Annotated in this window: 39 protein-coding genes, 1 tRNA gene and 1 pseudogene (1 of these 41 cut by a window edge); 21 read left to right on the forward strand and 20 right to left on the reverse strand. The window is 63.8% G+C overall.

Annotated elements, in window-relative coordinates:
• Positions 1-542 carry the 3' portion of an ActR/PrrA/RegA family redox response regulator transcription factor gene (locus IVA96_RS16550; RefSeq protein WP_275974801.1) on the forward strand. 13 nt of this gene lie to the left of the window's left edge, so 542 of the gene's 555 nt are visible here — the last part of the coding sequence; its start codon lies off the left edge, out of view; the stop codon is at positions 540-542.
• Positions 543-692: 150 nt separating this feature from the next.
• On the opposite strand, the gene IVA96_RS16555 is transcribed toward IVA96_RS16550, so the two are convergent.
• The gene (locus IVA96_RS16555) at positions 693-1,184 is read right to left on the reverse strand and encodes an MmcB family DNA repair protein (RefSeq protein ID WP_247281991.1); all 492 of its coding nucleotides are present in this window, start codon (positions 1,182-1,184) and stop codon (positions 693-695) included.
• A 289-nt stretch (positions 1,185-1,473) separates the two neighbouring features.
• On the opposite strand from IVA96_RS16555, the gene IVA96_RS16560 reads away from it, so the two are divergent.
• Positions 1,474-3,174: an alpha-amylase family protein gene (locus tag IVA96_RS16560; protein WP_247281992.1), complete on the forward strand. Its 1,701-nt coding sequence runs from the start codon at positions 1,474-1,476 to the stop codon at positions 3,172-3,174.
• Positions 3,175-3,340: 166 nt separating this feature from the next.
• Here IVA96_RS16560 and IVA96_RS16565 read toward each other — a convergent pair whose 3' ends face one another.
• Positions 3,341-4,942, reverse strand: coding sequence for an alpha-amylase family glycosyl hydrolase (locus IVA96_RS16565; protein WP_247281993.1), 1,602 nt, complete (start codon positions 4,940-4,942; stop codon positions 3,341-3,343).
• 174 nt (positions 4,943-5,116) lie between these two features.
• Here IVA96_RS16565 and IVA96_RS16570 point away from each other — a divergent pair, with 174 nt between their 5' ends.
• Positions 5,117-5,785, forward strand: coding sequence for an MBL fold metallo-hydrolase (locus IVA96_RS16570; protein ID WP_247281994.1), 669 nt, complete (start codon positions 5,117-5,119; stop codon positions 5,783-5,785).
• Between the two features lie 4 nt (positions 5,786-5,789).
• Here IVA96_RS16570 and IVA96_RS16575 read toward each other — a convergent pair whose 3' ends face one another.
• Entirely contained in the window at positions 5,790-6,176 is a 387-nt protein-coding gene (locus IVA96_RS16575) for a helix-turn-helix domain-containing protein (protein WP_247418265.1), read from the reverse strand.
• Positions 6,177-6,316: 140 nt separating this feature from the next.
• Here IVA96_RS16575 and IVA96_RS16580 point away from each other — a divergent pair, with 140 nt between their 5' ends.
• Positions 6,317-6,619: a hypothetical protein gene (locus tag IVA96_RS16580; RefSeq protein WP_247281996.1), complete on the forward strand. Its 303-nt coding sequence runs from the start codon at positions 6,317-6,319 to the stop codon at positions 6,617-6,619.
• Positions 6,620-6,645: 26 nt separating this feature from the next.
• Here IVA96_RS16580 and IVA96_RS16585 read toward each other — a convergent pair whose 3' ends face one another.
• Together IVA96_RS16585 and IVA96_RS16590 are read right to left on the reverse strand one after the other, a co-directional pair.
• Positions 6,646-7,815 carry a PHB depolymerase family esterase gene (locus IVA96_RS16585; protein WP_247281997.1) on the reverse strand — a complete coding sequence of 390 codons (1,170 nt, stop codon included), beginning with the start codon at positions 7,813-7,815 and terminating at the stop codon, positions 6,646-6,648.
• Between the two features lie 336 nt (positions 7,816-8,151).
• Entirely contained in the window at positions 8,152-8,481 is a 330-nt protein-coding gene (locus tag IVA96_RS16590) for a hypothetical protein (protein WP_247282060.1), read from the reverse strand.
• Here IVA96_RS16590 and IVA96_RS16595 point away from each other — a divergent pair.
• Entirely contained in the window at positions 8,425-9,660 is a 1,236-nt protein-coding gene (locus IVA96_RS16595) for an LLM class flavin-dependent oxidoreductase (protein ID WP_247281998.1), read from the forward strand. The two genes, IVA96_RS16590 and IVA96_RS16595, sit on opposite strands and share 57 nt — an antisense overlap.
• 375 nt (positions 9,661-10,035) lie before the next feature.
• A complete protein-coding gene (locus IVA96_RS16600) occupies positions 10,036-11,412 on the forward strand; it encodes a cytochrome P450 (RefSeq protein WP_247418266.1) in 1,377 nt (458 codons plus the stop codon).
• Positions 11,413-11,622: 210 nt separating this feature from the next.
• Here IVA96_RS16600 and IVA96_RS16605 read toward each other — a convergent pair whose 3' ends face one another.
• Positions 11,623-12,462: a glucose 1-dehydrogenase gene (locus tag IVA96_RS16605; protein ID WP_247282000.1), complete on the reverse strand. Its 840-nt coding sequence runs from the start codon at positions 12,460-12,462 to the stop codon at positions 11,623-11,625.
• 180 nt (positions 12,463-12,642) lie between these two features.
• Between IVA96_RS16605 and IVA96_RS16610 the strand changes: the two genes are divergently transcribed.
• From IVA96_RS16610 to IVA96_RS16655, 10 genes are all read left to right on the forward strand, one after another.
• On the forward strand, positions 12,643-13,608 hold the full coding sequence (locus IVA96_RS16610) for a sensor histidine kinase (protein ID WP_247282001.1): 966 nt from the start codon (positions 12,643-12,645) through the stop codon (positions 13,606-13,608).
• A gap of 318 nt (positions 13,609-13,926) precedes the next feature.
• A complete protein-coding gene (locus IVA96_RS16615) occupies positions 13,927-15,660 on the forward strand; it encodes an EAL domain-containing protein (protein ID WP_247282002.1) in 1,734 nt (577 codons plus the stop codon).
• A 240-nt stretch (positions 15,661-15,900) separates the two neighbouring features.
• Positions 15,901-17,085, forward strand: coding sequence for a substrate-binding domain-containing protein (locus tag IVA96_RS16620; protein ID WP_247282003.1), 1,185 nt, complete (start codon positions 15,901-15,903; stop codon positions 17,083-17,085).
• A gap of 172 nt (positions 17,086-17,257) precedes the next feature.
• The gene (locus tag IVA96_RS16625) at positions 17,258-18,034 is read left to right on the forward strand and encodes an ABC transporter ATP-binding protein (RefSeq protein ID WP_247282004.1); all 777 of its coding nucleotides are present in this window, start codon (positions 17,258-17,260) and stop codon (positions 18,032-18,034) included.
• The gene (locus IVA96_RS16630; RefSeq protein ID WP_247282005.1) at positions 18,031-18,753 is read left to right on the forward strand and encodes an ABC transporter ATP-binding protein; all 723 of its coding nucleotides are present in this window, start codon (positions 18,031-18,033) and stop codon (positions 18,751-18,753) included. The genes IVA96_RS16625 and IVA96_RS16630 overlap by 4 nt, the downstream gene beginning before the upstream one ends.
• The gene (locus IVA96_RS16635) at positions 18,750-19,760 is read left to right on the forward strand and encodes a branched-chain amino acid ABC transporter permease (protein WP_247282006.1); all 1,011 of its coding nucleotides are present in this window, start codon (positions 18,750-18,752) and stop codon (positions 19,758-19,760) included. Before IVA96_RS16630 ends, IVA96_RS16635 begins: the two co-directional genes overlap by 4 nt.
• Positions 19,757-20,842 (forward strand): branched-chain amino acid ABC transporter permease, encoded by a 1,086-nt coding sequence (locus IVA96_RS16640; protein ID WP_247282007.1) that lies wholly within the window; start codon positions 19,757-19,759, stop codon positions 20,840-20,842. Before IVA96_RS16635 ends, IVA96_RS16640 begins: the two co-directional genes overlap by 4 nt.
• Before the next feature lie 135 nt (positions 20,843-20,977).
• Positions 20,978-24,088, forward strand: coding sequence for an EAL domain-containing protein (locus IVA96_RS16645; RefSeq protein WP_247418267.1), 3,111 nt, complete (start codon positions 20,978-20,980; stop codon positions 24,086-24,088).
• Positions 24,088-25,140, forward strand: coding sequence for a diguanylate cyclase (locus IVA96_RS16650; RefSeq protein WP_247282009.1), 1,053 nt, complete (start codon positions 24,088-24,090; stop codon positions 25,138-25,140). The genes IVA96_RS16645 and IVA96_RS16650 overlap by 1 nt, the downstream gene beginning before the upstream one ends.
• 60 nt (positions 25,141-25,200) lie before the next feature.
• Positions 25,201-25,277, forward strand: a tRNA-Arg gene (locus tag IVA96_RS16655).
• Between the two features lie 27 nt (positions 25,278-25,304).
• On the opposite strand, the gene IVA96_RS16660 is transcribed toward IVA96_RS16655, so the two are convergent.
• On the reverse strand, positions 25,305-25,514 hold the full coding sequence (locus IVA96_RS16660; protein ID WP_247282010.1) for a hypothetical protein: 210 nt from the start codon (positions 25,512-25,514) through the stop codon (positions 25,305-25,307).
• Positions 25,515-25,734: 220 nt separating this feature from the next.
• Between IVA96_RS16660 and dinB the strand changes: the two genes are divergently transcribed.
• Both dinB and IVA96_RS16670 read left to right on the forward strand, forming a co-directional pair.
• Entirely contained in the window at positions 25,735-26,835 is a 1,101-nt protein-coding gene (dinB, locus tag IVA96_RS16665; RefSeq protein ID WP_247418284.1) for a DNA polymerase IV, read from the forward strand.
• 105 nt (positions 26,836-26,940) lie between these two features.
• The gene (locus tag IVA96_RS16670) at positions 26,941-28,377 is read left to right on the forward strand and encodes a HAMP domain-containing sensor histidine kinase (protein WP_247282011.1); all 1,437 of its coding nucleotides are present in this window, start codon (positions 26,941-26,943) and stop codon (positions 28,375-28,377) included.
• A 76-nt stretch (positions 28,378-28,453) separates the two neighbouring features.
• On the opposite strand, the gene IVA96_RS16675 is transcribed toward IVA96_RS16670, so the two are convergent.
• The 5 genes from IVA96_RS16675 to IVA96_RS16695 all read right to left on the reverse strand — a co-directional run bounded on the left by IVA96_RS16675 (position 28,454) and on the right by IVA96_RS16695 (position 31,555).
• Positions 28,454-28,747, reverse strand: coding sequence for a hypothetical protein (locus tag IVA96_RS16675; protein WP_018319488.1), 294 nt, complete (start codon positions 28,745-28,747; stop codon positions 28,454-28,456).
• Between the two features lie 217 nt (positions 28,748-28,964).
• The gene (locus IVA96_RS16680) at positions 28,965-29,651 is read right to left on the reverse strand and encodes a DNA-3-methyladenine glycosylase I (RefSeq protein WP_247282012.1); all 687 of its coding nucleotides are present in this window, start codon (positions 29,649-29,651) and stop codon (positions 28,965-28,967) included.
• 109 nt (positions 29,652-29,760) lie between these two features.
• A complete protein-coding gene (locus IVA96_RS16685; protein ID WP_247418271.1) occupies positions 29,761-30,549 on the reverse strand; it encodes a di-trans,poly-cis-decaprenylcistransferase in 789 nt (262 codons plus the stop codon).
• Between the two features lie 27 nt (positions 30,550-30,576).
• Positions 30,577-30,951 carry a transcriptional regulator gene (locus tag IVA96_RS16690; RefSeq protein ID WP_247282057.1) on the reverse strand — a complete coding sequence of 125 codons (375 nt, stop codon included), beginning with the start codon at positions 30,949-30,951 and terminating at the stop codon, positions 30,577-30,579.
• Positions 30,938-31,555 carry a hypothetical protein gene (locus IVA96_RS16695; protein WP_247282014.1) on the reverse strand — a complete coding sequence of 206 codons (618 nt, stop codon included), beginning with the start codon at positions 31,553-31,555 and terminating at the stop codon, positions 30,938-30,940. The genes IVA96_RS16690 and IVA96_RS16695 overlap by 14 nt, the downstream gene beginning before the upstream one ends.
• Before the next feature lie 198 nt (positions 31,556-31,753).
• Between IVA96_RS16695 and IVA96_RS16700 the strand changes: the two genes are divergently transcribed.
• On the forward strand, positions 31,754-33,001 hold the full coding sequence (locus IVA96_RS16700; RefSeq protein WP_247282015.1) for a serine protease: 1,248 nt from the start codon (positions 31,754-31,756) through the stop codon (positions 32,999-33,001).
• A 78-nt stretch (positions 33,002-33,079) separates the two neighbouring features.
• On the opposite strand, the gene IVA96_RS16705 is transcribed toward IVA96_RS16700, so the two are convergent.
• The 5 genes and pseudogenes from IVA96_RS16705 to IVA96_RS16725 form a co-directional block, all read right to left on the reverse strand.
• A complete protein-coding gene (locus IVA96_RS16705) occupies positions 33,080-33,817 on the reverse strand; it encodes a DUF899 domain-containing protein (RefSeq protein WP_247282058.1) in 738 nt (245 codons plus the stop codon).
• A gap of 87 nt (positions 33,818-33,904) precedes the next feature.
• Positions 33,905-34,171, reverse strand: a pseudogene (locus IVA96_RS16710) (SRPBCC domain-containing protein); the annotation flags it as partial.
• 11 nt (positions 34,172-34,182) lie between these two features.
• Positions 34,183-34,641, reverse strand: coding sequence for a metalloregulator ArsR/SmtB family transcription factor (locus IVA96_RS16715; RefSeq protein WP_247282016.1), 459 nt, complete (start codon positions 34,639-34,641; stop codon positions 34,183-34,185).
• Between the two features lie 84 nt (positions 34,642-34,725).
• Positions 34,726-35,028 carry a DUF3551 domain-containing protein gene (locus tag IVA96_RS16720; RefSeq protein ID WP_247282017.1) on the reverse strand — a complete coding sequence of 101 codons (303 nt, stop codon included), beginning with the start codon at positions 35,026-35,028 and terminating at the stop codon, positions 34,726-34,728.
• A gap of 146 nt (positions 35,029-35,174) precedes the next feature.
• The gene (locus tag IVA96_RS16725) at positions 35,175-36,149 is read right to left on the reverse strand and encodes a tripartite tricarboxylate transporter substrate binding protein (protein WP_247282018.1); all 975 of its coding nucleotides are present in this window, start codon (positions 36,147-36,149) and stop codon (positions 35,175-35,177) included.
• Between the two features lie 124 nt (positions 36,150-36,273).
• Here IVA96_RS16725 and IVA96_RS16730 point away from each other — a divergent pair, with 124 nt between their 5' ends.
• Positions 36,274-36,684 carry a VOC family protein gene (locus IVA96_RS16730; RefSeq protein ID WP_247282019.1) on the forward strand — a complete coding sequence of 137 codons (411 nt, stop codon included), beginning with the start codon at positions 36,274-36,276 and terminating at the stop codon, positions 36,682-36,684.
• A 137-nt stretch (positions 36,685-36,821) separates the two neighbouring features.
• Positions 36,822-38,402, forward strand: a complete 1,581-nt coding sequence (locus IVA96_RS16735) for an ATP-dependent acyl-CoA ligase (protein WP_247282020.1) — start codon at positions 36,822-36,824, stop codon at positions 38,400-38,402.
• 63 nt (positions 38,403-38,465) lie between these two features.
• Here the strand turns inward: IVA96_RS16735 and IVA96_RS16740 are convergent, their stop codons facing one another.
• From IVA96_RS16740 to IVA96_RS16750, 3 genes are all read right to left on the reverse strand, one after another.
• Entirely contained in the window at positions 38,466-39,560 is a 1,095-nt protein-coding gene (locus IVA96_RS16740) for an HD domain-containing phosphohydrolase (protein ID WP_247282021.1), read from the reverse strand.
• 335 nt (positions 39,561-39,895) lie between these two features.
• Complete coding sequence (locus IVA96_RS16745) at positions 39,896-42,178, reverse strand: molybdopterin cofactor-binding domain-containing protein (RefSeq protein ID WP_247418274.1); 2,283 nt, start codon at positions 42,176-42,178, stop codon at positions 39,896-39,898.
• Positions 42,175-42,663: a (2Fe-2S)-binding protein gene (locus IVA96_RS16750; protein ID WP_247282023.1), complete on the reverse strand. Its 489-nt coding sequence runs from the start codon at positions 42,661-42,663 to the stop codon at positions 42,175-42,177. Before IVA96_RS16750 ends, IVA96_RS16745 begins: the two co-directional genes overlap by 4 nt.
• Between the last annotated feature and the right edge of the window lie 431 nt (positions 42,664-43,094).

A 43,094-nucleotide genomic window follows, 5' to 3' on the forward strand; every position in this document is an offset into this window, starting at 1 on the left:
CCGAACTGAACGAACAGACCGACCGCTCGCTTCTCATCGTGGAGGACGACAAGCCGTTTCTGGAGCGGCTGTCGCGCGCGATGGAGACGCGGGGCTTTGCCGTGACATCCTGCGACACCGTCTCGGACGGTCTTGCGCAGATCGGCAAATCGGCACCGGCCTTCGCCGTGGTGGATTTGCGGCTCGGCGACGGCAACGGCCTTGACGTGGTCTCGGCGCTGAAGAAGAAGCGCCCGGACGCGCGCGCGATCGTGCTGACCGGCTATGGCAACATCGCCACCGCCGTGACCGCGGTAAAGATGGGCGCGGTCGATTATCTCTCGAAACCCGCGGACGCCGACGACGTCGTCGCGGCGCTGCTCTCGACCAGCGCGGAGAAATCCGAACTGCCGACCAATCCGATGTCCGCCGACCGCGTGCGCTGGGAACACATCCAGCGCATCTACGAAATGTGCAACCGCAACGTCTCGGAGACGGCGCGCCGGCTGAACATGCACCGCCGCACGTTGCAGCGGATTTTGGCCAAGCGCGCGCCGAGGTAGTTTTCGCCGCACTTGCGCCCCGGACGCAGCGCAGCACGAAGTGGTGCGCTGCTGAGCTGGGGCCCATGCCTCAGCATACATTGTCGCCTTCTGGGTCCCGGCTCTGCGCCGCAGCGTTCAGCTGCAGCGCGTCCGGGACACGAGTGCGCCCTACTCCCAGAAATCCGCGTGTCCCTGCGGATCGACCAGGCGGTTGATCCGCAGCGCTGCCGCCATCGCGAAGCGCACCGTCATCTGCTTGCGCGTGGCGGCAGCAAGCTTGTGCTCGGGCGCCTCGCAATGCATGTGCGCGCCATAGGCGTCGGCAATGATGAGGCCGGTATCTTCAGGAAAGATCTCGCACGGCAGATCCTGCGTGAAGGCGAAGAACAGCCGGTCGCAATGAGCGCGGTATTCGTGCCATTTCTGATCGGCGCGCAGATCCTCCACCGACGACTTAATCTCGACGATCCAGACCTCGCCGCGCTCGTTCAACGCGACGAGATCGGCGCGGCGGCCCGACGGCAGCGGCAATTCGCTGATGCATGAGAAGCCGAGCGATCGCAACAGCCGCGCCGTCCCGCGCGCAACCGCAAGCGCCGTCTCCGACTGGCGACGGTCCGGCGGCGGTACGAGAGCGATGTTGCGGGCGGTGTTGTCCATGGGAGGAGGATAGCCGATTCCGTGAGGGACGGACACTGTCTCCCCACCCGTCATTCCGGCGCGCGCCCGCTTGGGGCGAGCCCGGAATCCATAACCACAGGAAGTGGTTGCTTAACGAAGACGGTCACTTCGAATCTTCGCCAAACTTCTCCCTGGGGGTTAAGGGTCTCGGGCTCGCTACGCGCCCCGGGACGACAGCGAGTGTGAGGCGAGAGGGCGGAACCTCCCTTCTCCTTCACACTTATCACGCAGCCGCCGCGCCCGGGCGGATCCATCGAGGCTGCGGCGCATGATCGACGATCTCTGGTACAAGAACGGCATAATCTACTGCCTGTCCGTCGGCTCCTACATGGACGCCAACGGCGACGGCATCGGCGACTTCAAGGGCTTGCTCCGCCGGCTCGACTATCTGCACGGGCTTGGCATCACCACGATCTGGCTGATGCCGTTCCAGACCTCACCGGGCCGCGACGACGGCTATGACATCGCAGACTATTACAGCGTCGATTCCCGCTACGGCACGCTCGGCGATTTCGTCGAGTTCGCCCATGGCTGCAAGCAGCGCGGCATCCGAATCATCATCGATCTCGTGGTCAACCACACCTCGGACCAGCATCCCTGGTTCAAGGAGGCGCGGCGCGACAAGAACTCGCCCTATCGCGACTGGTATGTCTGGTCCGACAAGAAGCCGGCCAACGCCAACGAGGGCATGGTGTTTCCAGGCGTGCAGAAATCGACATGGACGCGCGACAAGGAAGCCGGTGCCTGGTACTTTCATCGCTTCTACGATTTCCAGCCCGATCTCAACACCTCAAACCCGCGCGTGCAGGCCGAGATCCTCAAGATCATGGGGTTCTGGATCCAGCTCGGCGTCTCCGGCTTCCGCATGGATGCCGTGCCCTTCGTGATCGCGACCAAGGGCGCGAAAGTGAGGAAGCCGGTCGAGCAGTACGACATGCTGCGCGCCTTCCGCGAATTCCTGCAATGGCGCCAGGGCGACGCCATCATCCTTGCCGAAGCCAACGTGCTGCCGAAGACGGACATGGAATATTTCGGGCGCGACGGCGATCGCATGCACATGATGTTCAACTTCCACGTCAACCAGAACCTGTTCTACGCGTTGGCCTCGGCCGACTCGCGGCCGTTGGCGAAGGCGCTGAAGGCGACCAAGCCGCGGCCGGCCACCGCGCAATGGGGGCTGTTCCTGCGCAATCACGACGAGCTCGATCTCGGCCGCCTGACCAAGGCACAGCGCGAGATCGTGTTCAAATGCTTCGGTCCCGACAAGGACATGCAGCTCTACGACCGCGGCATCAGGCGGCGCCTCGCACCGATGTTGGGCGGCGACCGCCGGCGGCTCGAGCTCGCCTATAGCCTGATGTGCACGCTGCCGGGGACGCCCGTCATCCGTTATGGCGACGAGATCGCGATGGGCGACGATCTCTCGCTGCCTGAACGCAACTGCGCGCGCACGCCGATGCAATGGTCGACCGAGCCGCATGGCGGCTTCACCAAGAGCAACAAGCCGGCATGCCCCGTCATCGACAAGGGCCCTTACGGCTACGACCACGTCAACGTTGCCAAGCAGCGGCGCGATCCCAACTCGATGCTGAACTGGACCGAACGCATCGTGCGCATGCGCAAGGAGGTGCCGGAAGTCGGCTGGGGCGATTTCGCGATAATTCCTGTGCGCGATCCCGCCGTGTTCATCATGCGCTATGACTGGCGCAACAATTCGGTGCTGTTCGTGCACAATCTCGACGAGAAGCCGCGCGAGATCGCGTTCTCGGCCGGATTGCCTGATGGGGCCGGCGCGCACCTCGTCAATCTGCTCGCGGAAGACCACAGCCACGCCGACAAGCGCGGCCAGCACCGCGTCGTGCTGGAGCCCTACGGCTATCGCTGGTACCGCGTCGGCGGGCTGGATTATCTGTTGAAGCGGAGCGACATCGACGGGAGCACGGTGCGGGCGAAGAAGCATCCGGGGTGACGTCGAGAGCCGCAATCTGCTCCACTGCTTCAACGATCGTCATTGCGAGGGTAGCGAAGCAATCCAGAATCGCGCCGCGGTGACAGTCTGGATTGCTTCGATGCGCTCGCAATGACAGGGAGATAGCAGTGGTCACTCTTCCGACGTTCTCCTGGCGAAAGCGTGGCTACGTCGGCGGCGCCAGCACCATGCCCTCGTTGCCGCGCAAGTCCAGCACGCCCTCCAACTTCTCCCCCTCGCGATCGAGAAACGTCGACAGCAGGATCTCGCTGCCGAAGGGGATGGCGCTGGTGGTGACAGCGATCGGATCGGCGCCGAGATTGAGCGCCACGATCACCGCCTTGCCGCCGGCCTCGCGGCGATAAATCAGCAGATCGCCTTGCGCCGAGATCGGGTGATAATCACCTGCGACCAGCGGCGGGGAAGCTTTCCGCAACGCGATCAGGCGCCTGTATAGCGTGAGGATCGAGCGTGGATCGGCTTCGAGATTGACGACGTTTTCGCGGATGTGATCCTCCGGCAGAGGCAGCCATGGCCGGACCTCCGAGAAGCCGGCGAAGTTGGAGGAATCCCATTGCATCGGCGTGCGGCAGCCGTCGCGGCCGACACCGATGCCGGGCACGTTCTTCTCGAAGGGGTCGCGTACGTCCTCCGGCGCGATCGCGAGCTGATGCATGCCGATCTCGTCGCCGTAATAGAGCGTCGGCGTGCCGCGCAGCGTCAGCAGCAGCATGGCGGCGACACGCGCCTGCTCGGGACCGACGCGGCTGGCAACGCGCGGACGGTCATGATTGCCGAGCACCCAGTTCGGCCAGGCGCCGCGCGGCAGCGCCTTCTCGTAATCCTCGATGATCTTCTCGATCGAGCGCGCGCTCCAGAAGGTCGAGAGCAGCGCGAAGTTGAACGGCATCTGCGCGCCGGTCAGATCGTTGCCGTAATAGGCCACCAATCGATGCAGCGGCAGATAGATCTCGCCGATCAAGACGCGCGCGCCAAAGGCATCGGTGACACGCCGCATCTGCGCGATCACGTCATGCACCTCCGGCTGATCGGTCGAGTATTGCGTCAGGATCTTCTCGTTCGGCGCCCGGCCCTCGACGTAGTGCGGGTTCGGTGGATTGTCGCGGAATTCGGCGTCCTTGATCAGGTGCCAAATCACGTCGACGCGAAAGCCGTCGACGCCCTTCTCCAGCCAGAACCGCATCACGTCGTAGATCGCCGTGCGAACCTCCGGATTGCGCCAGTTGAGATCCGGCTGCTGGGCCAGGAAAGCATGGTAATAATATTGGCCCGTGGTCTCGTCGAATTGCCACGCGCTGCCGCCGAACTCGGACAACCAGTTGTTCGGCACGCCGCCATCCGGCGCCGGATGGCGCCAGATGTACCAGTCGCGCTTGGGATTGTCGCGTGAGGACCGGCTCTCGATGAACCAGGGATGCTGGTCCGAGGTGTGGTTGGGAACGAGGTCGAGGATCAGCTTCAGGCCGTTGTCATGGGCGGCGGCGAGCAGCGCATCGAAATCTTCCATCGTGCCGAACAGCGGCTCGATGCCGGTATAGTCGGAAATGTCGTAGCCGAAATCCGCCATCGGCGAGGGAAAGATCGGCGACAGCCAGATCGCGTCGACGCCGAGCGATTTGACGTAAGGCAGCCGCCTGAGGATGCCGGCGAGATCGCCGACGCCGTCGCCATTCGAATCCTGAAACGAGCGCGGGTAGATCTGATAGAAGATCCCGTCGCGCCACCAATTCGCATTGCCTTGAGCCATGCCGAAAGACCACCCAAATCTGCGCCCTCGCGCGGGAGAACGCGACAGCGACGCCCCGGTTCAAATTGGCAGATCAATTGGGACGGCGGTGTGACCATTGTTCCCGGTCTCGTTCCGGCTGTTTGGCCCGAATCTTTTGCTTGGCGGCCTGGCAAAAATCGGCATTGTGAGGCCATGACCGAGCAAAATGACACCAAAGCCAAAGCCGGCGCGATCATCGTGCCCGTGACGCTGTTCGAGCAGAACTGCACCATCATCTGGGACGAGCCCTCCAAAAAGGCCGTGGTGATCGATCCCGGCGGCGACGTGCCGAAGATTCTGGATGCGATCAAGCAGACCGGCGTCACCGTGGAGAAGATCTGGCTGACCCACGGCCATATCGACCATGTCGGCGGCGCGGCCGATCTGCGCGACGCGCTGAAGGTGCCGATCGAGGGCCCGCATGAAACGGACAAGTTCCTGCTCGACAATGTGGTCGAGAGCGGCGCGCGCTTCGGCATGACGGGGGTGCGCAACTTTGCGCCGGACCGCTGGCTCGACGAAGGCGACAGCGTCTCGATCGGCGGCTTGCAGTTCGACATCCTGCACTGCCCCGGCCACTCGCCCGGCAGTGTGGTGTTCTTCAACAAGGACTTGCGTTTTGCGCATGTCGGCGACGTCCTGTTCGCCGGCTCGGTCGGACGCACCGACCTGCCCGGCGGCAGTCACGCCACGCTGATCAATTCGATAAAGACCAAGCTCTTGCCGCTCGGCGATGACGTCGGCTTCATCTGCGGACACGGCGCCGGCTCGAGCATCGGCCAGGAGCGGATGACCAATCCGTTCATCACCGGCGAGATGTAAGGTTCTACTCGGCGGCGTCCGCCAGCGCCGCGGGTTCGCTCAGGTTACGGTCGCCCCATTCCCGGATCGCGGCGACGACCGGCACAAAACTCCTGCCCTTGCGAGTCAGGCGATACTCGACCTTCGGCGGCACCTCGCCAAAATCCTTGCGGTCGATCAGGCCGCTCGCCGTCAGCGCCTTCAATTCGCGGCTGAGCACGCGCGGGGTGATCTCCGCGTTGCCTTCCGTGCCGCGCAGCAGACCGCTCCTGATCTCGCCGTAGCGGCGCGGACCATCCTTCAAATCCCAGACGATGCGCAGCTTGTACTTGCCGCTGATCATCTTCTGAAACGCCGCGACCGGACAGGTGCGCGCCGGGTTCGCTGTTGCCTTCACCAGTGCCTTGGCCATGTCGTCTCCTCCATGCGCATCCAGCTTGCACGAGAATAGGGGCGGCGCCGAAAAAATCCATACTATCAATTTTGTCCATACTTGCAGGATCGCGTGCAAGGCGCAGATGATTGACGCACATGACGAACAGGGAGCGTCACATGAAGCACTTCATGATCAAGTATGAATTCAGGAGCGGCACGACGGAGGCCTGGCACCAGGAGGTCGGCCGTTTCATCAGGGCGATCGACGGCGATCCGGAGCTGAAAGGGCGGATCGGCTATCGTGTCCTGAAGCACCGCGACGACGGCAGCTATATCCACCTCGCCAGCGTCATGGACGATACCGCGCAAAAGACCCTGCAATCGCGCGACTTCTTTCGGGCCTATCAGGAGATGACGCGCAAGGTGGCCGGCGGCGAGGTCACGGTGACGCCGATCGAGATGATTGGCGCAACGGCGTAGTGAGTATCATCTGCCTGCGCGACAAACTACTTCATCAACCCCGCCGCCGTCAGCGCGCGCGTGATGATCCGGCCGAGATCGAAGCTGCGTGTTCTCTCGCGCTTCGGCTCGGCCGGCTTTTCGGCGACAGCGGTCAGGATCGAGCGGGCGAGATGCGGCGCGGGCGTCAGCGCCGGCTTCGATGACTTGGCTTGCGCCTTCTTTGCCGCCTCCGGAATCCAGCCGGTGAGACCGAAGAACTTTGCGATGTGATAGGACGAGGAGATGCCGGCCTCGATCAGGAATGCGCCTTCCATGCCGTAGCGCTGATCGTTGTCGGCGAGACCGAGCGGCGTGCCGTGCGCCATGTCGGTGATGGCGTAGGACTCGACCAGCGTCTCGCCGTCCTTGTTCCACCAGGCCTGACGCGGATAGCCGTCCACAATGGTCTCCGCCATCGGCACCTCGGGCAGATCGTGCAAATCGAGCCATTGCTTGACGATCTCGTTGGCATTGCCGGGGTTGACGGTGCGGTCGGCGCTGCCGTGCCACACCGACACCTTCGGCCAGGGACCACGATGATCAGAGGCGCGGCGCACGAGATCGCCGAGCTCGCGCGCCGGACGCGCCGGGGAATGGAACATGCCGTCCAGCGCCTCGCGCAGGTTCGAGGCAATGCCATAGGGCAAGCCGGCGATCATCGCGCCGGCCGCGAAGACTTCCGGATAGGTCGCGAGCATCACCGACGTCATGCCGCCGCCGGCGGACAGGCCGGTGATGAAGATGCGCTTGGGGTCGATGCGATGCGCTTCCACCATGTGCGCGATCATCTCGCGAATCGAACGCGCCTCGCCGCTGTCCCGTGCGGTGTCTTCCGGATTGAACCAGTTGAAGCAGGTGTTGCCGTTGTTGATGCGCTGCTGCTCGGGCATCAGCAGCGCGAAGCCGTAATGCTTCGCCAGCGTCGACCAGCCGGCGCCGAGATCGTAGCCGGAAGCGGTCTGGCCGCAGCCGTGCAGCACGACGACGAGCGCGCGCGGCTGCTGAAGCTGCGCCGGCACGAACGCGAACATGCGCAAGGTCCCGGGATTGACACCGAAGCCCGTGACCTCTTGCAGTGGGCTGGATGAACCTGCGCTGCGGCCGAGTTCGGCAAAGCGCAGACCGTCCAGCTTTGGCAGACGTCTCAAGAGATCGACATTTCTGGCTAACGACACGGCAACTTCCTGGTGGGCGAGGTTCAACTCCAGCCAAACCAGATAGTTGCTGCATTGCGAAATAAAAAGGCCGTGTGCTGTCAATCCTGCAAAATCGACGGGATTTCCCGTGGAATCTGCGCTCATTAACCGCAATGCCCTGACTTCGTGCCGATGCGGGGCGCATTCACGCCAGAAATGCGGCGCAGATCATGATCAATGTGACAGACAGCCCAAGCGAGATGAGAAATCCTGCGCGCGCTGAAGGCGCGGCTGCCCCAATCGTCGGTGACCAACAGATGCAGGATCGCCGGCACCTGCTCGCACCATCAAGGCGGCGGTCGCGCCCTGCGCCAGCTACCGTCCGAGCATGACGATCTCCTGTGAATGATCAAACGCGATCGCCTTCCGGCGCCAGAGCACGGCATCTACGTTCTTCGTGCCCTGACAAAGGTCGCGGGTGGCCGGGACAAGCCCGGCCGTAAGCGCCTGCACGCAAGAATGGGGGAGGAAAAAGACAGACGCATGCGCGCATTCCGCCATGCGGGACATCGTACGATTGCGTTCGCTTCCGCGAGCACGTAGCCTCGCCGCTTCAACAAACAGAAAATCAAAGCCGGAGAGAACGCCATGGCGCGCCTGAAGTTTGGAGCCTTTCTTGCCCCGCATCATCCGATCGGGGAGCATCCGATGCTCCAGTTCCGGCGCGACCTCGACCTGGTCGAGCAGCTGGATAGCCTCGGTTATGACGAGTTCTGGTGCGGCGAGCATCACTCCTCCGGCTGGGAGATGATCGCATCGCCCGAGATGTTCCTGGCCGCGGCCGGCGAGCGCACCAAGCGGATCAAGCTTGGCACCGGGGTGGTGTCGCTGCCCTATCACCATCCCTTCAACGTCGCCCAGCGCATGGTGCAGCTCGACCATATGACCGGCGGCCGCGCCATCTTCGGCTCCGGCCCGGGCGCGCTGGCGTCCGACGCGCACACGCTGGGCATCGACCCGATGACGCAGCGCGACCGCCAGGACGAGGCGATCGGCGTGATCCGCCGCCTCTTCAACGGCGAGCGCGTCACCGCGAAGAGCGACTGGTTCACCATGAACGACGCCGCGCTCCAGATCCTACCCTTGCAGGAGGAGATGCCGTTCGTGGTGGCCTCGCAGATCTCTCCCTCCGGCATGACGCTCGCCGGAAAATACGGCATCGGCATCATCTCGCTGGGCTCGATGACGACGCAGGGACTGATGTCGCTGCAGCAGCAATGGCAGTTCGCCGAGGACGCGGCGAAAAAACACGGCACCAATGTGAGCCGCGCCGACTGGCGCGTGCTCCTGACCTGGCATATCGCCGAGACACGCGAGCAGGCGCGCCGCGAGGCCGGTGCAGGGCTGATGCGCTGGCACAACGAATATAATGTCGGCACGTTGCAACGTCCGGGCCTCACGGCTTTTTCCTCACCTGATGAGGCCGTGGACAAGACCGCCTTCGTCGAAGGCGCGGCATCCACCATCGGCACGCCCGACGATCTCGTCAAAACCATCAAGAATGTGATGCAAGTGTCCGGCGGCGTCGGCGCCATCATCGGCTTCGTGCATGACTGGGCCAATCCGGAGAATACGCGCCGCAGCTGGGACATGGTCGCGCGCTACGTCGTGCCGGAGATCAACGGCTATATCGACGGTCTTCGCAAGTCGCAAAAATTCGTGATCGAGAATCGCGCGATCTTCGAGCGCGCGGGCCAGGCCGTGATGGCCAAGATCATGGAGAACGAGAAGGCCGCCGAGGCGCTGAAGGTGACTGGCCCCGGCCGTGTCGCGATTCCCGCCGTGAACGCACCGGATTTGCAGAAGGAAGCGGCGAAGCGGTAGGCGCCGATCTGCGCTCCCGCAGGGCTGTCGCATATACTTGGCGGCGCCTGAGCGAGCGCCTCGTGCTTCGAGACGACCGCGGAGCCTGTCATCGGGCCGCGCTTTGCGCGGACCCGGTGGCGGTCTCCTCAGGATCAGGCTAAGCGGCATCGGCGTCCGCCGAATCTGCTGCCGCGCGCTCCGTCCTCATCCTGAGGGCCCACCAAAGGCGGGCGTCTCGAAGGATCGGCCGCAAGGACTGCTCTCAAATGCGATTGTCCCGGCTTCGCCGGGACGACAACGACGCGCGTGTGACGATTTTGTGCGCAAACGACCGCCGTGTCATCGCAATCGGCTGTGCTATGCTGACCGTGTCCGCCAACCGGAGCGATCGTCATGTCGATGCAGAATGTGGCCGCCCCTGCGCTTCAGTTCACTGCGCCCAGGCGCAACGAGCTGACGCACATTCCCGGCGACGAGGGCTGGCCGATCATCGGCAAGACCTTTCAGGTGCTCGCCGACCCCAAGGGCCACGTCGAGGCGAACGGCGCCAAATACGGCCCGGTCTACCGCACGCACATTTTCGGCGAGACCAATGTCGTGCTGCTCGGTCCGGAAGCGAACGAGCTCGTGATGTTCGACCAGCAGAAGCTGTTCTCGTCGACACACGGCTGGAACAGGGTGCTCGGTCTGTTGTTTCCGCGCGGGCTGATGCTGCTCGATTTCGATGAGCACCGCCTGCATCGCAAGGCGCTGTCGGTCGCGTTCAAGTCCGGTCCGATGAAGTCGTATCTGCGCGATCTCGATCGCGGCATTTCCGCGCGCGTCGCGCAGTGGAAGGCCAAGCCCGGCGAGATGCAGCTCTACCCGGCGATGAAGCAGCTCACGCTCGATCTCGCTGCGGCCTCGTTTCTCGGCGCCGACATCGGACCGGAAGTCGACGAGATCAACCGTGCCTTCATCGACATGGTCGCGGCCGCCGTCGCCCCGATCCGCCGCCCCCTGCCGGGCACCCAGATGGCGCGAGGCGTGAAGGGGCGCAAACGCATCGTCGCCTATTTCCGCGAGCAGATTCCGCTGCGACGCGGCAATCATGGCGGCGACGACCTGTTCTCGCAGCTCTGCCGCGCCACCCATGAAGACGGCGCGCTGCTGTCGGAGCAGGACATCGTCGACCATATGAGCTTCCTGATGATGGCGGCGCACGACACGCTGACCTCGTCCCTGACCTCCTTCATCGGCGAGCTCGCGGCAAATCCGGACTGGCAGAACAGGCTGCGGGAGGAGGTCCTCGCGCTGGGGCTCGCTCCGAATGCGCCGAGCAGCTTCGACGATCTGGAAAAGATGCCGCTGTCGGAGATGGCGTTTAAGGAGGCGCTGCGGATCAAGCCGCCGGTACCATCGATGCCGCGCCGCGCGATGCGCGCTTTCACTTTCAAGGGCTTTACGATCCCCGCCGGCACCGCCGTCGGCGTCAATCCGCTCTACACACATCACATGAAGGACATCTGGCCGGAGCCGGACCGCTTCGATCCTCTGCGGTTCACCGAGGAAGACCAGCGCAACCGCCACCGCTTCGCCTTTGTGCCGTTCGGCGGCGGCGCGCATATGTGCCTCGGCCTGCACTTCGCCTATATGCAGGCGAAATGCTTCGCGCGGCATTTTTTGCAGAACATCGAGGTGTCGCTGGAACCGGGCTACAAGCCGGACTGGCAGATGTGGCCGATCCCGAAGCCGCGGGACGGCTTGCAGGTGCGGGTGAAGGCGATTTAGCGCCACACCGTCATTGCGAGCGAAGCGAAGCAATCCAGACTATCTCCGCGGAAACAGGCTGGATTGCTTCGTCGCCCGCGACAAAATTGCTTCGCAATTTGATCGCGGACTCCTCGCAATGACGAGATCGGATTGATAGCTCGCAGCACAAGAAGCGCACTCCCTCTCCCGCAAGCGGGAGAGGTGTTGGAGCCCGCCTCCCGCTCGCCGCTACGCCCCCTGATCGAACGCCTTGCGCAAGGCCACGTAACCCTGTTGCTGCTGGCTCCAGTTGCGGCCGCCGGTCATGGCACCGTCGACGACGAGGTCGTGGCCGTTGATGAAGCTGGACTCGTCGCTCGCCAGGAACACCGCGGCGTGGGCGATGTCATCAGGGAGACCGGCGCGCGGGATCGGCTGCGCGGTCTTGTAGACCTCGCGCATCACCGCCGGCGTCTTCTCGGCTGCGTCGGTCGACAGCCCGAGTGCCTTGCCGAAGATTCCGGTTGCGATCGCGCCGGGCGAGATCGAGTTGACGCGCACGTTTGACTCGCCGAGCTCCATCGCCACGCATTTGGTGAGATGGATCACCGCCGCCTTGGCCGCGCTATAGACCATCGAGGACGAGAACCCGGCGAGACGGCCGGCGATGCTGCCATTGTTGATGATGCTGCCAAAACCCTGCTTCTTCATGTGGGGCGCTGCGTGCTTCATGCCGAGCATGACGCTGCGCACCAGCGTCGCCATCGCCGCGTCGAACCGCTCGACCTCGAGGCCTTCGATGCCCCCGGTCTGCGCCGGACCGCCGGCATTATTGAAGAGGCAATCGATCTTGCCGAATTTGTCCACCGCGAGCGCGATCAGCGCCTGCATCTGCGCTTCGACCGTCACGTCCGTCTGGCGGAAGACGCAAGTCGGCCCGAGCTGCTTCGCCAGCGCCTCGCCTTCGGCGATGCGCCGGCCCGCGATCACAATTTTGGCACCTTCGGCAACGAAGACTTCCGCGGTGCGCAATCCGATCCCGCTCGTCGCGCCGGTGATGATCGCAATCTTGCCGTCCAGCCTGCCCATGTAATGTTCCCGTTTTCGAATGATTTGATTTTCAGATGGCGGACACTGACAGATGACGGCGCCGCGACGGTCACTATTCCCGCCGACCCGTGGCAAGGCAAGCTTTGCTTGCGTGTCCGACATGCGTAACATTCGAACCCATGGCTCGACTTTCGGACGGGCATCGCGACCGGGCTGGGCATGGGGAAGCTGATCGACGAGTTCCGCAAGGGCTGGCAGGGCGTGGCACCGCCATCGCTCGGTCTGAGCATCGCCTTCGCGGTCGCCTGCCTGCTGCTCGCGACGCTGTCGCGCTGGGCTCTCGCCCAGGTGCGGCCAGACGTCTACTTCACCCCGTATTTCCCGGCCGTGTTCTTCGCCGCCGCGTTCGGAGGCTTCCGGATCGGCATCGTGACCGCACTTTTCGGCGGCGTGCTCGGCGTGATCGTCAATTTCGGCGATGCCTCTGCCGACCGCGCCCGGTTTGCGCTGCTGACGCTCTATTGGGTGGTCTGTGCACTCACCATCTGGGGTGTCGAGCACTATCGTACCCTGCTGATCGAGCAGCGCCGGATTTCCAAACGCCTGATCGAGGAAGAAGACTATCGCAAGCTGCTGGTCGACGAGCTCCAGCACCGGCTCAAGAACAAGCTGTCGACGGTGCACGCCGTGCTGCACCAGGTGCTGCACGACCAGCCGCAGGTCTGGGCCCGGATCGATCCGAGGCTGCGGTCGCTGGCCAGCACCGACGATTTGATCTCACGGATCGACAAGGCGGGCTGCGACATCCGCGACCTCCTGATCGCGGAGCTCGGGCCTTACGGCCATGTGCGCTTCACCCTCAACGGCGACCGGCTGTTCCTGCCGCCGAAGCTCGCGGTCACGCTGTCACTGATGTTTCACGAGCTCGCCACCAATGCAGGCAAATATGGCGCGTTCTCTGCACCGCGCGGATTGTTGCAGGTGTCCTGGACGGTCACCGGCGATCGCCTGACCATCACTTGGGATGAGACCGAGGGGCCGAGCATCGGCGAGGTGTCGGCACCGGGCTTCGGCACCAAATTGCTGAAGTCGGCGCTAACCGCCTTCGACGGCAAGACCGAGCTCTCATTCTTGAAAACCGGCCTCCATTGCATCATGCAATGCCGTATCCCCAAGAGCGGCTGACGGACAACAAAGTTCGGTCGATCGGGTCACCTCTCCCCGGAGAGAGAGGTGATCGAGCCCGGGGCTCGCATCGGTTCAGCCAAAGCTCATCGCGCCGCCGGATTGTTACAAGCGAAAGAGAACGCGCGCTCCACTCGCAGTTTCCCTGGGCGCATTGACGCTCTGTTAATGACGATCGGCGGCGCGCGTCGCATGGTCGCAAGTTTCGGCCAAAACACCCCCGTATTTCTTCGGACCCCTTAACCAAACTTAAGAGGGAACCGCGCAAGATCGCGTCCATTGCAAAGGCGCGCTGAAACAACAAGATTCATGACTTCTATGAACGACAATAAATATTTTGGCGCGAGCGAAGCCGAGCTCGGATTTCTCAAGGAAATCGTTAGAATGCTGCCGGCCGGCCTGACCGTGCAGGACGCGCACGGCGAGCTGCTGCTGGTTAACGATGCCGCGGCTGCCCAGCTCGGCATCGACGGCAGCCGTCCCTCGCCCGATCTGTCGCCGCGCCGCGAAGCCTGTCGGCAGGCGCTGAGCGCCGGCCAGCCGGTCGTCACCGAGGAAGCCATTCACAACGGCGCCGCGCGCCAGGTGCTGCTCACGACCCATCGTCCCGTCCGCCTCGCCGGACGCGAGCTCCTGATCTCGGCTTCCTCCGACATCACCGAGCAGAAGAATTTCGAGGACCAGCTGTTCCGCTCGGCCTATTTCGACGAGCTGACCGGGCTGCCCTCGCGGCGCGTGATCGAGCATCACGCCAACGGCCTGCTCGCGCGCGATGGCGGCGAGCGGTTCGCGCTGGCCTTTCTCGACGTCGACAATTTCAAGCACATCAACGACTATTACGGCCACGCAGTCGGCGATGCGCTGCTGGTCGAGCTGTCGAAGCGGCTCGGACGCGACTTGCGCGATTCCGACATGCTCTCGCGCATCTCCGGCGACGAATTCCTGCTGCTGCTGTCGCCGATCCAGAGCCAGGAGGAAGTTGCCGAATTCATGCAATCGACCCTGGAGCGGCTCACCGCGCCGTTCTTCATCGACACTTCGGAAGTCTTCGCCTCCACCTCGGTCGGCATCAGCCTCTACCCCGATCACGGACGCAGCTTCGAGACTCTGCGCCAGAACGCCGACATCGCGATGTACCGCATCAAGAACGATGGCAAGGGGTCGGCGGCTTTCTTCGATTCCAGCATGGAGCGAGAGGCGCTGGCGCGAATGAAGGTTGAGCAGTCGCTACGACTTGCCATCCTGGAGAAGCGCTTCTGCTGCGCGTTCCAATCCAAGGTCGACATCAGGACGCAGGCCGTGACGGGCATCGAGGCCCTGGTGCGCCTGCGTGACGACGAAGGCGTGATCCAGGCGCCCGGCTCGTTCATCAACCTCGCCAGCGAGCTCGGACTGATCGATGAGCTGACCCATCTCGTGCTGGCCGAGATCGTCAAGTCGATCGACCTGATCAACGAGACCTTCGGCGCCGAAGCAACCATCAGCATCAACGTCGCCGCCAAGCAGGCCGGCAACCCCGAGTTCATGCGCAGCTTCGCGCAAGCGCTGGACGACACTGGCTTTCCCAGCCGCTTCATGATCGAAGTAACGGAAGACGCCTTTGTCGCCAAGAATCATTTCCAGGCCGAAATCCTGCCGACGTTCCGCAAGCTCGGCGTCGGCATCTCAATCGACGATTTCGGCATCGGCTATTCCTCGCTCTCGGCGCTCGCCGACATCACTGCCGACGAGATCAAGATCGACCGCTCCTTCATCACCGACATCCATAAGCGTCCGCGCAGCCAGGGCATTTTGCGCGCGATCGAATCCTTGAGCGAAGCGCTCGGCATGACCGTGATTGCCGAGGGCCTCGAATCCTACGAGGAGCTCGCCTATCTCCAGGCCGCGACCAAGATCCGCTACGCGCAGGGCTATTACTTCTCCCGGCCGATCTTCCTGGAGGAGCTGAAGCTCGTAACACCAATCTCCAGCGAAGCGCGCGTCAACATGGTGAGCCGCCCGACGCAGCAGAACCGCCAAGGCTATTCGCGGGCGAGCGGGTACCGGCGATAGGGTTGCCTTTCAGGCAGGTAGATTCAAAGCCTGGTAACCCGATCCTGTGATGATTGCGGCGCACCTGCAAGATCTGCTCTGCCGATTTCCTGGGCAGGCGGCAACCGGCGATCAAGACAAGACGCTGTCACAGCTGTCACACATGGTCTCACGCGCCAGACCACCGTAAGGTGGAATTGCAAAGTTTCTCGGCGTGTGCAAATCGCTGTTGCCAGAAGCTTTAAATCAGGAGGGAATATCGTGCGTCGATCATTTATCATGGCAACAGCCGTCCTCGCGCTCGCCGCGGGCGCGTCCGCACGGGCCGACGATCTCAAGATCGCGCTTATCTATGGCAAGACCGGTCCGCTGGAGGCCTATGCCAAGCAGACCGAGACCGGCCTGCAAATGGGCTTTGAATACGCCACCAAGGGCACCATGACGCTCGACGGCCGCAAGATCGTCGTCATCACCAAGGATGACCAGGGCAAGCCCGATCTCGCCAAGGCCGCCCTCGCGGAAGCCTATCAGGACGACAAGGCCGACATCGCGATCGGCACGACCTCGTCGGCCGCGGCGCTCGCCATTCTTCCCGTCGCCGAGGAGAACAAGAAGATTCTGATCGTCGAGCCTGCGGTCGCGGATCAGATTACCGGCGAGAAGTGGAATCGCTACATCTTCCGGACGGCGCGCAACTCCTCGCAGGACGCGATCTCCAACGCGGTCGCCATCGGCAAGCAGGGCGTCACAGTCGCGACGCTGGCGCAGGACTACGCCTTCGGCCGTGACGGCGTCGCCGCCTTCAAGGAGGCGCTCGCCAAGACGGGCGCGACGCTGGCCGCCGAGGAATACGCGCCGACCTCGACCACCGACTTCACCGCCGTCGGCCAGCGCCTGTTCGACGCGCTGAAGGACAAGCCAGGCCGCAAGGTGATCTGGGTGATCTGGGCCGGCGCGGGCAATCCGCTGGCCAAGCTCCAGGACATGGATCCCAAGCGCTACGGCATCGAGCTGTCGACCGGCGGCAACATCCTGCCGGCGCTCGCCGCCTATAAGGGCCTGCCCGGCATGGAAGGCGCGACCTACTATTTCTACGAAATCCCGAAGAACCCGGTGAACGACTGGCTGGTCGCCGAGCACCAGAAGCGCTTCAAAGCGCCGCCGGACTTCTTCACCGCGGGCGGCTTTGCCGCCGCGATGTCCGTCGTCGCCGCCGTCACCAAGGCGAAGTCGACCGACACCGAGAAGCTGATCACGGCAATGGAAGGCCTGGAATTCGATACGCCGAAGGGCAAGATGGTGTTCCGCAAAGAGGACCATCAGGCGCTCCAGAGCATGTATCACTTCAAGGTCAAGGTCGATCCGAACGTCGCCTGGGCCGTGCTCGAGCCGGTGCGCGAGCTGAAGATCGAGGACATGGACGTGCCGGTCCGCAACAAGCGGTAGGGCGGTGGTGCTTCACCTCTCCCGCTTGCGGGAGAGGCCGGGAGAGGGTTTTTCCTCTTGGGGATTCTCGATTGTCGAAACAGCCCTCTCCCCAGCCCTCCCCCCGCAAGCGGGGGAGGGAGCGCAGCGTGATCGCGGATATATCTCCGTTTCCATCATTCGCCGGACTCCAATGCCGCTGACCCTCGAAACCCGCGACCTCACCATCCGCTTCGGCGGCCATGTCGCGGTCAACAACGTCACCTGCACGTTCCGCCCGGGCGAGCTCACCGCCATCGTCGGGCCGAACGGCGCCGGCAAGACCACCTATTTCAATTTGATCTCGGGTCAGCTGCGCGCATCCAGCGGCAGCATCCTGTTCGACGGCATTGATATCACGGGGCAGTCCGCGCCGATGCGGACGCGCGCAGGCCTCGGGCGTGCCTTCCAGCTCACGAATCTTTTCCCGAACCTCACCGTGGAGGAGAACGTCCGCCTCGCGGTGCAGGCTGCGAACGGCACCCATTACGATATGCTGCGGCCCTGGATGGTCCGCCGCGACCTGATCACCCGCGCAGACGGCATCCTCGACCAGGTCGCGCTCGGCAGCCGGCGCGGCGTCGCCGCGACCGCCCTGTCGCATGGCGACCAGCGCAAGCTCGAGGTGGCGCTGATGATGGCGCTGGAGCCGAAGGTGTTCATGTTCGACGAGCCGACCGCCGGCATGAGCATCGACGAGGTGCCCGTCGTCCTGAACCTGATCGCGCAGCTCAAACAGGACCTAAACAAGATCATCCTGCTCGTCGAGCACAAGATGGACGTGGTGCGCTCGCTCGCCGACCGCATCATCGTGCTGCATAACGGCCAGCTCGTCGCCGACGGCAGGCCTGCCGAAGTGATCGCCTCGCCGATCGTGCAGGAGGCCTATCTCGGCGTGGCGCCCAAGACGGCTGCAGGGAGTGCAGCATGACCGACCTTTTAAGACTCTCCGGCGTGCACACCCATATCGGCCGCTATCACATTCTCCAGGGCATCGATCTCGCGGTTCCGCAGGGGCAGACCACGATGCTGCTCGGCCGCAATGGTGCCGGCAAGACCACGACGCTGCGCACCATCATGGGCCTGTGGCAGGCCTCGCACGGCGAGATCAGCTTCGCCGGGCAGCGGATCGAGCGCCGCGCCACGCCCGACATCGCGCGGCTCGGCGTCGGTTACGTGCCGGAGAGCATGGCCGTGTTTTCCGACCTCACGGTGAAAGAGAATTTGGTCCTGGCGGCGCGCGATGGTCCGCTGGACGATGCCCAGCTCGACTGGATCTTTGGCTTCTTCCCGGCGCTGCGCCGCTTCTGGCTGTCGCGTGCGGGAAGCCTCTCGGGCGGGCAGAAGCAGATGTTGTCGATCGCGCGCGCCATCATCGAGCCGCGCAAGCTTCTCTTGATCGACGAGCCGACCAAGGGCCTCGCGCCTGCCATCGTCATGGCGCTGATCGAGTGCCTGAAGGAAATCAAGCGCAAGGGCGCGACGATCCTGCTGGTCGAACAGAATTTCTTTGCCGCCCGCGAGCTCGGCGACAACGTGCTGGTGATGGACAACGGTACCATCGTCCATCGCGGCGAGATGGCGGCGCTGGCCGCCGACATGCCGCTGCAAGAGCGACTGCTCGGCCTGAGCCTGGAGGCGCATCAGTGACTGAACTCGCCGCAAATGATCCGCTGCCGAAGCCGAAGCGCGACATCGCACCGATCCTGCTGCCGGTCGCGCTCGCGCTTGTCATGATCCCGCTGATCGGCTCGCCCAGCACCTGGCTGACCTTGACCGCCGCCAGCCTCGCCATGGGCATGATGATCTTCATCATGGCTTCCGGTCTAACCCTGGTGTTCGGCCTGATGGACGTGCTCAATTTCGGCCACGGCGCCTTCATCGCGGTCGGCGCCTATGTCGCGACCCTGGTGCTGGCGCCGTTTGCAGCCTCGATCCAGGCCGATTCGCTGTGGGTGAACCTCGCGGTGCTGGCGCCAGCAGCGCTGCTGTCGATGGCCGTGTCCGGCGCGCTCGGCCTGGTCGTCGAGCGCGTGCTGATCCTTCCTGTTTATGGCCAGCATCTGAAGCAGATCCTGATGACGACCGGCGGCCTGATCGTCGCCGAGCAGACGCTGTATGCGCTGTGGGGACCGCAGATCATCCCGATGCCGCTGCCCACCTCGCTGCGCGGCTCCTTCATTCTCGGCGACGTCGCGATCGCCAAATACCGCGTGCTGGCGATGCTGATCGGCCTCGCCGTCTTCATCGCGATCCAGCTCGTGCTCAACCGCACCAAGCTTGGCCTCCTGATCCGCGCCGGCGTCGAGAACCGCGAGATGGTCGAGGCGCTCGGCTATCGTATCCGCCGCCTGTTCCTGGGCGTGTTCATGACGGGATCGGCGCTCGCGGGCCTCGGCGGTGTGATGTGGGCGCTCTATCGCGAGCAGGTCCATGCCTCCATGAGCGACGAGCTCACCGTGCTGATCTTCATCGTCGTCATCATCGGCGGGCTCGGGTCGATCGGCGGCTGCTTCATCGGCGCCATCCTCGTGGCCATGGTTGCCAATTACGGCGGTTTCCTGGTGCCGAAGCTCGCCCTCGTCTCCAACATCCTGCTGATGGTCGCCATTCTGATGTGGCGGCCGCGCGGCCTCTATGCGGTGACCAGCCGATGATGATCCTCTCAGGCGACCCGCCGCGCAGCCGTGTTCTCACGCTTGTTCTCGTCCTCATCATCCTGGCGCTGGCGGCGACGCCATTCCTGTTCCCGGGCGCCAAGGCGCTCAACGTCGCAGCCAAGATCTGCGTCTTCGCCGCCCTTGTCGCATCCTACGACCTGTTGCTCGGCTATACCGGCTCGGTGTCGTTCGCCCACACCATGTTCTACGGCATCGGCAGCTACGCGATCGCGATCGCGCTGTACGGGATGGGCCCGAACTGGGCCGCGGTCGCGACCGGCATCGTCATCGGCCTGCCGCTCGCGGCCCTGTTGGCGCTCGCGATCGGGCTGTTCTCACTGCGGGTGGCCGCGATCTTCTTTGCCATGATCACGCTCGCGGTCGCCTCCGCCTTCCAGGTGCTGGCCTCGCAGCTGTCCTGGCTGACCGGCGGCGAGGATGGACGCAGTTTTCAGCTTCCCGAGCTGCTGCGGCCCGGCACGGTGCTGGTCTCCAAGAACCTGTTCGGCTTCGAGATCAACGGCCGCATCCTCACCTACTACCTGGTATTCGCCATCTCCGCCCTGATGATCCTCGCTTTGCTGCGGGTGGTGAACTCACCGTTCGGACGCGTGCTCCAGGCCATCCGCGAGAACCGTTTTCGCGCCGAGGCGCTGGGCTTCCGCACCGTCTTCCACCTGACCTACGCCAACTGCATCGCCGCATCGGTCGCTGCGAGCGCCGGCATCCTGAATGCGCTGTGGCTGCGCTATGCCGGGCCCGACACCTCCCTCAGCTTCTCGATCATGCTGGACATCCTGCTGATGGTCGTGATCGGCGGCATGGGCACGATCTACGGCGCGATCATCGGGGCTGCCATCTTCATCCTCGCGCAGAACTATTTGCAGTCGCTGATGGGCGTCGCGTCCAAGGCGGCGTCGGAAGCCGGGCTACCGCTGCTGCCGGGGCTGTTGCATCCCGACCGCTGGCTGCTGTGGCTCGGGCTGCTGTTCATCGCCAGCGTGTACTTCTTCCCGACCGGCGTGGTCGGACGGCTGCGCAATGCCGGCGGCGCCAAGAGCGGCAGCGCCTCGCATTAAGCCGCTGTTAGTGATGCAGCGCAGCGGTTCGCTGCACACAGACGCGATCGCGCGACGGGATTAATGCTCAGGTAACTGGCTTTCCTAAGCTTTAGGCCATTTGTGTGGTGTATTCCTGCTGTTGCGGGAGGGGCAATGCGCCAGGTATTTGCAACGATCGCTGCCGGAATGTCGCAGGCCGCGAGCAACGGCCGGAGGGCGGCCATTCGGCGCGGGCCAGTGCTGTGGCTGACCCTGTGCGGCGTGCTGCTGGTCGCGGGCATCTTCACCGTGACCGCCATGGCCGTCGGCGAGTTTCGCGAGCGAACCCTGGCCAACCGCGAACGCGAGCTGGAAAACACCGTGCAACTGATCGCTCGACACTTCGATCAGCAATTCGAGGATTCTGACGTCGTCGCCACCGATGTAATCGCGCAGATGAACCTGCCGGAGATCAGCTCGCCCGCGATGTTCCGCGAGCACATGTCCGGGCTCGCGACGAACCAGATGCTACGCAGCAAGATCAGTTCGGTGTCCAATCTTGGCGACATCGCGATCTACGACGCCGACGGCGAGCTGATCAACTGGTCGCGGGCCCAGCCGCTGCCGAAGATCAACATCTCTTCTCGCGCCTACTTCCAGTCGTTCAAATCCGATCCCAAGGCCGAGCCGGTCATCCTGGAATCCGTCCGCAGCTACATCATTGGTAAATGGACCACGGTCGTCGCGCGGCGGCTGAACGGCGCCGACGGCTCCTTCCTCGGCGCGATGGTCCGGCGAATTGATCCCGACAGCTACCGGCAATATTTTGCATCTGTCGCGCTTGCCGAGGGGACGGCGATCTCGCTGTTCGATCGCGAAGGCAAGATGCTGGCGCGCTATCCGCACGTCGAAGAATTGATCGGACGGAGCTTCAAGGATGCCCCGCTGATGCGGAAGGTGCTGACCAATGGCGGTCAGCACACGCTTCGCGTCAGGAGTCCGATCGACGGCGAGGAGCGGCTCGGCTCGGCCGCGTCCCTCAATCATTTTCCGCTGGTCATCGTCGCGACCAATACGATGTCGGCTGCGCTTGCCGACTGGCGGCAGCAGACCGGCTTCATGGTCACGACCGCGACGCTTTCGGCCGCTATGATCGCGCTGATCCTGTATCTGATCATCCGGCAGATCAACCGGCAGAGCCGCGAGGCCCAGGAGCGAATCGAATTGGAGCGGCAGCGGCTTGACACTGCCCTCAACAACATGTCGCAGGGGCTGATCCTGTACGATGCCGCCGGATATATCGTCATTTGCAACCGCCGCTACGCGGACATGTTCGGTCTCTCGCACGACGTCATCAAACCCGGCTGCCACATCCGCGAGGCGATGTATCACCGCAAGGAGCGCGGCGCGTTCGATGGCAATGTCGAGGAATTTTGCGCCGAGGTCATGCGGATCGCGGCGGAAGGCACGGTCTCCACGCGAACTCATCAGCTAGCCAACGGCCGCGCATTCCAGGTCATCAACACGCCACTGGCGCAAGGCGGATGGGTTGCCACGATCGAAGACATTACCGAGCGTCGCAACCTGGAGCAGGAGCGCGACCGCAACCACACCTTCCTGCGCGAGATCATCGACCACATTCCCTCGCAGATCACGGTGAAGGATGCGCGCACGCGGCAATATCTGCTGCTCAATGGCGTCGCCGAACAACTGTTCGGCCAGTCTCGCCAGGATGTCGTCGGCAAGACCGCTTTCGACATCTTCCCTGAGGCGCCTGCCGCCCGTATCACCGAAGATGACAGCAGCGCGCTGAAATCGGCCAAGGGATTGTTCAAGGACGAACACCCCTGGCAGATGCCAGGCATGGGGCTTCGCTACATTACTTCGACCCGGATCGGCATCCGTGACGAAGCCGGCGAGCCGCGCTATCTCATTCATGTCATCGATGATGTCACCGAGCGGCGTCGCGCCGACGAGAAGATCGCGCACATGGCGCATTACGATGCGCTGACTGATCTACCGAACCGCACGCTGTTTCGCGAGCAGATCGAACGCGAGCTGGCGGAGGTCGCCGGCGGCGGGCAGTTCGCGCTGCTCTACATCGACGTCGACGAGTTCAAAGGCATCAACGATTCGCTCGGCCACCATGTCGGCGACGAGCTGTTGAAGGCAATCGCGGGCCGTCTCCGCGGCTGCCTCAAGCAGGGCGATCTGATCGCGCGGCTCGGCGGCGACGAATTCGCGGTCATCCAGACCGGGATCCAGTCCTCCGCCGACGTGGTGTCGTTCGTGACGCGGATGTACGAAGCGATCCGGCAGCCCTATCACTGTCTGGGCCATCAGCTCTCCACCGACGCGAGCATCGGGATCGCGCTGGCACCGCAGGACGGCTCCGATCTCGATCAGCTCATCAAGAATGCCGACCTCGCGATGTACGGCGCCAAGGCCGAAGGACGTCGCACCCACCGCTTCTTCGAGCCGGAGATGGACGCCTGCGCCAAGGCGCGTCTGACCATGGAGCAGGATCTGGGCCAGGCCCTGGTGAACGGCGGCTTCGAGATTCACTACCAGCCGCTGGTCGATCTACGCTCGGGCGAGGTCTCCGGCTGCGAAGCGTTGCTGCGCTGGCGCCATCCCGAGCGCGGCATGGTGTCGCCCGCCGAATTCATTCCAATCGCCGAGGACACCGGCCTGATCAACGAGCTCGGCGACTGGGTGCTGCGCATGGCCTGCAACGAGGCCGCGACCTGGCCGGCGCATGTGCGGGTTGCGGTCAACGTCTCGCCGGTGCAGCTCAAATGCGACACGCTGGCGTTGCGGATCGCCGGCGCGCTCGCCGCCTCCGGGCTCGACCCGCGCCGGCTCGAGCTCGAGATCACCGAGGCCGTGCTGATCCGCGACGACGAGGCGGCGCTCTCGATCCTGCACCAGCTCCGCGCCATCGGCGTGCGCATCGCGCTCGACGATTTCGGCACCGGCTATTCCTCGCTGAGCTATCTGAAGCGCTTCCCGTTTGACAAGATCAAGATCGATCGCTGCTTCGTCGCCGACATCGCGGAGACGAACGGTGCGCCGGTCATCGTGCAGGCCGTGGTGAACATCGCGGCCGCCAGCAGCATGACCACGGTCGCCGAAGGCGTCGAGACCGAAGCCCAGCGCGAGATGCTGCGCAAGCTCGGCTGCACGGAAATGCAGGGCTATCTTTTCAGCGCGCCGAAGCCGGCCAGCGAGGTGCGAAAACTGTTTCGCACAGGCGATGCCGCACCGGTGGCGGCGGTGGCGTGATGACGAAGTCAAAGAGTCCTTCCAAGACCGTCGATGTCGCGGACTCCTACGCGGTGCGGCTGATGCAGCATCTTGTGGTGCCGACTTTCGTGATCGACCCGAAGCGCCGCGTCGTGATCTGGAATCGTGCCTGCGAGCGGCTGACCGGCGTCGCCGCCTCGGAGGTGATCGGCACCAATAAGCACTGGCAGGCCTTCTACGAGACCAAGCGTCCCTGTCTCGCCGACCTGGTCGCTCTCGACCGTCCGGAGCAGCTGCCCGAGTTCTATTCGGAATATGCGGCGCGCGGTCATAACGGCCTCGGCTTTTCCGCGGAGAACTGGTGCGTGATGCCGAAGCTAGGCAGCCAGCTCTATCTCGCCATCGACGCCGGCCCGATCCACGATGAGGCCGGCCAACTGATCGCCGTGGTGGAAACGCTGCGCGACCTCACCGACCAGAAGCGCGCCGAGATGGCGCTGAAGGAGCTCGCCACCAAGGATGGGCTGACCGGCCTGTCGAACCGCCGCTCCTTCGACCAGATGCTGATGAGCGAATGGGCCCGCGCCCAGCGCACGCAGAAGCCGCTGGCAGTGCTGTTCGTCGACGTCGACCATTTCAAGCTGTTCAACGACCGCCACGGCCATCAGGCCGGCGATGAATGCCTGCGCGCGGTCGCCGCTGCCGTCAGCCGGCACGCCGTGCGGCCGCTCGATCTTGCCAGCCGCTATGGCGGCGAGGAGTTCGCGCTGATCCTGCCCGACACGACTTGCGACGCCGCCTGCGTCGTCGCCGACGAGATCCGCTGCGCTGTCATGAGCTTGCGGATCGCCCATGGCGCCACTGGCGCCGGCGACCACGTCACCCTCAGCGTCGGCGTCGCGAGCCACATTCCCGGCGAAGCCGATGGCGGGCCGGACCGGCTGCTCGGCGCGGCCGATCAGGCGCTCTATGCGGCGAAGCGGCTCGGCCGCAACCGCGTCATCTGCGCCGAACGGCTGCTCGCCGAATTCGCCGACCTTGCCCGGGAGGACGAGCCGGTTCCGGCCCCGGTCCGGCGCAAATCGGCTTAATCGCGAGCCGGTGAGAAGCGGTTGCCCGCCCCTCGCCAATCGGCTACATGAAGCCTCACTGCACCCGTAGCTCAGCTGGATAGAGCGTTGCCCTCCGAAGGCAAAGGTCACACGTTCGAATCGTGTCGGGTGCGCCAGCCTTGTCGCCGTTTTCATGCCGGCGCTTAGGTCAGCATCGAGACGATCGTCTGGATCTGGTCGGAGGCGGACGAGACCAGCCCGTCATATGACGTCTGACCATGTGCCGCAGCCTTCAAGATGTATTCCGCTACGGCCGCTTTCAGGCCGAACACCGACTGATCGGCCGGTACGCTCGCCATCACGGCCTCCAGCGCCTGCCGCATCGTCTGAATGAGTTCGGAGCTGTATTGCATTGGCTGTCCTCCGCGGGCTTATATTAGATTGCAGGCCCGCGCTCGCCACTCACAAGCGTGAGATTGCCGGTTGATGATCCGATACATTCCAGAGCGTCGCGCAGCGTCGGGCCATGCGGCTGAGTTCAGCCAGACGATGCCGGCCCCGGTGGCGACGAAGAGCGACAACTGAAACGTCCATCATCTCGCGCTTGACGTCTCTCAAATGTATTATCCTTCCATGACCGGATCCGACACGATGACCGGCGAAGCCTCGCCCATCCGCAAGATCATCCATATCGACATGGATGCTTTCTATGCGTCCGTGGAGCAGCGCGATAATCCGGACCTGCACGGAAAGCCGGTCGCAGTCGGAGGCTCTGCGGAACGCGGCGTCGTCGCGGCCGCCAGCTATGAAGCACGCAAGTTCGGTGTTCGCTCTGCCATGCCATCCGTGACTGCGAAGCGGCAGTGCCCCGATCTGATCTTCGTCAAGCCGCGCTTCGAGGTCTACAAGGCAATCAGCAGGCAAGTCCGCGACATCTTTGCCGAACACACGCCCATCATCGAGCCGTTGTCGCTCGACGAAGCGTATCTGGACGTCACCGAAAACCTGCAAGGCATTCCGCTCGCGCGCGACATCGCCCTGCGCATCCGCGAGAAGATCAAGGCCGAGACGGGCCTCAACGCGTCGGCGGGCATCTCCTACAACAAGTTTTTGGCGAAGCTCGCCTCCGATCATCGCAAGCCCAACGGCCAGTTCGTGATCTCGCCAGAGATGGGACCCGCGTTCGTCGAGACGCTGCCCGTCGGCAAGTTCCACGGGATAGGCCCGGCGACGCGCGCGAAGATGAACGCGCTCGGCATGTTCACCGGTCTCGACATCCGCAACCAGACGCTGGAGTTCATGAATGCGAATTTCGGCAAGTCGGGCGCGTACTATTATTGGATCTCACGCGGGGTGGACGAACGTCCAGTCCGGGCCGACCGGATCCGCAAGTCCATCGGCGCTGAGAACACGTTCTCAAGCGATCTCACCGAATTCGATGCGCTGGTCGCCGAGCTCAGACCTCTCGTTAACAAGGTCTGGCACCATTGCGAGGCCACCGGCAACCGCGGCCGCACCGTCACTCTGAAGATCAAGTTTGCCGACTTCGAGATCATCACGCGCAGCAGGTCCGTCCCGGGGGCGGTTGCGGGACGAGACGAACTGGAGCGGCTGGCCTGCGGCCTGCTCAAAATCGAGATGCCGCTGCCCAAGCGCGTCAGGCTGCTGGGGGTCTCGCTGTCTTCGCTCCAGGCCGGGGACGATGCGCAGCCGCAGCTGACATTGGGCATTTGAACGAGACCGGCGGGGATCCCGGCAAACGCGACATCTTTGTCCGCGACGCGCCTCCAAACCTGTCGTAGAGACAGCAAAACACGACTTTTCGCGATTGATGTTGGAATGCTTGCCCTATTGATACGCCTTGGACTGCGCTTCGAAGACCGCATCGAGGAGCGGCGGTTTGTCGACCAATACGTCCGGGGCAATCTCGGGTGGACGCAGATCGCGATGCTGCTCGGTGCCGCCACCTATGCCGGCTACACCATCTGGGATTGGGTGCTCTACCCCGAAGTCGTTCCGACCACGCTGGCCATCCGCGGCGGCACGGCTCTGTTCGTGCTGCTACCACTGACCGCGCTGCTGTCACGGCGATGGATGAAGCCGTGGGCCGAGACGATCTTCCTGGTCTATTGTGTCATTCCCGGCTGTATCCTGCCGAGCATTTATCTCGTCCTGCCGTCGGGCTTCACGTTTGCCGCTCCGGGCATGATGATGATCATCCTGTTCGTCTCGACCATGCTGCCGTTGCGGATCGGTTCGCTGGCTATTTTCTGTTTGCTCTCCTGGGTGGCGCTGCTGGTGGCCGAGACGTTCGCGCTGGCGATGCCGACGGGCCTGCGATTCATCAATCATTCTCTCGTCGGAAACGCTTACGCATTGTCGCTCTATGCCGTAGCGGCGCGCGAGTACCGGGCGCGAAAGCAATTCCGAACGTCCGAGGCGCTGCAACGGGAAAAAGAACGCTCGGAGAAATCGCTGCGCGATCTACGTGCGGCCCAGGAGCACCTTGTGCAGGCAGAAAAGCTCGCCTCGCTCGGACAATTGGTGGCAGGCGTCGCTCACGAAGTCAGCACCCCGCTCGGCCTGGCCTTGACGACCTCGACGGCCATGCAGACTGATCTCCAAGCAATGGCTGAGGCATTAGGTGGAGTGTCGGTCCGGCGATCCGATTTGACCAAGGGAATTGACAGGCTCAAGCAGGGGCTCGGTCTGACCTTCGATAACCTGCACCGCGCATCCGAAATGGTGCATAGTTTCAGGCAGGTCGCGGTGCATCAAGCCGATGAGGACCGGCGCACCTTCGAGCTCAAGGATTGGCTGTCAGAGTTGATGTCCAAACTCGGGCCGCTATTGTCGCACCACGCCCTGACGGTCGACGTGCAATGCCCGGCCGGAATCACGCTCAACAGCTATCCCGGAGCGCTCGCTCAGGTGATCAGCAATCTCGCTCTCAACAGTGCCGCGCACGCGTACCCTGACAAGAGAGGCGGCAGGTTTGTCATCACCGTTAGCCAACCGGACCCGACGTCAGTCCGCCTGGTCTGCGCCGATGAAGGCATCGGAATCCCCGAGCCATTGCAGGCTCACATCTTCGATCCGTTCGTTACGACCAGCCGGCAGCGTGGCAACGCCGGCCTGGGGCTCCACATCGCGTTCAATTTGGTTGTCTCATCGCTCAACGGGCGCTTGCGCCTCGAGAGCAAGGCGGGTCCGGGAACTCAGATCGCCATCGAGATTCCAGTTTCCTGCGACCACCTTGGAGCCGCCTGGGCATAGAGCGCTCGCGCGCGACTGATGGTGACGGAATTTTTTCAAATCCCGCCACCCATGAAAGTCGATCCGCTCGGGCCGATCAATGCCTCACGTGCTCGAACACCACGATCACGCCGGTCGGCTCGGGCTCGTGCGCCATGAGGCGGGTCAGGTCGGAATCGCCCCAATCGGCGAGGCTGACGACCTCGCCACTCTGGCGGTCGGCGCCGAGCGACGGTGTGGGTTCGAGGACCTTGAGGCCCATCTCGTCGACGAAGAAGGTGTGCTCGCCGAACATGCTGTTGAGCTGCGGCATGGCCGGATGCTCGTCGGGCAGCACCTGAGCGCCGAGTTGGTTGACGGTCTGCTTCACCTGTTCGGATGTGAGCTTCATGAGCTGCTCCGTTCTGTCACGTCGGGTTTCGTTGAGCTGAGCCAGAGCGGACGTTCCCTGCCTCGATGCGCCTGGCTCAAACGTCCGAACAAGTGCTGCGCACAATTGTTCCTGAGAAATGTATTTCGTGATCGCGCGCCGCATCTGCCGCGCTCGCGGCACGAGATCGCCACAGGAACCACACGATCCAGCGACCCGACGGCCTTCCACTAACCCGCTACTCGCTCCGGTCTCCGCCGGCCGACAGCGCGCAGATGCGTGATAGATAGGTGTAGGGTAGGCCGGTCTCCTCGGCCCAGGCGTTGAATTGCGCCTGCACCTTGGCGAGATCACCCTTCGATCTCACCTCTTCGGCAATGTCGAGACCTGCACCGCGCAGGCAGGCGACAACGTCCTTGGAGGTCACAAAACCGTCCCAGCCAACGAAGCGCAGCAGCATCTGGCCGGTGTTGCCCCCTAACCGGCTGCCGCGCTTGGTGAGGAGATCGAGCAGGCCGATCTCGTCGGACGATGGCCATTTCGCCAGAAACTTGCCGAAGCTGCCGTGCTCCTTCGCGATCTCCTGTACGAAAGCGGCATTGTCGCGCACCGACATGATCTTGGCGCCATTGCGTACGATGCGTGTATCGCGCAGCAGGCCTTCCCAATAATCCTCGGGCTGGAAGCTGAGCTTGGCCGGCTGGAAATGCAGGAAGGCGGCTTCGAAACCGGTCCATTTCGACTCGATCACGCTCCATGCAAAGCCGGCGCAGAACACCCGTCTCGTCATCTCGGCGAGGATGCGGTCGTCGCCGAGCTTCGCCAGCCGCTTGAGGTCTGGTCTTGCCGGCATCAACTTCTCCAGCGCCTTGGGCCCACCCTTGCGTTTCTCGGCGCGGGCACGAATGGTCTTGAAGGAGGTCATGCGGACAAGAGCGGTTGAGGGTGCGTCACGAGATCAGAATTCGATGATCTGGTCCAGTCCTGCGCGACCCGGTCGCCATGCGTGCCGCAGCGTGCTCTCGCACCGATGATCATGGCACCGCCGGCGATCGTCTCAGGCCAAGATCGATCACGCGCGTCCCATCATGCTCGCGAGAGCGCGGGCACTCCTCGGGCATGATCGCCTGGAGGCCGCCGAAACGGCGTTCGCGGCCGTGGAAAGCAGCGAGCGCTTCGGCGAGATCGCCCGCGTCGAATTCGGGCCACATCCGCTCTGTGAAGTGCAGCTCGGCATAGGCGCCTTCCCAGAGCAGGAAGTCCGACAGCCGCTTCTCGCCCGAGGTGCGGATGATGAGATCGACGTCGCGCAGGCTGGCCTCGCCGGTGACCAGTTGCGAGAACGCCTCGCGGGTGAGGCTGGTCAGCGCCGCTGCCTTGGCCGCGGCATTGAGGATGGCATCGCGCGCGGAATAGTCGACGGCGATGCGCAAATGCAGCGTGCTGCCATGGGCGGTCGCCTCTTCGGCACGCGCGATCGCGCTGGCGATGCCGTCGGGCAGACGGTCGCGACGGCCGATCACGGTTAGGCGCACGCCGTTCTTGACCAGGCTCTGCACTTCATTGGAAAGATAGAAGCGCAGCAACGTCATCAGCGCGGCGACCTCGGCCTTGGGCCTTCGCCAATTGTCGGTGGAGAAGGCGTAGAGCGTCAGCGTGCCGATGCCCTGCTTTGGCGCGGCCTCGACGATGCGGCGGATGGTCTCGACGCCGGCCTCGTGGCCGCGCAGGCGCGACAGGCCGCGCCGCGTCGCCCATCGACCGTTGCCGTCCATGATGATGCCAACGTGAAGCTTGTCGTCGAACACAGGCTTACTTTGCATTACAAAGTCTCCGGTCAAAAAAGGGGATCAAGCCGAAGCGAAGCCGAGACGGCCGAGCGGCGGGGCCTCGCGGCCGGCGGCCTTGGCGGCGTCGCGCACGAGGCGTTCGAGCACGGCGAGATAATCGAGGAAACGGCGGCGGCCGGACTTGGTAAGACGACAGGTCGTGTGCGGGCGATTGCCCTCATAACCCTTGGTCACCTCGACGAGGCCGGCCTCCTGGAGCACGGCGATGTGCCGGCTGAGATTGCCGTCGGTGAGGCCGCAGAGCTGCTTGAGGTCGGCGAATGCCAGCCCCTTGGGGTGCGCCATCAACGAGGTCAGCAGGCCGAGCCTCGCCTTCTCGTGGATGACGCGATCAAGCCCCTCATAGGAGAAGGGCGCGCTGTCAGACTTCGACATCATGGTCTCCGGATGCGAAATACAGAATGGCAGCCATCACCGACTGTCCGATCACGAAGGGCAGACCCATGGTCCATGGCGACAGCATCTTGGTCTGGCTCGCCAGCGTCACCACCGCAAAGCCGGACACGAAATACCAGGCGCCAACGAGCGCGACGGTGCGCGGCAGCGTGCGGACGGAGGCGAAGATGCCGAGCGACACCAGGATCTGCCACAAGCCGGGCAACAGCCACAGCGTTTCGGCCGCGAACTTCCACATCACCACCGCAAGCAGCACGCCGGCAGCGCCTGCCGGCAGGAACTGCTCGACCGCCTGGTAGATCATGGCATCGGCAAGACCGGAATGATGGCGGCGCGAGCGTGCGCGCATCTCGATCCCGATCAGGAGGCCGGAGAGCGCGGCGGCAATGAACCAGCCGGTGAAGAAGGCGAGCGGCTGGCTGGTGGGATCGCCGATCAGCCAGAATTGCAGGATCGCAGTGATGAGCGCGACGGCACCTGTCGCCGCCATAGTCGCCGGGCCGTAGCCGCGGAACGCGGTGCCCGCCGCGATCTGGCTGCGGATCGCCACGATATCGGCCAGTGCCTTGTCGAGATCGCGCATTGGCAATGCCAAAATCTCGTTCCGCTCATGCTTCCCGGGATCATTCCCGCCGCTTTGTATTGCAAAGTATATGGCACTGCAAAGTAAAGGCAAGCCCGAATGTCGCGGCAAGGAGATCTTGTCCGCGCGGGCAACTGCCGGTTGCGTTGCCGATCCCGCCACGGCTAAGATGCAGCCAAAGCATTCCCGGGGGCTGGTATGTGGCTTAAATCGTTTGTCGTTGCGTCTTTGTTGCAAGTGGGTGTCATCAACGCCGCGCGTGCGGCGGGACCGTTCGGCTCCGTCAATGTCGGCAACTGGATCGGCGGCGCCTTCAGCAATGACCAAACGGGCGGCTTCTCCCATTGCGCTGCGACGACGCCCTATGCGAACGGCGTCATCCTCGTCGTCAGCCAAAACGCCGCCGGCACCTGGTCGCTCGCCTTTGCGAGTCCCGGTTACCGCTTCAACAAGGGCGAGAACGCCGCGATCGACGTGACCTTTGACGGGCAGGAGCAAGCTAGGCTGTACGCTACGGCGTATCAGTCCAACATGCTCACGGCCATTATGCCGCTCAATGTCGTGCGTACGTTTCAAAAGGCGAGCCTTATGGTGGCAACAGCCGGCCGCGCCGTACTGAATTTCGATTTGACATCGACCGGGCCGGTCATCGCGGCATTGGCCAATTGCGTGAGCAAGGTGAAGGCCGACGGGCTCGACAAGGCCGGCGACTTCACCAAGGGTGCGGCCAAGCCGGCGGCCACGGCGGAGAAGCAGGCGTCTCCGCCGGCTGGAAGCAAAGTTGCCAGGGCCAGGAGCGGCACCGGCTTTGTGGTCAGCGCCAGCGGGCATGTTGTCACCAACAATCACGTGATCAATGGCTGCGTCGGCGACATCAGGGGCAATCTCACCGGCGAGGCCGCAATGGTGCTGCGCGTCGTTTCGACCGACGCCAACAATGATCTTGCTCTCCTTCAGGCGCCGTCGCCGACGGCATTCAAGGACTTTGCCCGGATCCGCGACCGCTCGTTTCACTCCGGCGATTCCGTCGTCGCGATCGGCTTTCCCTACCACGGACTGCTCAGCTCGGACTTCACCGTGACGACCGGTATCGTGAGCTCGCTCAGCGGCATGCGCAATGACACGCGTTTTCTGCAAATCAGTGCACCCGTGCAACCCGGCAATAGTGGCGGCCCGCTGTTCGACACCACCGGCCAGATCGTGGGCGTGGTCACCGGCAAGATCCCCGGATTGCGCATCGCCGCTGCGACCGGCGATATTCCCGAGAACATCAACTTCGCCATCAAAACCGGCGCGCTACGCGATTTCCTCGACAATTCCGTGGTGCCCTACCAGACCGCCGAGCCGAAGGGCGAGCTCAAGACCACCGACATCGCCGGCAATGCCCGCGCCTACACGATGCTGATCTCGTGCAATGCGACCGAGCAGGCCGACGCGAAGCGGTAGAACGGCGGCTGGCGGCGTCCCACACGCCGCCATCGTCCCGACGAATGCCAGGACGACATGGCTGAACGAGGCGGCCTCTCAGCCGTGACAGCACGCCTCCTTCGCCGCCTGCGGTTCGTACTCGTCGCGCAGGCGAACCCAGTCCATCGGATAGGGCAAACCGTCCTCGTGACGGCCGAGCGGCGTAAGGTCGAGGTACTGATAGGCGGCATTCATCATATCGAGGCCGCGGGCGAAGCATGAGTAGGTGTGGAAGATCTCGCCCGCCTCGTTGCGAAAGAACACGCTGATGCCGGGCAGCTCGGGTCCATAGAACGGCGTGGTGCCGAAATTGTACTTCGGCACGCCCTTGTCGATCTGTTCGCGCGTGAACGAGACTTCATAATCGTAGTTGAAGTCGTTGCTTCCCGAGGAGACCCAGTCGAAGGTCCAGCCCATCCGCTTTTTGAACGCGTCGAGCTTGGCAACAGGCGCGAGCGAGATCGCAACCATGCTGGTGTCGCGCGCCGCCAGGTGCGGCACCATGCGCTCGAAACCGTCGGCCCAGAACGAGCAGCTCTTGCAGGCGGCGTCCCAATCGGGTGCGAACATCACGTGCTGCACCACGAGCTGCGGCCGGCCCTTGAAGAGATCGCCGAGCGTCAGCTTGCCGTTCGGTCCGTCGAACACGTAGTTCTTGTCGACCTTGACCCAGGGCAATGCACGGCGCTCCTCGGCCAGACGCTCGCGGGCGGCAGTGAGCTCCTTTTCATGGGCCAGATGAACCTTGCGGGCGGCGATCCATTGCTCGCGCGAGACGATCTGATGTTGCTGCATGGTATCCTCCTCTGATCGGGGTGAGCCGACGAAGGCGTCGAGCTTGTCGAAGAACGAGCTCCAGCCGCGCAAATGATTGTCGCGGGCGGTTTCGTCGAAGAACTGGGCATGATGGAAGACCATCAAGGTGCCGGCGCTGTCCGGCTTCAGCGTGATCGTCACCAGCGATTCGCGTTCCGGCGTCGAATGCCAGGCCCAGGTGAAGACCAGCCGCTCGTTCGGCACGACGTCGCGATAGGTACCGCCGGCCTCGAAATATTCGCCGTCGTCACGGGTGAAGCCGATGCGAAAGCTGCCGCCGGTGCGAACGTCGAGCTCGGCCCGAAGCGTCGCCGGCTTCATGTTCGGCGGCCCGAACCATTGCGCTAGCTGCTCGGCTTGCGTCCAGGCCGCGTAGACCTTTTCCGGCCGCGCGCGGAGCCGGCGCGTGAGCGTGAGGCTTGGACTTTCCTTTGGGCGTTCGGTTGAGCATTCGGCGGCGGCTGCGTTGGCCATGTCTCTTCCTCCACAAAGGCGGCGAGGCGATCGAGATTGTCGGACCAGAATTGGGCGTAGCGATTGAGCCAGTTCATCGCCTGCTCCATCGGCTGCGCGGTGAGCCGGCAGGCGACCGTTCGCCCGGTCTTCTCCCGCACGATCAGACCCGCATCCGTGAGCACGTCGAGATGCTTCATGATCGCCGGCAGCGAGATCGGGAACGGTGCGGCCAGCTCGCTCACCGACAGGGCGTCCTGCTCGCCGAGCCGCGCCAGCAGGGCACGCCGCGTCGGGTCGGATAGCGCCGCAAAGGTCCGGTCCAGCGTCTCGTCCTGATACTTAACCATTAGGTTTAGTATAGCCGCGAACGGTGACGCGTCAAGCGAGAAAGCCCGCACGCGGTTCTGCACGAGCGCGTGATCAGGCAGCGGTCAGTGGGACGTGGGGCGCGGCTCGTACGGCGCGACGGCCCGCCTGCGGTGCACCCGCGGCTGCGGTTGCAGCGGCTGCAGCTGGCCGTAGCCGAAACGGGGATTGCGATCGCAGAACAGCAGCCGGCCGGAGACGCTGGCCTGACATTGTTCATAGGTGCTGTAGGCGCATTCACCGGGATAGTCATACTCGCCGCCCTGGGCACACCAGGGATAGTCGCGCGCGGCGGCTGGAGGAATGGCGGCGAAACCGGCAAGGACCGTCACGCCGAGCGTCAGCAGCGCCAATCGGATATTGCGCATGATCCAACTCCTCTCCTGCTGGCGTGAGATACGCCACCATCCTCATCAGGTTTGGTCGCGCCAATTTATTCCAGATCGAGTGTAGCGCGCGTAAGAAAAAAGCCCTGCCGGACGGCAGGGCTTCAAGCGCGTTGATCACAAGATATCTACTCGACCTTCAGGCCGGCGAACTCGACGACCTTCTTCCATTTCTCGGTTTCGGCCTTGATCTCCTCACCGAACGCCTCGGGCGTCTGCACCCGCGGCTCGCCGCCGAGCTCGACCAGACGCTTGGTCATGTCGGGCTCCTTCATCAGCGCGTTGACCTCATTGTTGAGCTTGGCGATGATCTCCTTGGGCGTGTTCTTGGGTGCGCCCATACCGAACAACGCGCTGGCCTCATAACCCTTGACGGTCTCGGCGATCGCGGGCACGTCGGGCAATTGCGCAGAGCGTTCCGTGGTGGTGACGCCGATTGCACGCAAGCTGCCGGAACGGATGTGCTGGATGATCGAGGGCATGTTGTCGAAGATCACCTGCACCTGGCCGCCGAGCATGTCGGTGATCGCGGGCGCCGCGCCGCGATACGGCACGTGCTGCATCTTGCAGCCGGTCATGGCCATGAACATCTCGCCGGACAGATGCACCGAGGTGCCGTTGCCGGACGAGGCCATGTTCACCTTGCCGGGATTGGCCTTCACATATTCGATGAACTCGGCGACGGTCTTGGCCGGCACGTCCTTGTTGACCGTCATCACATTCGGCACACGCTGGAACGAGGCGACCGGGGCAATGTCGCGCACGAAGTTGAACTTCAGGTTGGTATAGAGCGAGGCGTTGATGTAGTTGGCCGGGTTGACCAGCTGCAGCGTGTAGCCGTCGGGCTCGGCGTTGACGACCGATTCGGTGGCGATATTGTTGCCGGCGCCCGGCTTGTTCTCGATCACGAATTGCTGGCCTAGCCTTTCCGACAGCCGCTGGCCGATCAGCCGCGCCAGGATGTCGGTGGCCCCGCCCGGCGGATAGCCGACCACCCATTTCACCGGACGGGCCGGATAATCGGCGGCAAGGGCCTTGGACAGCGGGGCGGCTGCAAGCGGACTGGCGGCGAGCAGGCCCAGCGCGGTACGGCGAGTGATCATCTCAAGGGTTCTCCCAGTGTTGTTCTTGAAAGACGGATATCTTGAAAGTGGCGTCGGCGCGGTTGTAACAAAGCTTGCCGCAGGCGGAAAGTGCACGGGGCGCATCACGACGAAAGGATAAGACATGCCGGTCAAGGTTCATGCCCTGGATCATCTCGTGATCAATGTCGCCGATGTCGCAGTGACTGCGGAGTGGTACCGCAGGAATCTCGGCATGGAAGTCAAGGTGTTCGACCCCGGCGGCGGCAAAGCGCCGCGGACTTCGCTCGTATTTGGTGACCAGAAGATCAACGTGCGGCCGCGCGATGGCGATAAGGTGGAGTGGTTCACCGCGGACCACCCGACCGCCGGCAGCGAGGATCTGTGCTTCCTCACCTCCTCCACGCCCGAAGAGGTGATGGCGCATTTGCAGGCGCACGGCGTTGCGATCGAGGAAGGGCCGGGCCCGAGGCAAGGTGCCCGCGGCACGCTGCGCTCGGTCTATTGCCGGGATCCCGACGGCAGCTTGATCGAGATCTCGTCTTACGCGGAATAGGGCGCGCTCGTCGAGAGAGCGAGCGCTGGCTGTTCCATGCCGCCCCGCCGAGTTGCTCCCCGCGCTGTCCAATGGCAGGAAGACGCAATCATCCAAAGACAGCCGCCATCAAGATGCAGGGCTGCACGGGAGGACACATGACCAATCCACAGACCGCCGCCGGGATCATAGGCCCTTTCGACGGGCTCGACGTGCCCTGGCTGCTGAAGCTGCGCGCCGAGGTGCGCCACTCACATCCGTTCCTGATCTGGGCGCCGTTCGATGCGCCGGCGCGGCGCTGGAGCTATGGCGAGTTTCACGAGCGGGTCGGCGCGCTCGCGGCGGGCCTCGCCAAGCGCGGCGTCAAGCCCGGCGAATATGTGCTCATCCATCTCGACAATTGCATCGAGGCGATGCTGGCCTGGTTCGCCTGCGTCGAATTGGGCGCAATCGCGGTGACCACCAACACCCGCTCGGCGCCAGCCGAGATCGCGTACTTCGCCGATCATTGCGGCGCGGCCGCCGCGATCACTCAGCCGTCCTATGCGGAAGTCGTCGCGCAGAATTGCCGCAACATCCGCTGGATGGCGGTGACCTCACACGATGCGGGCACAGCGCCTGCGCAAGCGGTCGCACGCGGCGACAGTTTTGAATCCCTGTTCGCCGACAGTGCCGACCGTCCCAGGCGCGCCCCCGATCCGCTCGCGCCGTGCAGCGTGCAGTACACATCGGGCACGACGTCGCGCCCCAAGGCGGTGCTGTGGACCCACGCCAACACACTGTGGGGCGCCAAGATCAACGCCGCGCATGAAGACCTTCATGCCGGCGACGTGCACCAGACCTACCTGCCGCTGTTCCACACCAACGCGCTGGCCTATTCCATGCTGGCGACGCTGTGGGTCGGCGCCACTTGCGTGATCCAACCGCGCTTCTCCGCCAGCCGGTTCTGGCACGTCGCGCGCGAGCACGGCGCGACCTGGACCTCGACGATTCCGTTCTGCATGAAAGCGCTGCTCGAGCAGGAGATCCCGCACGATCACAAATTCCGCCTGTGGGGCAGCGCGATCAACGAGCCGCCGGCGTTCGCCGCGTTCGGCGTCAAGATCATCGGCTGGTGGGGTATGACCGAGACCATCACCCACGGCATCGTCGGCGAGGTCGACCAGCCCAACATACCCATGTCGATCGGCCGCGCCGCGCCGGAGTACCAGATCCGCATCACCGATGACGACGGCCGGCCGACGGAAGTCGGCGGCACCGGCAATCTCTCGATCAAGGGCATCCCCGGTCTATCGCTGTTCGCCGAATATCTGCACAACGAGAAGGCGACGCGCGAGAGTTTTGACGAGCACGGCTTCTTCCTTACCGGCGACCGTGTCGAACGGCTGGCGAACGGCTACATCAAGTTCGGCGACCGCGCCAAGGACATGCTGAAGGTCGGCGGCGAGAACGTCGCGGCCTCCGAGATCGAGCAGGTGATCGCGCTCGTTCCCGGCGTGCGCGAGGCGGCGGTGGTGGCGAAGACGCATCCGATGCTGGACGAGGTGCCGGTCGTCTTCATCATTCCGCAGGGCGGCGTCGCCGGTGCGGTACGCGATCTGCATGATCGCGTGATGGCGGCCTGCCGCGCCGGCCTCGCCGACTTCAAGGTGCCACGCGAGATCAGGTTCGTGGACGACATGCCGCGCTCGACGCTGGAGAAGGTGGCGAAGGCGGAGCTGCGCAAGATGGTGGAGTGACTTCACCCTCCCCTGGAGGGGAGGGTAAGCAGGCCGCGCGCCTCTGGAATTGCAGCGTCTCGCTTAGAACGATCCCAGCGCCACCGGGCGGAACGCCTGCAACAGCTGCTGGTCGAGCTTGCCGCCCATGCCTTCCATCATCGTGAACGCACGCGAGTGGGTGAATGGCATGCGGTAGGCGCGCTTCTCCACGAGAGCGGCGTAGATGTCGACGATTGTCGTCAGCCGCACGATGTCGCTGATCTGGTTCGACGACAGGCCGTTGGGATAGCCGGAGCCATCGAGGAATTCATGATGATGCAGCACCACGTCGAGCATCTCCGGCGGGAAGCCGCCTTGCGCGGCGAGCGCGTCATAGCCACGGCGGGGATGCTGGCGCACCTCGGTCATCTCCTCGTCGGTGAGCTTGCCGGGCTTGTCGAGCAGTGCGGAGGGAACGAAGGCCTTACCGACGTCGTGCAGCAGCGCGGCGCGAGTCAGGCGGCGCTGGTCGTCCTCGCGCATGCCGAGATGCTGCGCGAAGGCGACGGCAAAGCCGGTGACGAACAGGCAATGCCGATAGCTGCCGACATGGTGACAGCCGACCGTGGTGAGCCATTCGCGCAACGAGGAGTGCTTGATCGCTTTCAGAATCTTGCTCTCGGCGGCAATGACGTCGTCGAAGGTCAGGGGCACGCCGAGCGGAAGCTTCTCGAACATCTTTGCCAGGACGGCATGCGCCGCCTCGACGCCGCGGTTGAGCGTCTTGCCGCGGTCGGTCGCGTCATAGAGGGCGGTGTCCGGGAACGCTGAGCGGATGCGCTGAAGGATGGCGTCCGCCTGCAGCGGGCGCGAGATGGTGTCGGTGGCGCCCAGCGCCCAGGCCTGCATGGTGCCGTGGTGGAGGGCATCGGCGAGTACGAACAGGCGCGGCATCGACCGATAGGCGTCGCCGCGCAGCTTGTTGCGCACCCGCTGCACGCTCTCGGGCGAGCGCAGATTGATGTCGACGACGAGGCCGGAGAGATCCCGCGACGGCCTGTCGGGGATGTCCTGGGTCGTCACCGTCGAGACCTCGCCGACCGCTTTCAGGATGCTGACGAGCTCGCTGCTCTCGTCGCTCCGGTCGGAAGCGAGCAGAAGCCGGCGTTTGGCGGCAGGTTTGGCTGAGGCGTTCATGACTTCCCCAAAAGGGTACCGAGAGCACGTGCGTATTGGCCTTAAGCCTAAGCCGGATCAGGTTCTCTGGCCCTTAAGAGGCGTCCTCAATGGAACCCTGCGCAATTGGAGGCAATTTGAGGAATTTCCGCTGTGGGGCGGCTCCAAACAAAAAAGTCGAAAAACAACCCCATGCACAGTAGCGGGCCATTGAGGAATAAGGGGAATTTTGGGCGCCATAGCCACACCCTCCGCTGTCATCGCCCGGCTTGACAGCGACAGTGTGGAGGCGGCGCCAAAACAAATCCGCCGGAGGTTGCCCTCCGGCGGATCGTCTCAAGCTGTCTTGGCCAGCCTTACGCCTTCATGCTCGCCTTCACGGCTTCGGCCGTGATCGGCAGCGCCCGGACGCGGGCGCCGGAGGCGTTGAAGATGGCATTGCCGATGGCGGGCGCCACCACCGTCACCGCGGGCTCGCCGACGCCAGTTGCCTTCTCGCCGTTGGCGATCACGGCGACGGCGACCTCGGGCGTCTGGCTCATGCGCAAGGGCGTATAGCTGTCGAAATTGGTCTGCTCGATGCCACCGTCCTTGAGTGTCGCCTTCTCGTACATCGCCAGCGACAGGCCCCACAGCGCCGCACCCTCGACCTGGGCGCGGATGTTGTCGGGATGCACCTGGGTGCCGACGTCGGTTGCGACCGTGAGCTTCTTCACCGTCACCTCACCCGATGGCGCCACCGCGACATGGGCGACGCAGGCCGTCCAGCTCGCAGTCGCACGCTCCTGCGACGATACACAGGCCACACCCATGCCCTCGCCTTTCGGCAGCTGCTTGGTGCCATAGCCGGACAGTCCCATCGCGGCGAGCAGCGTGTTGCGCAGCCGCTGCGCGCCGCCGTCGTTCTTGCCGGCGCCATCGAGCAGCGAGATGCGGAACTGCGCGGGGTCTTTGCCCGTGGCCGCCGCGATCTCGTCGATCATGCTTTCGACCGCCCAGAAGGTCCAGCCCGGCGCCACCGAACGGAGCTGGCCGGACGGCGTGGCGTTGTGCGCGAGCTCGTTCTTGATCGCGCGCACATAATGGTTGGGCACGGTGTAGAAGAAGTCGGCCCCATTCACCGTGAAGGAATCGAGCGGGCCCTTCTTGTCGACCGACGGCGTCAGGAAGTCGGGGATTCCCCAGCGCGCGGTCGGCCAGGCCGAGACCACGTCGTGGCTGATCGCAATGAGCTTGCCATCGCCGTCCACGCCGGCCTTGACCTTTTGATAGGTAAGCGGGCGCGAGAAATCCATCGTCATGTCGTTCTCGCGCGAATAGATCACCTTCACCGGCTTGCCGACCGCCTTTGCCGCCTGCACCGCCGGAATCATCATGTCGGCATCGAGACGCCGGCCGAAGCCGCCGCCCAGCCACATCTGGTGCATGACCACGAATTTCGGATCGATCCCGGCTGCACCTGCAGCGATCGCGCCGGAGCGCGTCGCGAACTGGTTGCCGGAATAGATGTGCAGGATGTCGCCCTTGAACTCCGCTGTGGCGTTCATCGGCTCCAGCGGCGCGTGGATGTTGATGCTGGTGGTGTATTCGGCCTCCACCACCTTGGCCGCCGAACCGAGGGTTGCATTGGGATCGCCGTCCTTGACGAAGAACTGGCCGGAATCCTCTAACATCTGAAGCCGCTTGGCTTCATCGAGCAGCGACTGGCTCGACAGCTTGGCGTTCGGACCATTGTCATAGGCGATCTTCAGCGCTTGCGCCGCCTTCTTGGCGTTGGCGTAGGTGCCGGCCACCGCGACGACCCAGCCCGACGTCGTTCCGGTCTTGTCGTCGAGCGTGACGGCCTTGATGAAGCCCGGCACCTTCTTGGCGCCGCTGTCGTCGACCGATGTCACCGTGGCGCCGAAGCGCACCGGAGGCGTGACCACCGCGCCATAGACCATGCCCGGCAACATCACATCGATCCCGTACTTTGCCGTGCCATTGGTCTTAGAGGGGATGTCGAGCTGCGGCACCGACACGCCGATCATGGTGTATTGATCCGGCGTCTTCAGCTTGATCGCCTTCAGCTCATCCGGCGTGAAGGTTTTGGTCGCTTTGCCGCTCTTCACCACATCGGCGAACGACATTTGCTTCTTCGACTTCGGATGCACGATCATGGAATCGCGCACCACGAGCTCCGAGGCCGGCACACCCATGGCGGCAGCCGCGGCTTCCGTTAGTGCCATGCGGCCCGCGGCGCCCGCGCGGCTCATGGCGTCGAAGTTCATCATCGTCGACCAGCTGCCGCCGGTGATCTGCGCGCCCAGTACGGGATCATTGAACTTCGGGTCGTTGGAGGCAAGCGACACGCGCATGTCGCTCCACTTCGCGCCCAGTTCCTCGCAGACGATCTGCGCCATGGTGGAGGCGATATGCTGGCCCATATCGGCCTTGCCGCAGGTCACGGTGACGAGACCGTCCGGCGAGATCGCATACCAGACGCTCGGCTCGAAGTTCGAAGGCGCCGCAAGCGCGTCGCTGATGCCGGGCACGCCAGAATAACCGAGCACGAGACCCGTCGCGGCGGTGCCGACGAGGAAGGAGCGGCGGCTGAGATCGGTCGCCTCTGGGACGACGTTGTTCACGTGCTTATTCATGTGGGCCTCCGTTCGGTGGCCGTGGATGCGGTGCGCATCTCGGACGCGGCCCGCATGATCGCCTTCTGGATCCGCGAATAGGTCATGCAGCGGCAGAGATTGCCATCCATGTGAGCGACGACCTCTTCCTTGGTCGGATTGGGATTCTTCGACAGCAGCGAGGCTGCCTGCATGATCTGCCCGGACTGGCAATAGCCGCATTGCGGCACCTGCTCGGCGATCCACGCCTTCTGCAAGGGATGATCGCCCTTGGCGGAGAGGCCTTCGATGGTGGTGATCTTCTTGCCGGCGACGTCTCCGACCATGGTCTGGCACGAACGCACGGCTTCGCCGTTGACGTGCACGGTGCAGGCACCGCACAGCCCGGCGCCGCAGCCGAACTTGGTGCCGGTCATCTGCAATTGCTCGCGGATCGCCCAGAGGAGCGGCGTGTCGTTCGCCGCATCCACGGACAGACTCCGCCCGTTGATGGTGAGTGTTGGCATAGGCGTCTTCCCCTGCCGGTGCATGAAGCCGCTTACGGCGGCAACTTGTGCGGCGGACGCCCACCGGGCTGGCGTCGACCTTGACGGCGAGCATGATCGCGTTAACGCGCGGAGGCAAATGCAATTTGGAATGGGTCGAAAAAACCAGCTCTGCACTTGCTCGTTGTGCGCCGCGCCAAGGACGCGGTGCAGCCACTGGACACAACAGCAAGCGCATCCGACATGCGTGCCATCGTATTCAGGCAGTTTCTTTCAGGTAACTTGGCGCGCTAGAGTAATGAAACGAAACGGCGGCGCAGTGTCCCTTCTCCCCTTGTGGGAGAAGGTGGCGCGGTCCAAACCGGCTACATGGGTAACAGACTAGACCGGCGACATGGGTAACAGGTCAACTATTCGGCAAGGAGGGCTTGCCGATGGCTTGGAAGGAGACC

The organism is Bradyrhizobium sp. 159, assembly GCF_023073795.1.
GTDB lineage: Bacteria > Pseudomonadota > Alphaproteobacteria > Rhizobiales > Xanthobacteraceae > Bradyrhizobium.

What these genes read in the sequence shown, in the direction of transcription:
- IVA96_RS16685 (WP_247418271.1), bottom strand. Translation starts at nt 30,549, where the DNA reads ATGCAAAGTAAGCCTGTGTTCGACGACAAGCTTCACGTTGGCATCATC.
- IVA96_RS16700 (WP_247282015.1), top strand. Translation starts at nt 31,754, where the DNA reads ATGTGGCTTAAATCGTTTGTCGTTGCGTCTTTGTTGCAAGTGGGTGTC.
- IVA96_RS16555 (WP_247281991.1), bottom strand. Translation starts at nt 1,184, where the DNA reads ATGGACAACACCGCCCGCAACATCGCTCTCGTACCGCCGCCGGACCGT.
- IVA96_RS16695 (WP_247282014.1), bottom strand. Translation starts at nt 31,555, where the DNA reads ATGCGCGATCTCGACAAGGCACTGGCCGATATCGTGGCGATCCGCAGC.
- IVA96_RS16750 (WP_247282023.1), bottom strand. Translation starts at nt 42,663, where the DNA reads ATGCCAACACTCACCATCAACGGGCGGAGTCTGTCCGTGGATGCGGCG.
- IVA96_RS16600 (WP_247418266.1), top strand. Translation starts at nt 10,036, where the DNA reads ATGTCGATGCAGAATGTGGCCGCCCCTGCGCTTCAGTTCACTGCGCCC.
- IVA96_RS16575 (WP_247418265.1), bottom strand. Translation starts at nt 6,176, where the DNA reads ATGGCCAAGGCACTGGTGAAGGCAACAGCGAACCCGGCGCGCACCTGT.
- IVA96_RS16630 (WP_247282005.1), top strand. Translation starts at nt 18,031, where the DNA reads ATGACCGACCTTTTAAGACTCTCCGGCGTGCACACCCATATCGGCCGC.
- IVA96_RS16610 (WP_247282001.1), top strand. Translation starts at nt 12,643, where the DNA reads ATGGGGAAGCTGATCGACGAGTTCCGCAAGGGCTGGCAGGGCGTGGCA.
- IVA96_RS16675 (WP_018319488.1), bottom strand. Translation starts at nt 28,747, where the DNA reads ATGAAGCTCACATCCGAACAGGTGAAGCAGACCGTCAACCAACTCGGC.
- IVA96_RS16615 (WP_247282002.1), top strand. Translation starts at nt 13,927, where the DNA reads ATGAACGACAATAAATATTTTGGCGCGAGCGAAGCCGAGCTCGGATTT.
- IVA96_RS16680 (WP_247282012.1), bottom strand. Translation starts at nt 29,651, where the DNA reads ATGACCTCCTTCAAGACCATTCGTGCCCGCGCCGAGAAACGCAAGGGT.
- dinB (WP_247418284.1), top strand. Translation starts at nt 25,735, where the DNA reads ATGACCGGATCCGACACGATGACCGGCGAAGCCTCGCCCATCCGCAAG.
- IVA96_RS16560 (WP_247281992.1), top strand. Translation starts at nt 1,474, where the DNA reads ATGATCGACGATCTCTGGTACAAGAACGGCATAATCTACTGCCTGTCC.
- IVA96_RS16625 (WP_247282004.1), top strand. Translation starts at nt 17,258, where the DNA reads ATGCCGCTGACCCTCGAAACCCGCGACCTCACCATCCGCTTCGGCGGC.
- IVA96_RS16720 (WP_247282017.1), bottom strand. Translation starts at nt 35,028, where the DNA reads ATGCGCAATATCCGATTGGCGCTGCTGACGCTCGGCGTGACGGTCCTT.
- IVA96_RS16650 (WP_247282009.1), top strand. Translation starts at nt 24,088, where the DNA reads ATGACGAAGTCAAAGAGTCCTTCCAAGACCGTCGATGTCGCGGACTCC.
- IVA96_RS16715 (WP_247282016.1), bottom strand. Translation starts at nt 34,641, where the DNA reads ATGGTTAAGTATCAGGACGAGACGCTGGACCGGACCTTTGCGGCGCTA.
- IVA96_RS16735 (WP_247282020.1), top strand. Translation starts at nt 36,822, where the DNA reads ATGACCAATCCACAGACCGCCGCCGGGATCATAGGCCCTTTCGACGGG.
- IVA96_RS16690 (WP_247282057.1), bottom strand. Translation starts at nt 30,951, where the DNA reads ATGTCGAAGTCTGACAGCGCGCCCTTCTCCTATGAGGGGCTTGATCGC.
- IVA96_RS16725 (WP_247282018.1), bottom strand. Translation starts at nt 36,149, where the DNA reads ATGATCACTCGCCGTACCGCGCTGGGCCTGCTCGCCGCCAGTCCGCTT.
- IVA96_RS16580 (WP_247281996.1), top strand. Translation starts at nt 6,317, where the DNA reads ATGAAGCACTTCATGATCAAGTATGAATTCAGGAGCGGCACGACGGAG.
- IVA96_RS16670 (WP_247282011.1), top strand. Translation starts at nt 26,941, where the DNA reads ATGCTTGCCCTATTGATACGCCTTGGACTGCGCTTCGAAGACCGCATC.
- IVA96_RS16605 (WP_247282000.1), bottom strand. Translation starts at nt 12,462, where the DNA reads ATGGGCAGGCTGGACGGCAAGATTGCGATCATCACCGGCGCGACGAGC.
- IVA96_RS16590 (WP_247282060.1), bottom strand. Translation starts at nt 8,481, where the DNA reads ATGCTCCCCGATCGGATGATGCGGGGCAAGAAAGGCTCCAAACTTCAG.
- IVA96_RS16565 (WP_247281993.1), bottom strand. Translation starts at nt 4,942, where the DNA reads ATGGCTCAAGGCAATGCGAATTGGTGGCGCGACGGGATCTTCTATCAG.
- IVA96_RS16640 (WP_247282007.1), top strand. Translation starts at nt 19,757, where the DNA reads ATGATGATCCTCTCAGGCGACCCGCCGCGCAGCCGTGTTCTCACGCTT.
- IVA96_RS16730 (WP_247282019.1), top strand. Translation starts at nt 36,274, where the DNA reads ATGCCGGTCAAGGTTCATGCCCTGGATCATCTCGTGATCAATGTCGCC.
- IVA96_RS16645 (WP_247418267.1), top strand. Translation starts at nt 20,978, where the DNA reads ATGCGCCAGGTATTTGCAACGATCGCTGCCGGAATGTCGCAGGCCGCG.
- IVA96_RS16745 (WP_247418274.1), bottom strand. Translation starts at nt 42,178, where the DNA reads ATGAATAAGCACGTGAACAACGTCGTCCCAGAGGCGACCGATCTCAGC.
- IVA96_RS16660 (WP_247282010.1), bottom strand. Translation starts at nt 25,514, where the DNA reads ATGCAATACAGCTCCGAACTCATTCAGACGATGCGGCAGGCGCTGGAG.
- IVA96_RS16705 (WP_247282058.1), bottom strand. Translation starts at nt 33,817, where the DNA reads ATGCAGCAACATCAGATCGTCTCGCGCGAGCAATGGATCGCCGCCCGC.
- IVA96_RS16595 (WP_247281998.1), top strand. Translation starts at nt 8,425, where the DNA reads ATGGCGCGCCTGAAGTTTGGAGCCTTTCTTGCCCCGCATCATCCGATC.
- IVA96_RS16740 (WP_247282021.1), bottom strand. Translation starts at nt 39,560, where the DNA reads ATGAACGCCTCAGCCAAACCTGCCGCCAAACGCCGGCTTCTGCTCGCT.
- IVA96_RS16570 (WP_247281994.1), top strand. Translation starts at nt 5,117, where the DNA reads ATGACCGAGCAAAATGACACCAAAGCCAAAGCCGGCGCGATCATCGTG.